The 56,436-nt window shown below is 71.5% G+C and carries 50 protein-coding genes and 1 pseudogene (2 of these 51 cut by a window edge); 21 read left to right on the top strand and 30 right to left on the bottom strand.

What is annotated here, in order from left to right; translation table 11 throughout:
* On the top strand, positions 1-483 hold the 3' end of the coding sequence (locus ACWGIS_RS12460) for a prolyl oligopeptidase family serine peptidase (protein WP_453362355.1). The gene continues 1,677 nt to the left of window position 1, outside the view; the window shows 483 of its 2,160 coding nt (coding positions 1,678-2,160); its start codon lies beyond the left edge, outside the window; it ends in the stop codon at positions 481-483.
* A 149-nt stretch (positions 484-632) separates the two neighbouring features.
* Here ACWGIS_RS12460 and ACWGIS_RS12455 read toward each other — a convergent pair whose 3' ends face one another.
* The 7 genes from ACWGIS_RS12455 to ACWGIS_RS12425 all read right to left on the bottom strand — a co-directional run bounded on the left by ACWGIS_RS12455 (position 633) and on the right by ACWGIS_RS12425 (position 7,884).
* The gene (locus ACWGIS_RS12455) at positions 633-1,820 is read right to left on the bottom strand and encodes an ABC transporter ATP-binding protein (protein WP_453362354.1); all 1,188 of its coding nucleotides are present in this window, start codon (positions 1,818-1,820) and stop codon (positions 633-635) included.
* Entirely contained in the window at positions 1,813-2,787 is a 975-nt protein-coding gene (locus ACWGIS_RS12450) for an ABC transporter ATP-binding protein (RefSeq protein WP_453362353.1), read from the bottom strand. The genes ACWGIS_RS12455 and ACWGIS_RS12450 overlap by 8 nt, the downstream gene beginning before the upstream one ends.
* A gap of 5 nt (positions 2,788-2,792) precedes the next feature.
* Positions 2,793-3,770: an ABC transporter permease gene (locus ACWGIS_RS12445; protein WP_453362352.1), complete on the bottom strand. Its 978-nt coding sequence runs from the start codon at positions 3,768-3,770 to the stop codon at positions 2,793-2,795.
* Positions 3,763-4,686: an ABC transporter permease gene (locus ACWGIS_RS12440; RefSeq protein WP_453362351.1), complete on the bottom strand. Its 924-nt coding sequence runs from the start codon at positions 4,684-4,686 to the stop codon at positions 3,763-3,765. Before ACWGIS_RS12440 ends, ACWGIS_RS12445 begins: the two co-directional genes overlap by 8 nt.
* A 53-nt stretch (positions 4,687-4,739) precedes the next feature.
* Complete coding sequence (locus tag ACWGIS_RS12435) at positions 4,740-6,371, bottom strand: peptide ABC transporter substrate-binding protein (protein WP_453362350.1); 1,632 nt, start codon at positions 6,369-6,371, stop codon at positions 4,740-4,742.
* A 189-nt stretch (positions 6,372-6,560) separates the two neighbouring features.
* Positions 6,561-7,064, bottom strand: coding sequence for a DinB family protein (locus ACWGIS_RS12430; protein WP_453362349.1), 504 nt, complete (start codon positions 7,062-7,064; stop codon positions 6,561-6,563).
* A gap of 214 nt (positions 7,065-7,278) precedes the next feature.
* Entirely contained in the window at positions 7,279-7,884 is a 606-nt protein-coding gene (locus tag ACWGIS_RS12425) for a hypothetical protein (protein ID WP_056789649.1), read from the bottom strand.
* Between the two features lie 167 nt (positions 7,885-8,051).
* Between ACWGIS_RS12425 and ACWGIS_RS12420 the strand changes: the two genes are divergently transcribed.
* Together ACWGIS_RS12420 and ACWGIS_RS12415 are read left to right on the top strand one after the other, a co-directional pair.
* On the top strand, positions 8,052-9,260 hold the full coding sequence (locus ACWGIS_RS12420; protein WP_453362348.1) for a helix-turn-helix domain-containing protein: 1,209 nt from the start codon (positions 8,052-8,054) through the stop codon (positions 9,258-9,260).
* 302 nt (positions 9,261-9,562) lie between these two features.
* Entirely contained in the window at positions 9,563-10,615 is a 1,053-nt protein-coding gene (locus ACWGIS_RS12415; protein WP_453362347.1) for an amidohydrolase family protein, read from the top strand.
* Between the two features lie 98 nt (positions 10,616-10,713).
* On the opposite strand, the gene ACWGIS_RS12410 is transcribed toward ACWGIS_RS12415, so the two are convergent.
* The 7 genes from ACWGIS_RS12410 to ACWGIS_RS12380 form a co-directional block, all read right to left on the bottom strand.
* Positions 10,714-11,862, bottom strand: a complete 1,149-nt coding sequence (locus ACWGIS_RS12410) for an ABC transporter ATP-binding protein (protein WP_453362346.1) — start codon at positions 11,860-11,862, stop codon at positions 10,714-10,716.
* The gene (locus tag ACWGIS_RS12405) at positions 11,855-12,904 is read right to left on the bottom strand and encodes an ABC transporter ATP-binding protein (RefSeq protein WP_453362345.1); all 1,050 of its coding nucleotides are present in this window, start codon (positions 12,902-12,904) and stop codon (positions 11,855-11,857) included. Before ACWGIS_RS12405 ends, ACWGIS_RS12410 begins: the two co-directional genes overlap by 8 nt.
* 11 nt (positions 12,905-12,915) lie before the next feature.
* The gene (locus ACWGIS_RS12400) at positions 12,916-13,872 is read right to left on the bottom strand and encodes an ABC transporter permease (protein ID WP_453362344.1); all 957 of its coding nucleotides are present in this window, start codon (positions 13,870-13,872) and stop codon (positions 12,916-12,918) included.
* A complete protein-coding gene (locus ACWGIS_RS12395; RefSeq protein ID WP_453362343.1) occupies positions 13,865-14,797 on the bottom strand; it encodes an ABC transporter permease in 933 nt (310 codons plus the stop codon). The genes ACWGIS_RS12400 and ACWGIS_RS12395 overlap by 8 nt, the downstream gene beginning before the upstream one ends.
* Positions 14,798-14,945: 148 nt before the next feature.
* Positions 14,946-16,571 (bottom strand): peptide ABC transporter substrate-binding protein, encoded by a 1,626-nt coding sequence (locus ACWGIS_RS12390; RefSeq protein ID WP_453362342.1) that lies wholly within the window; start codon positions 16,569-16,571, stop codon positions 14,946-14,948.
* Positions 16,572-17,438: 867 nt separating this feature from the next.
* Positions 17,439-19,355 (bottom strand): translational GTPase TypA, encoded by a 1,917-nt coding sequence (typA, locus tag ACWGIS_RS12385; RefSeq protein WP_358850251.1) that lies wholly within the window; start codon positions 19,353-19,355, stop codon positions 17,439-17,441.
* Between the two features lie 160 nt (positions 19,356-19,515).
* Positions 19,516-21,756 carry an ABC transporter family substrate-binding protein gene (locus ACWGIS_RS12380; protein ID WP_453362341.1) on the bottom strand — a complete coding sequence of 747 codons (2,241 nt, stop codon included), beginning with the start codon at positions 21,754-21,756 and terminating at the stop codon, positions 19,516-19,518.
* An 861-nt stretch (positions 21,757-22,617) separates the two neighbouring features.
* Between ACWGIS_RS12380 and ACWGIS_RS12375 the strand changes: the two genes are divergently transcribed.
* Genes ACWGIS_RS12375 through ACWGIS_RS12360 form a run of 4 tightly spaced genes read left to right on the top strand, consistent with a single transcriptional unit; the run spans position 22,618 to position 26,455 of the window.
* On the top strand, positions 22,618-22,905 hold the full coding sequence (locus ACWGIS_RS12375; protein ID WP_453362340.1) for a hypothetical protein: 288 nt from the start codon (positions 22,618-22,620) through the stop codon (positions 22,903-22,905).
* Positions 22,906-22,923: 18 nt separating this feature from the next.
* Complete coding sequence (locus tag ACWGIS_RS12370) at positions 22,924-23,745, top strand: hypothetical protein (RefSeq protein WP_453362339.1); 822 nt, start codon at positions 22,924-22,926, stop codon at positions 23,743-23,745.
* Positions 23,745-25,688 carry a fumarate reductase/succinate dehydrogenase flavoprotein subunit gene (locus ACWGIS_RS12365; protein WP_453362338.1) on the top strand — a complete coding sequence of 648 codons (1,944 nt, stop codon included), beginning with the start codon at positions 23,745-23,747 and terminating at the stop codon, positions 25,686-25,688. The genes ACWGIS_RS12370 and ACWGIS_RS12365 overlap by 1 nt, the downstream gene beginning before the upstream one ends.
* Entirely contained in the window at positions 25,685-26,455 is a 771-nt protein-coding gene (locus ACWGIS_RS12360; RefSeq protein WP_453362337.1) for a succinate dehydrogenase/fumarate reductase iron-sulfur subunit, read from the top strand. Before ACWGIS_RS12365 ends, ACWGIS_RS12360 begins: the two co-directional genes overlap by 4 nt.
* An 18-nt stretch (positions 26,456-26,473) precedes the next feature.
* On the opposite strand, the gene ACWGIS_RS12355 is transcribed toward ACWGIS_RS12360, so the two are convergent.
* Positions 26,474-27,703, bottom strand: coding sequence for a hypothetical protein (locus ACWGIS_RS12355; RefSeq protein WP_453362374.1), 1,230 nt, complete (start codon positions 27,701-27,703; stop codon positions 26,474-26,476).
* Positions 27,704-27,967: 264 nt separating this feature from the next.
* On the opposite strand from ACWGIS_RS12355, the gene ACWGIS_RS12350 reads away from it, so the two are divergent.
* Entirely contained in the window at positions 27,968-28,357 is a 390-nt protein-coding gene (locus ACWGIS_RS12350; RefSeq protein WP_453362336.1) for a hypothetical protein, read from the top strand.
* A gap of 3 nt (positions 28,358-28,360) precedes the next feature.
* Here ACWGIS_RS12350 and ACWGIS_RS12345 read toward each other — a convergent pair whose 3' ends face one another.
* The 6 genes from ACWGIS_RS12345 to ACWGIS_RS12320 all read right to left on the bottom strand — a co-directional run bounded on the left by ACWGIS_RS12345 (position 28,361) and on the right by ACWGIS_RS12320 (position 35,051).
* Positions 28,361-30,985 (bottom strand): SpoIIE family protein phosphatase, encoded by a 2,625-nt coding sequence (locus tag ACWGIS_RS12345; RefSeq protein WP_453362335.1) that lies wholly within the window; start codon positions 30,983-30,985, stop codon positions 28,361-28,363.
* A 304-nt stretch (positions 30,986-31,289) separates the two neighbouring features.
* Positions 31,290-31,721 (bottom strand): ATP-binding protein, encoded by a 432-nt coding sequence (locus ACWGIS_RS12340; RefSeq protein WP_453362334.1) that lies wholly within the window; start codon positions 31,719-31,721, stop codon positions 31,290-31,292.
* Between the two features lie 149 nt (positions 31,722-31,870).
* Complete coding sequence (locus tag ACWGIS_RS12335) at positions 31,871-32,278, bottom strand: (deoxy)nucleoside triphosphate pyrophosphohydrolase (RefSeq protein ID WP_453362333.1); 408 nt, start codon at positions 32,276-32,278, stop codon at positions 31,871-31,873.
* A gap of 99 nt (positions 32,279-32,377) precedes the next feature.
* The gene (locus ACWGIS_RS12330) at positions 32,378-32,560 is read right to left on the bottom strand and encodes an SPOR domain-containing protein (RefSeq protein ID WP_355787641.1); all 183 of its coding nucleotides are present in this window, start codon (positions 32,558-32,560) and stop codon (positions 32,378-32,380) included.
* 412 nt (positions 32,561-32,972) lie between these two features.
* A complete protein-coding gene (locus tag ACWGIS_RS12325) occupies positions 32,973-33,725 on the bottom strand; it encodes a GntR family transcriptional regulator (protein WP_453362332.1) in 753 nt (250 codons plus the stop codon).
* A 147-nt stretch (positions 33,726-33,872) separates the two neighbouring features.
* Entirely contained in the window at positions 33,873-35,051 is a 1,179-nt protein-coding gene (locus ACWGIS_RS12320; protein ID WP_453362331.1) for a DUF4190 domain-containing protein, read from the bottom strand.
* Positions 35,052-35,143: 92 nt separating this feature from the next.
* Here ACWGIS_RS12320 and ACWGIS_RS12315 point away from each other — a divergent pair, with 92 nt between their 5' ends.
* Entirely contained in the window at positions 35,144-36,349 is a 1,206-nt protein-coding gene (locus ACWGIS_RS12315) for a serpin family protein (RefSeq protein ID WP_453362330.1), read from the top strand.
* 7 nt (positions 36,350-36,356) lie between these two features.
* Here the strand turns inward: ACWGIS_RS12315 and ACWGIS_RS12310 are convergent, their stop codons facing one another.
* Complete coding sequence (locus tag ACWGIS_RS12310) at positions 36,357-37,919, bottom strand: S8 family peptidase (protein ID WP_453362329.1); 1,563 nt, start codon at positions 37,917-37,919, stop codon at positions 36,357-36,359.
* 214 nt (positions 37,920-38,133) lie between these two features.
* Here ACWGIS_RS12310 and ACWGIS_RS12305 point away from each other — a divergent pair, with 214 nt between their 5' ends.
* Positions 38,134-39,240: a pyridoxal-phosphate dependent enzyme gene (locus tag ACWGIS_RS12305; RefSeq protein WP_453362328.1), complete on the top strand. Its 1,107-nt coding sequence runs from the start codon at positions 38,134-38,136 to the stop codon at positions 39,238-39,240.
* Between the two features lie 244 nt (positions 39,241-39,484).
* Here ACWGIS_RS12305 and ACWGIS_RS12300 read toward each other — a convergent pair whose 3' ends face one another.
* Positions 39,485-39,925, bottom strand: coding sequence for a MarR family winged helix-turn-helix transcriptional regulator (locus ACWGIS_RS12300; protein WP_453362327.1), 441 nt, complete (start codon positions 39,923-39,925; stop codon positions 39,485-39,487).
* Positions 39,926-40,059: 134 nt separating this feature from the next.
* On the opposite strand from ACWGIS_RS12300, the gene ACWGIS_RS12295 reads away from it, so the two are divergent.
* On the top strand, positions 40,060-41,061 hold the full coding sequence (locus ACWGIS_RS12295; RefSeq protein ID WP_453362326.1) for an SMP-30/gluconolactonase/LRE family protein: 1,002 nt from the start codon (positions 40,060-40,062) through the stop codon (positions 41,059-41,061).
* Between the two features lie 7 nt (positions 41,062-41,068).
* Here the strand turns inward: ACWGIS_RS12295 and ACWGIS_RS12290 are convergent, their stop codons facing one another.
* Entirely contained in the window at positions 41,069-43,504 is a 2,436-nt protein-coding gene (locus ACWGIS_RS12290) for a DEAD/DEAH box helicase (protein ID WP_453362325.1), read from the bottom strand.
* Between the two features lie 201 nt (positions 43,505-43,705).
* Here ACWGIS_RS12290 and ACWGIS_RS12285 point away from each other — a divergent pair.
* From ACWGIS_RS12285 to ACWGIS_RS12275, 3 genes and pseudogenes are all read left to right on the top strand, one after another.
* Positions 43,706-44,288, top strand: a pseudogene (locus tag ACWGIS_RS12285) (Uma2 family endonuclease).
* A gap of 92 nt (positions 44,289-44,380) precedes the next feature.
* Positions 44,381-44,650 carry a type II toxin-antitoxin system Phd/YefM family antitoxin gene (locus ACWGIS_RS12280; protein WP_453362324.1) on the top strand — a complete coding sequence of 90 codons (270 nt, stop codon included), beginning with the start codon at positions 44,381-44,383 and terminating at the stop codon, positions 44,648-44,650.
* Positions 44,643-44,906, top strand: coding sequence for a type II toxin-antitoxin system RelE family toxin (locus ACWGIS_RS12275; protein WP_453362323.1), 264 nt, complete (start codon positions 44,643-44,645; stop codon positions 44,904-44,906). The genes ACWGIS_RS12280 and ACWGIS_RS12275 overlap by 8 nt, the downstream gene beginning before the upstream one ends.
* A 180-nt stretch (positions 44,907-45,086) precedes the next feature.
* Here ACWGIS_RS12275 and ychF read toward each other — a convergent pair whose 3' ends face one another.
* On the bottom strand, positions 45,087-46,175 hold the full coding sequence (ychF, locus tag ACWGIS_RS12270; RefSeq protein WP_355784614.1) for a redox-regulated ATPase YchF: 1,089 nt from the start codon (positions 46,173-46,175) through the stop codon (positions 45,087-45,089).
* Positions 46,176-46,351: 176 nt separating this feature from the next.
* Between ychF and ACWGIS_RS12265 the strand changes: the two genes are divergently transcribed.
* Positions 46,352-47,044, top strand: a complete 693-nt coding sequence (locus tag ACWGIS_RS12265; protein WP_453362322.1) for a DUF6542 domain-containing protein — start codon at positions 46,352-46,354, stop codon at positions 47,042-47,044.
* Positions 47,045-47,366: 322 nt separating this feature from the next.
* Here ACWGIS_RS12265 and ppgK read toward each other — a convergent pair whose 3' ends face one another.
* A complete protein-coding gene (gene ppgK, locus ACWGIS_RS12260) occupies positions 47,367-48,113 on the bottom strand; it encodes a polyphosphate--glucose phosphotransferase (protein WP_453362321.1) in 747 nt (248 codons plus the stop codon).
* A gap of 63 nt (positions 48,114-48,176) precedes the next feature.
* Entirely contained in the window at positions 48,177-49,181 is a 1,005-nt protein-coding gene (locus tag ACWGIS_RS12255; protein WP_453362320.1) for a 4-hydroxy-3-methylbut-2-enyl diphosphate reductase, read from the bottom strand.
* 97 nt (positions 49,182-49,278) lie between these two features.
* Between ACWGIS_RS12255 and ACWGIS_RS12250 the strand changes: the two genes are divergently transcribed.
* The 4 genes from ACWGIS_RS12250 to ACWGIS_RS12235 all read left to right on the top strand — a co-directional run bounded on the left by ACWGIS_RS12250 (position 49,279) and on the right by ACWGIS_RS12235 (position 52,942).
* The gene (locus ACWGIS_RS12250; RefSeq protein WP_453362319.1) at positions 49,279-50,658 is read left to right on the top strand and encodes an APC family permease; all 1,380 of its coding nucleotides are present in this window, start codon (positions 49,279-49,281) and stop codon (positions 50,656-50,658) included.
* A gap of 70 nt (positions 50,659-50,728) precedes the next feature.
* Positions 50,729-51,937, top strand: a complete 1,209-nt coding sequence (gene xseA, locus ACWGIS_RS12245) for an exodeoxyribonuclease VII large subunit (protein WP_453362318.1) — start codon at positions 50,729-50,731, stop codon at positions 51,935-51,937.
* A 9-nt stretch (positions 51,938-51,946) separates the two neighbouring features.
* Positions 51,947-52,180 carry an exodeoxyribonuclease VII small subunit gene (locus ACWGIS_RS12240; protein ID WP_453362317.1) on the top strand — a complete coding sequence of 78 codons (234 nt, stop codon included), beginning with the start codon at positions 51,947-51,949 and terminating at the stop codon, positions 52,178-52,180.
* Between the two features lie 171 nt (positions 52,181-52,351).
* A complete protein-coding gene (locus ACWGIS_RS12235; RefSeq protein WP_453362316.1) occupies positions 52,352-52,942 on the top strand; it encodes a malonic semialdehyde reductase in 591 nt (196 codons plus the stop codon).
* Between the two features lie 74 nt (positions 52,943-53,016).
* On the opposite strand, the gene ACWGIS_RS12230 is transcribed toward ACWGIS_RS12235, so the two are convergent.
* Complete coding sequence (locus ACWGIS_RS12230) at positions 53,017-53,535, bottom strand: DUF4245 domain-containing protein (protein ID WP_453362315.1); 519 nt, start codon at positions 53,533-53,535, stop codon at positions 53,017-53,019.
* Between the two features lie 126 nt (positions 53,536-53,661).
* Here ACWGIS_RS12230 and glpX point away from each other — a divergent pair, with 126 nt between their 5' ends.
* Positions 53,662-54,693, top strand: coding sequence for a class II fructose-bisphosphatase (glpX, locus tag ACWGIS_RS12225; RefSeq protein ID WP_453362314.1), 1,032 nt, complete (start codon positions 53,662-53,664; stop codon positions 54,691-54,693).
* Between the two features lie 95 nt (positions 54,694-54,788).
* Here glpX and ACWGIS_RS12220 read toward each other — a convergent pair whose 3' ends face one another.
* Complete coding sequence (locus ACWGIS_RS12220) at positions 54,789-55,166, bottom strand: WhiB family transcriptional regulator (protein WP_355780924.1); 378 nt, start codon at positions 55,164-55,166, stop codon at positions 54,789-54,791.
* Between the two features lie 196 nt (positions 55,167-55,362).
* Entirely contained in the window at positions 55,363-56,091 is a 729-nt protein-coding gene (locus ACWGIS_RS12215; protein ID WP_453362313.1) for a DUF1707 SHOCT-like domain-containing protein, read from the bottom strand.
* 198 nt (positions 56,092-56,289) lie between these two features.
* Here ACWGIS_RS12215 and ACWGIS_RS12210 point away from each other — a divergent pair, with 198 nt between their 5' ends.
* Positions 56,290-56,436: the beginning of a fumarate hydratase gene (locus ACWGIS_RS12210; protein WP_453362312.1), read on the top strand. 1,521 nt of this gene lie beyond the right edge of the window; the window shows 147 of its 1,668 coding nt (coding positions 1-147); its start codon is at positions 56,290-56,292; its stop codon lies beyond the right edge, outside the window.

Below are 56,436 nucleotides of genomic sequence, written 5' to 3'. Positions count from 1 at the left end.
GCCCTCCAGGACCTCGCGAAGAGCTTCCCGCTCGACCTCGACCGGGTGGCGATCCGCGGCTGGTCGTTCGGCGGGTACCTCGCGGGGCTCGCGGTGCTGCGCCGCCCGGACGTCTTCCACGCCGGCATCCTGGGCGCGCCGGTCACCGACCAGCGGCTGTACGACACCCACTACACCGAGCGCTACCTGGGCGACCCCGGCAGCCGTCCCGAGGTGTACGCGGCCAACTCGCTGATCGACGACGACGGTCTGGTGTCCGCCGCCGAGCCCGCCCGGCCGATGATGATCGTGCACGGCCTCGCGGACGACAACGTGGTGGTCGCGCACAGCCTGCGGCTGTCCTCGGCGCTGCTGGCCGCCGGGCGGCCCCACGAGGTGCTCCCCCTGTCGGGCGTCACGCACATGACGCCGCAGGAACAGGTCGCGGAGAACCTGCTGCTGCTCCAGGTGGACTTCCTGAAGCGGTCGCTGGGCCTGGGCTGACCATGCGACGGGCCGGGGCAACATGGCGTGCCCCGGCCCGTCTACGGCACCCGCACGGCCGTACGCTGTTCACCCTGCCGCGTCCGTATATCGGTACCGCTTCCGCCAAGTTGCCTGCGTGTAAACGACGTTCGCCCGCATTTGTATGGTTATGCAGCCCCGTCCGGGGGCGACGGCGGCAGTTCACCGGCCTCCGGCGGCGGCACCGGACGGGTGCCCGGCGGAGTGTCCGGCGGGTCTCCGGGCGGCGCGCCGAGAGGACCGCCCGGAGGCGAGGGCCGGTTCTCCTCCGGGGCCACCACGTGCTTCTCCTCCGCGAAGTGGCACGCCGAGTCGTGTGCCGCCGGCCCGTCGAGGAGCCGGAACTCGGCGGGCACCGCGAGCAGCGGGACCTCCAGGGCGCAGCGCTCCCGCGCCTTCCAGCACCGGGTGCGGAAGCGGCATCCCGAGGGGATGTTGGCCGGTGACGGCACGTCCCCGGTGAGGATGATCCGCTCCCGGTGCTCGCGCGCCTCCGGGTCGGGCACCGGCACCGCGGAGAGCAGCGCCTGCGTGTAGGGGTGCGTCGGATGGTCGTAGATCTCGGCGTCCCGGCCGGTCTCCACGATCCGGCCGAGGTACATCACGCCGACCCGGTCGGAGATGTGCCGCACGATGGAGAGGTCGTGCGCGATGAAGACGTAGGACAGGTCGAACTCGTCCTGGAGGCGGTCGAGCAGGTTGATGACCTGCGCCTGCACGGAGACGTCCAGGGCGGAGACCGGCTCGTCCGCGACGATGATCTCGGGGCGCAGCGCGAGGCCGCGGGCGATGCCGATGCGCTGGCGCTGGCCGCCCGAGAACTGGTGCGGATAGCGGTTGATGTACTCGGGGTTGAGGCCGACCACGTCCAGCAGGTCCTGCACCCGCTTCCTGCGGTCGCCCTTGGGCGCGACCTCGGGGTGGATGTCGTAGGGCTCACCGATGATGTCGCCCACCGTCATACGGGGGTTGAGCGAGGTGTACGGGTCCTGGAACACCATCTGGATGTTCCGCCGCACGGCCTTCAGCGCGCGCCCGGACAGCTTGGTGACGTCCTCACCCCGGTACTTGATCACCCCGGCGGTCGGCTTCTCCAGGTTGACCAGCATCTTGGCGACCGTCGACTTGCCGCAGCCGGACTCGCCGACGATGCCGAGGGTCTCGCCCGGCCCCAGCGTGAAGTCGACGCCGTCGACGGCCTTCACCGCCCCGACCTGCTTCCTGAAGACGATGCCGCGGGTGAGCGGGTAGTGCTTGACCAGGCCGCTGACCTCCAGGATCGGTTCGGCCGTCGTCTTCGGCGCCGTCTCAGCCATGCAGGCACTCCCTCCAGAAGTGGCAGGCACTCCCGCGCTCGTCGGAGACCTCGTAGAGCGGGGGTACGTCGGTCCGGCACACGTCCTGGGCCATCGGGCAGCGCGGGTTGAAGGCGCAGCCGGGCGGGATGCGCATGAGGTTCGGGGGCAGGCCCTTGATCGCGTAGAGCTCCTGGCCCTTCTGGTCCAGGCGCGGGATCGAGTCCAGCAGGCCCCGCGTGTAGGGGTGCGCGGGCGCCTTGTAGATGTCGTGGACGGGGGCGGACTCGACGATGCGGCCCGCGTACATCACGGCGATCCTGTCCGCGACGTCGGCGACCACACCGAGGTCGTGGGTGATGAGGATGAGCCCCATGTTGAGTTCGCGCTGGAGTTCCGCGAGGAGGTCCATGACCTGCGCCTGGACGGTGACGTCGAGGGCGGTGGTCGGCTCGTCGGCGATGATCAGGGCGGGTTCCAGAGCCAGCGCCATGGCGATCATGATGCGCTGGCGCATGCCGCCGGAGAACTGGTGCGGGTAGTCGCGCACCCGCTGGGCGGCCGCCGGGATGCGGACCCGGTCCATCAGCTCGACGGCCCTGGTCCGGGCGTCCTTGCGGGACATCCCGCGGTGCACGACGAACATCTCGCCGAGCTGGTCGCCCACCGACAGCACCGGGTTCAGGGACGAGAGGGCGTCCTGGAAGATCATCGCCATCTGGGCGCCGCGGACCTTGCGCCGGTCCTCCTCCTTGAACTTCAGGAGGTCCTCGCCCCGGAACAGGATCTCGCCGGCGGTGATCCGGCCGGGCGGCACGTCGAGGATGCCCATGACGGCCTGCGCGGTGACGGACTTGCCGGAGCCGGACTCGCCGAGCACCGCGAGCGTCTCGCCCTCGTCGACGCTGTAGTTCACGCCGTTGACCGCCTTGGCGACACCGTCCCTGGTCCGGAACTCCACGTGCAGGTCGCGCACTTCGAGCAGCACGGCGGTCACCTCAGCTTCGGGTCGAGGGCGTCGCGGACCGCGTCGCCGAGCATGATGAACGCCAGGACGGTGATCGCGAGGGCGCCGGCCGGCCACAGCAGCATGTGCGGGGCCTGGCGGATGTACTGGGACGCGGCGGAGATGTCGATGCCCCAGGACACGGTGGGCGGCTTCAGCCCGACTCCGAGGTAGGAGAGCGTCGCCTCCAGCGCGATGTAGGTGCCGAGCGCGATGGTCGCGACGACGATGACGGGCGCCACGGCGTTCGGCAGGATGTGCCGCAGCAGCAGCCGGGAGTTGGACGCGCCGAGGGCCCGGGCCGCCTGGACGTAGTCGTTCTGCTTGGTGGTGATGACGGAGCCGCGCGCGATCCGGGAGATCTGCGGCCAGCCGAGCAGCACCATGAACCCGATCACCGGCCAGATCGTGTTGCTGGTGACCACGGACAGCAGCACCAGGCCGCCGAGCACCACGGGGATCGCGAAGAAGATGTCGGTGATCCGGGAGAGGACGGAGTCCCCCACGCCGCCGAAGAAGCCGGCGAGGCCGCCGAGCACCGCGCCGAGCAGGGCGACCCCGACCGTGGCGCAGACGCCGACCGAGATCGAGACCCGGGTGCCGTACACGGTCCGCGTGTAGACGTCGCAGCCCTGGCCGTCGAAGCCGAACGGATGGCCGGGCTGGGAGCCCTCCTGGGCCTTGGACAGGTTGCAGCTCAGCGGGTTCTGCGTGGCGATCAGCGACGGCCAGATCGAGATGATCACCAGGAACAGGATGACCAGCGCGGAGATGATGAAGACCGGGTTGCGCCGCAGGTCGCGCCAGGCGTCGGACCAGAGCGAGCGGGGCTTCTCCTGCGGTCCGGTGCCCTCCGGTCCGCCCGGGGTCTTCTCCAGGGTCGCGCCCTCACTGGTGGCGAGGTCCATGGCGCCGCCCATCCCGGTCGCGGCGATGGCGCCCTCCGGCTCGTACGGCTCAGGCATAGCGGATCCTCGGGTCGAGTACGGCGTAGAGGAGGTCGACGAGCAGGTTGGCGACCAGGAAGACGATGACCAGGACGGTCACGAAGCCGACGACGGTCTGGGTGTTCTGCCGCAGGATGCCCTGGTAGAGCTGGAAGCCGACGCCGTGGATGTTGAAGATCCGCTCGGTGACGATGGCGCCGCCCATCAGTGCGCCGATGTCGGTGCCGATGAAGGTGACCACCGGGATCAGCGAATTGCGCAGCAGGTGACGGACGATCACACGGCGCCGGGGCAGCCCCTTCGCGACGGCCGTGCGCACGTAGTCGGACCGCTTGTTCTCCGCGATGGAGGTCCGGGTCAGCCGGGTCACGTAGGCCAGGGACACCGAGGCGAGGACGAGGCCGGGCACGATCAGCTCGCCGAAGGTGGCCTCGGAGGAGACGGACGGTTTGATCCAGCCCCACTCGACGCCGAGCAGCAGCTGGAGCAGCAGGCCGGTGACGAAGGTGGGCACCGAGATGACGACGAGGGTCAGCAGCAGGACGCCGGTGTCCACGGGGCGCCCGCGGCGCAGACCGGTGATCACGCCGAGGACGATCCCGATGACGATCTCGAAGAGGATCGCGACGATCGTGAGCCGGATGGTGACCGGGAACGCCGACGCCATCAGCTCGGTGACCTCCTGGCCGTTGAAGGCCGTGCCGAAGTCGCCGGTGAAGACGTTGCCCATGTAGGTCAGGTATTGCTGCCAGACGGGCTTGTCGAGGCCGAACTCCTTCTCCAGCTGGGCGGCGGTGGCGGGGTCGCACTGGCGGTCGCCGCACAGGCCCGCGATGGGGTCTCCCATCACGTTCACCATCAGGAAGATGAGAAGCGTGGCGCCGATGAAGACCGGGATCATCTGCAGCAGACGCCGGATTACGTACCGTCCCATGAGGGCTCCGGAGGTAGGCGGGCGGCCCTCTCAGCGGGGCCGCCCGGCGCGGCTCAGCTGACCTTGATCTCGTTGTAGACGGGGACGCTGAACTGGTTGAGCGCGACGTTCGAGAGGCGGTCCGAGTAGCCGGCGCTGCCGTTCTGGTACCAGAGCGGGATGGCGGCCATGTTGTCCCGGACGACCTCCTCGGCCTGCTGGAAGAGCTTGATCGCCTTGCCGGTGTCGGTCTCGGCGTTCGCCTGGTTCACCAGCTTGTCGAAGTCCTTGTTGGACCACTTGCCGTCGTTGGAGGAGGCGTTGATGTAGTACAGCGGCTGGAGGAAGTTCTGGATGAGCGGGTAGTCCATCTGCCAGCCCGCCCGGAAGGGACCCGACATCTTCCGGTCGGTGATCTGGTTGCGGAAGTCCGCGAAGGTGCCGACGGGGTTGCCCACGCACGCCTTGTCGTTGCCGAGGGCGTTGTTGATGCTGTTGCACACCGCGTCGACCCACTCCTTGTGGGAGCCGGTGTCCGCGTTGTACGTGATCTTGACCTGGCCGCCGGGCAGGCCCCCGCCGTCCTCGATCATCTTCTTGGCCTCGCTCGCGTTGTAGTCGCAGGCGTCGCCGCACAGGCCGTCCTTGAAGCCGCCGTCCGCGCCGAGCACCGGCGAGGTCCAGTCGGTGGCCGGGGTACGGGTCTTCTGGAAGATGGTCTCCGTGATCTGCTTGCGGTCGATCGCCATCGACAGACCCGTGCGGACCTTCTCCATCCCCGGCTTGTCCCAGTTCTTGTCGTAGAACGGGAAGGCGAGCGTCTGGATGATGCCGGCCGGGGAGTTGATGTACCGGTCGCCGAGGTCGCTCTTGGCGTTCTTGAGCTGCGAGGCGGGCACGTCGTCGACCAGGTCGAGGTTGCCGGCGAGGAGGTCGGTGTAGGCGGTGTTGTTGTCGGTGTAGACCTTCAGGTCCACGCCGCCGTTCTCCGCCTTGTCGTCGCCGGAGTAGCCGTCCCACTTCCGCAGGGACATCTTCGACCCCTTGGTGTACGAGTCGACGGAGTACGGCCCGTTGCCGATCGGCTTCTTCAGCCAGTTCTCGTGGTCGTCGAAGAACGCCTGGGGCAGCGGCGAGAAGGCCGCGTAGCCGAGGGTGTCGGGGAAGGTCGAGAACTTCTGGTTGAGCTTGACCGTGAAGGTCTTGTCGTCCTTGACGGCCAGGCCGGACAGGGTGTCCGCGCTCTGCTTGCCCGAGTCCGGGTGGACCTTGTCGTAGCCGTCGATGTACCCGAAGAAGTACGCGTTCTTCTGGTTGTTCTTGAGGCTGGCGCCGTAGTTCCAGGCGTCGACGAAGGACTTGGCGGTGACGGCCTCGCCGTTGCTGAACTTCCAGCCGTCCTTGATCGTGATCGTGAAGTTCTGCGAGTCCGAGGTCTCGATCTTCTCGGCCAGCATGTCGTCGGCCTTGCCGGTCTTCGCGTCGTACCGCTTCAGCCCGCGGAAGATCATGTCGAGGACCTTGCCGCCCTGCACCTCGTTGGTGTTGGCCGGTTCGAGCGGGTTCTGCGGGTCACCCCACGAGGAGCTGAGGACCCCGGTGCCGTCGCCGCCGCCGCTGTCGCTCCCCCCGCCCCCGCAGGCGGTCGCCGCGAGGGCTACCGCCGCCGCGCATGCGGCCCATTTGGCGTGCGTCGCTCCACGCATGGAGTGCCTCCTCGGAAAGCTCTGGTCATTAGCGCCCAATATGACCCCCTATCACCCATATCGCACTCTCGCCCCGTCTGTACGGGTGGCCGCCGTCCGGGCGGCGGCGGTGGTCCGGACATGCGGAAACCGCCGGCCACGAGCGCGGCCGGCGGTTCCGGGTGGTGAGTCCGTGCGGGAGCGGTGCCTCTACGAGCCCGTGCGGCCGTCGAGGAGTTCGCGCAGGATGTCGAGGTGGCCGTTGTGGCGGGCCGTCTCCTCGGTCAGGTGCAGCAGGATCCACCTGAGGTCGAAGTGCCGGCCGTCGCGGCCCGCGCGCTTCGCCTTGTCGTCCAGGCCGTGCCCGGCGACCAGCTCCCGGTGGCGGGCGCTCTGTTCGGCGTACTCCGTGAGCAGCTGCGCGAGCGGCACGTCGACGGCCATGCTCATCTCGCGGTCGGGTTCCTCGTCCGTCCAGGGGCCCTCGTCGTCCTCCCCGAGGAAGACCACCCGGAACCAGTAGTACTCGACCCACCGCAGATGGCTGATCAGCCCGCACAGGGTCATGAGCGGGGAGCCGGGCAGCGGGGCCCGGCGGGCGTCCTCCGCGGAGACGTCCTCGCACTTGGCCCGGGCCGTGTCACGGGCGTAGTCGAGGAAGGTGGTCAGCTGTGAGCGCTCGTCCCAGGCGGGAGGCGTGTCGGTTCTCGTCATCGGGGTGAAGCATCCCCGCCCGCCCGGCCGGTGTCGACCGAATAAGAGACCAGCTCATTTGGCGAGTCTGCGGTAGCAGATGAGGGTGCAGGCGATGCTGGTGAAGGCCAGGAAGTGGTCGCCGCCGGCGGAGCAGGTGGGCACGACAGCGGCGCGCCCGGGTTCCGGCCGCGCCGCTGTCGAGCTGTGGTCAGCCCTCGGGGGAGCCCCCGGGTCAGTGGAGCTTGTTGACGGCGGTCTTCGTCGTGGTGCGGAAGGCGGTCAGCGGGGCGTCCTCGAGGTCGCCCATCTGGCCCCAGCGGACGAGGGTGACGGTGCGGCCGTCGCGGCCGACGGAGAACAGGTGGATGTCGGAGATGCCGATCTGCGGGTCGGCGGTGTCCAGGCTGTAGACCCAGGCGCCCTCCTCGACGGCGAGCTTGCCGTGGGAGGCGCTGACGGCCTGCAGGCCCGGGTTCTGCTGCTCCAGCAGGGGGCCGCAGCCGGCGAGGGCCCCGCGGAGGGTGTCGACCAGCTTCACGGCGTCGGCCTCGGTACGGGCGACGGTGGTGACCTGGACGCCGTTGGTGTCGAGCTCGGTGCTGAACTCGCGGTAGCGGGTGTTCTGCGCCGGGATCTTGTACGGGGCGCAGAGGACGCCGCCGTTCTCCGGGACGCCGGTGAAGACCTGGGTGGCGGTCCACGGCGTCGACGACGGCGGCATCTGGGAGGCGGCGAGGAAGGCGGGCTGGGCAGCGGCCTGCGCCGGGGCTGTGGCGAGGGCCGCGAGGCCCAGTGCGGCAGCGGCTGCGGTGGCGAGTGCGGTGCGGAGCTTGTTCATGGTGGTGGATCCCCCGTCGGGTCGTTCGTTCGGTCAGTGCTCAACCAGCGTGGGGCCGGCGCCCGCCGACAGCAACGATCACGCGCCCACCAGCCGTCCCGGAACCATTCCACCCCCGCTGACGTGCAAGGACGTGAGGGATGGGACGCAGGGTCGAGGGGGATGGAATGCCGAAGGACGCCGCCGTCGAGGAGTTCGCGGGGCTCGTGCGCGCGCTGAAGGCGCGGGACGGGAGGAGTTACGAGGCGCTGGGCCGGCGGCTGAGCGTCAGCGCGTCCACCCTCCACCGCTACTGCTCGGGCGCGACCGTCCCGGAGGAGTTCGCCGTGGTCGACCGCCTCGCCCTGCTGTGCGGGGCGGACGAGGAGGAACGGCGGGCCCTGGAGGCGGCCTGGACGGAGGCGGACCGCGCCCGCCGCCGAGCGGTCTCGCCCGCGCCCACGCCTGTGCCGGCCGTGTCGGCCGCGCCGGGATCGAACCCGGAACCGTCCGCGCCGGAACCGGGCCCCGGCCCCGCCCCGGACCCGATCGCGCCGGACCCGTCCGCCGCGGATCCGTCCGCGCCGGAGGCGCCCCGCGCCCGCCCCCGTCGTGGCGCCCCCGCTCCCCTCCTCGTCGCCGCCGCCGTCGCCCTCGTCGTGCTCGCCCTCGCCGCCGCCCTGCTCGGCCTGCCCACCCGTACGGCTTCCGCCCCCGCCTCCACCGCTCCGGGGCGGACCGCGGCCCCCCTCCCCTTCACCTGGAGCATCGGTTCCCAGCTCTGGGAGGGCGGTTGCGGGCACACCTACCTCGTGGACCGGGCCCCCCGCGCGGTCGCCCCACCGCCGGTCGCGGCCGACTCCGGGGCGTGGGCCGGGACGCACGGTGCCGTGCACGGCGGGGAGGCGCTGGTGCGGATCACGGTCCAGGGCCGGTCGCCGTCCGACGCCGTCGTCCTCCATGCCCTGCACGTGCGCGTGGTCGACCGCGCCGCGCCGCTGCCGTGGAACGCGTACCGGATGGACAACGGCTGTGGCGGCGCCGTCACCCCGCGCCACTTCGCCGTGGACCTCGACCGGCCGCGCCCGCTCGCGAGGCCCGTCGACGGCCTTGACGCCTCCGGCGCAGAGGTCCGGAAGATCCCGGCCGTCTCCTTCCCGTACAAGGTCACCTCCTCCGACCCCGAGGAGCTGCTGGTCTCCGCGCGGACGGCGGGCTGCGACTGCCGCTGGTCATTGGAGCTGGAGTGGAGCGCCGGAAGCCGTACGGGGACGGTGCGGATCACGGACGGCGGGAAGCCGTTCCGCACGAGCGGGACCAGGGGGAGGCCGGCGTACGTGCACGACTCCGCCGAAGGGCGCTGGATCACAGACTCGGACTCCGCACAGACCGGGTGACCGATGAGCAAGAGAAGTGGCCGAACGGCTGGATGGTGACCGACTGCGTACCGGACGGGGCACGCACGTGCTGAGGCGCGCGGCGGCCGCCGCGGTGCTCCTGGCGTCCTGTCGCCGGGGCTCGCGTACGCGGACGACGGCCCCGCACTCGGCACCAGCCCCAGCCGCCGGGGCTCGCTGCTTTCGGTGACGGTGTGCGCCTCGGACACCACCGCCGCTGGCGGCACCCCGGGCACCGATGCGCAATAAGGGCCCCCGGGACCGGACTTGGCCGTGACCGCCGGCCGGGACAGACTGCCGGGATGATCCTCCACCTGCGCGGGACCGTACTGCCCGACGGCGAGCGGCGCGACCTCTGGCTGCTCGGGGACCGCGTCACCTTCGTCCGCCCGGCCGGCGCCGCCGACGTCGTCACCGTGGCCGACGGCGGCTTCCTGCTGCCCGGACTCGTCGACGTGCACACCCACCCGGGCTCCGGCGACGACGCCGGCGACCTCTCCTTCGACCCCGCCCTCTTCGCCGAGCACATCGCCGCGCACCGCGAGGCCGGGACGACGGCGCTGCGCTTCCCCGGACTGCTGGGCGAGGTGCCCGCGGCCGTGCGCGAGGCCCCCGACGCGCCCCGGATGATCACCGCGGGCCGCTGGCTCGCCTGGGCCGGGCTCTCCAGGACCGCCGCGTTCCACACGGTCACCGACGACCTCGTCGCCTCGGCGGTCGCGGAGGCCAAGGCGCACGACGGCTGGTGCAAGCTCATGGGCGACTGGGACTTCGAGGCCGCCCCGGTGCCGTACGAGCTGCTGCGGGCGGTCGTCGAGGGGGTGCACGCGGCGGGCGGCCGGGTCGCCGTGCACTGCCAGTCCGCCGAGGGCGTGCTGGGCGCGGCCCGCGCGGGCGTCGACTCCGTCGAGCACGGGATGGGCATGCCGGAGGAGTGCGTCCCCCTCATGGCGGCGCACGGCACGGCCTACGTGCCGACCCTCACCGCCTTCGCCGGAAGCGCCCCGCTGCGCACCGGCGGCACCGCGAGGGACCGGCTCTGGCGCGAGGGGCACCGCACGATGGTCCGCCGGGTCCGCCAGGCGCACGACGCGGGTGTCACCGTCCTCGCCGGGACGGACTCGGCGCCGTTCGGCAACGTCGCCACCGAGGTCGGGCACCTGATCGCCGCCGGGCTGCCGGCGCACGCGGCGGTGGGCGCCGCGAGCTGGACGGCGCGCGCCTTCCTCGGCCTGAGCGGCCTGGCCGAGGGCGGCCTCGCGGACGTCACCGTCTACGACGCGGACCCGCGGCTGGACCCGGGCACGCTGCACCGGCCCCGCCGCATCGTGCTGCGCGGACGCGTCGTGCGCTGACGGGAGCCGTGGCGGGACCGGTGACCCGGGCCCCGGTACGCCGGTTCCCGGCACCGCGAGGCGGGGCCGGGAACCGGTCGGGTGGGACGGGGTGCGGATCAGACGGCGTGCACGACGTCCTTCTCCTCGGCGAAGTGGCACGCCGACTCGTGCGCCGCCGGGGTGTCCACGCCCTTGAACAGCTCGGGCACCGCCAGCAGCGGCTCCACCTGGGCGCACTTCTCCTGCGCCTTCCAGCACCGGGTGCGGAAGCGGCAGCCCGACGGCGGGTTCGCCGGCGAGGGCACGTCGCCGCTCAGGATGATCCGCTCGCGGTGCTCGCGCGCGTCCGGGTCCGGCACCGGCACGGCGGACAGCAGCGCCTGCGTGTACGGGTGCGTCGGGTGGTCGTAGATCTGCTCGTCCGTGCCGATCTCCGCCATCCGGCCGAGGTACATCACGCCGACGCGGTCGGAGATGTGCCGCACGATCGACAGGTCGTGCGCGATGAAGAGGTAAGACAGGTTGAACTCGTCCTGCAGCCGCTCCATCAGGTTGATGACCTGCGCCTGCACCGACACGTCCAGCGCCGACACCGGCTCGTCGCAGATGATGATCTCGGGGTTGAGCGCGAGGCCGCGGGCGATGCCGATGCGCTGGCGCTGACCGCCCGAGAACTGGTGCGGATAGCGGTTGATGTACTCGGGGTTGAGCCCGACCACGTCCAGCAGCTCCTGGACCCGGCGCCGCCGGTCGCCCTTCGGTGCCACCTCGGGGTGGATGTCGAAGGGCTCACCGATGATGTCGCCCACCGTCATACGCGGGTTGAGCGAGGTGTACGGGTCCTGGAACACCATCTGGATGTTGCGGCGCACGGCCTTCAGCGCGCGCCCGGACAGCTTGGTGATGTCCTGGCCCTTGTAGAAGACCTCGCCCGCGGTGGCCCGCTCCAGGGTCATCAGGAGCTTGGCCACGGTGGACTTGCCGCAGCCGGACTCGCCCACGATGCCCAGGGTCTCACCCTGGTACAGGTCGAAGGAGATGCCGTCGACGGCCTTGACCGCGCCGATCTGCTTCTTGAAGAGGATGCCCTGGGTGAGCGGGAAGTGCTTCACCAGGTTGCGCACCTGGAGGATCGGCTCGCCCCGCTCGACGGGCGCCTCGATGGCGGCGACCGCCTCCGTCTCGGAGTGGGCGTCCACGACCTCGACGTCGGAGACGTTCGGCGTGGCGTCCTGCGGCTCGTCGGTCTTGCTGAGCTCAGCCATGGAGCGTCTCCTTCCAGAAGTGGCACGCGGAGGCCCGGCCGGGCAGTTCGCCGCCGTCGAGCGCGGTGACCGGGAAGAGGGCCGGCTCGTCCGTGCGGCAGATGTCCTGCGCCTTGGGGCAGCGCGGGTTGAAGGCACAACCCGTCGGGATCCGCAGCAGGTTGGGCGGCAGACCCTTGATCGCGTACAGCTCCTGGCCCTTCTGGTCCAGGCGCGGGATCGAGTCGAGCAGACCCCGCGTGTAGGGGTGCGCGGGCCGCTTGTACAGCTCGTGCACCGGCGCGCGCTCGACGATCCGGCCCGCGTACATCACGGCGATCTTGTCCGCGACGTCGGCGACCACGCCGAGGTCGTGGGTGATCAGGATCAGGCCCATGTTGTACTCGCGCTGGAGCTCCGCGAGCAGGTCCATGACCTGGGCCTGGACGGTCACGTCGAGAGCCGTGGTGGGCTCGTCGGCGATGATCAGGTCCGGCTCCAGGGCCAGCGCCATGGCGATCATGATGCGCTGGCGCATACCGCCGGAGAACTGGTGCGGGTAGTCGTTCACCCGGGCCGCGGAGGCCGGGATCTTCACCCGGTCCATCAGCTCGATCGCCTTGGCCTTGGCGTCCTTCTTGGACAGGCCCTGGTGGACGCGGAACATCTCGCCGAGCTGGTACCCCACGCTGAGCACGGGGTTGAGCGAGCTGAGCGCGTCCTGGAAGATCATGGCGATCTTCTGGCCGCGGATCCGGCGGCGCTCCTCGCCGGACATCTTGAGCATGTCCTGGCCGCGGAACAGGATCTCGCCCTGCGGGATCCTGGCCGGCGGCATGTCGAGGATGCCCATGACGGCCTGCGCCGTCACCGACTTGCCGGAGCCCGACTCGCCGAGCACGGCGAGCGTCTCACCGGCGGACACGCTGTAATTGACGCCGTTGACGGCCTTGACGGTGCCCTCGCGGGTGTGGAACTCGACGTGCAGGTCCCGCACTTCGAGCAGGGGCCCGTCGTCGGTGCCGCGCGGCGAGGGCACGGTTGCTTCTTCGATGATGGTCACGTACGCCTCCCTCAGCGCATCTTCGGGTCGAGGGCGTTGCGTACGGCCTCACCGAGCATGATGAAAGCCAGCACCGTGATGCTGAGCAGGATCGACGGGTAGAGCATGATCCACTGGGCGACGCGGATCTGGTTGCCGCCGCCGGAGATGTCGTTGCCCCACGAGACGCCGTCCAGGCCGAGGCCCAGGAAGGACAGCGTGGCCTCGGCGGAGATGTAGACACCGAGCGAGATGGTGGCGACGACGATCACGGGGGCGAGGGTGTTCGGCAGGATGTGCCGGAACATGATCCTCGGGGTGCTCGCGCCGAGCGCCTTGGCCGCCTGCACGTAGTCGGCCTGCTTGGTGGTGATGACCGCGCCGCGCATCACGCGGGCGACCTGCGTCCAGCCGAAGAAGCCCAGCGCGCCGATGACGACCCAGGTCGTGCGCTCCGTGAAGGAGTTCAGGATGACCATGGTGCCGAGCAGGAACGGGATGCCGAAGAAGACGTCCGTCACGCGGGACATGAAGGAGTCGATCAGGCCGCCGAAGTAGCCGGAGATCATGCCGACCAGGCCGCCCAGGAGCGTGACGACGACGGTGGTGCCGAAGCCGACGGCTATGGAGGCCCGGGCGCCGTAGATGGCACGGGCGTAGACGCTGCGGCCCTGCTGGTCGTAGCCGAGCCAGTCCGGCGAACCGACGTCGCTCAGCCGCGGCTTCTGCAGGTAGTGCTTGGAGAGGTCGCCGAGGATCGGGTCCTCGCTGGTGAACCACCCGGGGAAGAAGGTGATGAGCAGCAGGGCCAGGATCAGCACGCTGGAGATGATGAAGATCCAGCTGCGCCGCAGGTCGGCCCAGGCGTCGCCCCAGAGACTGCGGGTCTTCTCGGGCTTGGCCGCGACCGCGTGCGGAGTCATGGAGGGCGTGCCGCCCACCGGGTCGATCGCGCCGGTCTTGACGTCGGTCTTGGTCACGTCAGGCATAGCGAATCCTCGGGTCAAGGACCGCGTAGAGCAGGTCGACGAGCAGGTTGGCGAGCAGGTACACGAGGACGAGGATCGTCACCAGGCCGACGAGGGTCGTGCCCTCGCGGCGCACGATCGACTCGTAGATCGTGCCGCCCACGCCGTGGATGTTGAACAGGCCCTCGGTGACGACCGCGCCGCCCATGAGCGCACCGATGTCGGTGCCCAGGTAGGTGACGACGGGGATCAGCGAGTTGCGCATGAGGTGGACGCCCACCACGCGGCGCCGGGGCAGGCCCTTGGCGATCGCGGTGCGGATGTAGTCGGCGCGCACGTTCTCGGCGACGGAGGTCCGGGTCAGACGGGTCACGTACGCCAGTGACGCGGCGGCCAGCACAATGGCCGGCATCAGCAACTCGTTGTAGTTCGTCGCGTCGTTGACGTTCGGCTTGAGCCATCCCAGGTTGAACGCGAAGACGGCCTTGAGGATGAACCCCAGGACGAAGACGGGGACCGAGATCAGCAGCAGCGAGACCAGCAGGGCCACGTTGTCGGTGATCCGTCCGGCGCGCAGGCCCGCCGCGACGCCGAGGGTGATTCCCGCGATGACCTCGATCACGAAGGCCAGCGAGGCCAGACGGAGGGTCACCGGGAAGGCATCGCCGAGGACGTCCGTCACCGGACGGCCGGAGGCGATCTGCGTGCCGAAGTCGGCATGCAGAATGATGCCCTTCATGTAGTGGTAGTACTGCAGGAAGATGTTCTGATCCAGGCCGTACTCATGACGCAGCGCGGCGATCACCTGCGGGCTGCCGCCCTTGTCGCCGAAGAGCCCTCGCACGGGATCGCCGGGCAGGGCGTAGACCATGAGGAAGATCAGCAGGGTTGTCCCGAAGAACACCGGGATCATCTGGAGCAGTCGTCGTGCGACGTAGCGCCCCATCGTGCCTCCATGTCGGTTACAGCGGCAGCCGACGGGCCCTTTCCTCACGCACCGATGAGCGATGCGTATGGAAAGGGCCCCCCAGCCGCTGCCGCACGCCGGGTACGGCGCAGGCGGCGCCGTACCCGGATCGCGGACTGATTTGCGGTTACTTCTTGACCTGAACGCCGGTCAGGATCGGGTCGCCGTCCTGGGCGTACTCGACGCCGGTGACCTTGTCCGAGTAGCCCGCGTTGACCTTGTAGTACCAGAGCGGAATGCTCGGCATGTACTCCGGGAGCTGCTTCTCGATCTCCTGGTACTTCTTCTCCGACTCCTCGAGCGACGCGGCGCTGTCGGCCGCCTCGATCTCGGCGTCGATCTTCTTGTCGGAGAAGCCGCTCTGGTTGCCGTCCGACTTGGTGCCGAAGAGGTCCCGGATGAAGTTGGCGTTCATCGGGAAGTCCAGCACCCAGCCACTGCGGTACATGGACTTGACCTCCTTCGCGTCACGCGCGTTGAGGTCGGCCTGGAAGTCGGCCTTGGAGTCGCCCACGCACTTGACGCCCGTGGCCTTGGTGATGGAGTTGCAGACCGCCTCCACCCACTCCTTGTGACCGCCGTCCGCGTTGTACTGGATGGAGATCTTGTTGCCGGGAACGCCACCGCCCTCCTTGATGAGGGACTTGGCCTTCGCGGCGTCGTACTTGAAGACGTCTCCGCCGGCGTTCGGCTCGTAGCCGAGGACGCCCTTGGCGACCCAGCCGGTCGCGGGCTCACGGGTGTCCTGGAGCACCGTCTTCGTGATGGTGTCGCGGTCGATGGCCATCGACAGGCCCTGGAGGACCTTGGGGTCGATGTCCTTCCACTGCTTGGTGTAGAAGGCCGGCGCGATGGTCTGGATCGCGGAGTATGCCTTGTCCACGGCACGGTCGCCGAGGTCCGTCTTGTAGACGGGCAGGTCCTTGGGCGCGATCTGACGCAGGACGTCGACGTTGCCGGACTTCAGGTCCTCGTAGGCCGTCTCGAGGTTGGTGTAGTTCTTGAAGACCACACCGCCGTTCTTGGCCTTGTCGGGGCCCTTGTAGTCCGCGTACTTGGCAACTTCGATCTGCTTCTTGTGCTGCCAGCTGACGAACTTGTAGGGGCCGTTGCCGACCGGCTTCTCGCCCGCGGCCTTCGGGTCCTTGAAGAAGGAGTCCGGGAGCGGCGAGAACGTCTCGTAGCCGAGCTTGTACACGTAGTACGGGATCGGCTTCGAGAGCGTGATGGTGAAGGTGCTGTCGTCGACGACCTTCAGGCCGGACATGCTGTCGGCCTTCGGGGAGCCCTTGGCCGGCGCGACGTCGTCGTAGCCCTCGATGTCCGAGAACCAGAAGCTGTTCGTCTGCTTGTTCTTGACGTTCGCCGACCAGTTCCACGCCTTGACGTAGGAGTCGGCGGTCACCGGGGTGCCGTCGTGGAACTTCCAGTCCGACTTCAGCTTGACCGTGTAGGTCTTGTTGTCCTTGGTGTCCACCGACTCGGCGTTCACCATGACGATGTTGCCCTTGTCGTCGTAGTCGACGAGCTGGGAGAACAGGGCATTGATGACGATGCTGCCGTTGGACTCCATGGTGTTGGCAGGCTGCAGCGGGTTCTGCGGCTCGCCCACCTCGACCGAGAACTTACCGTTCGGGTCGACCGCGGCCTTGTTTTCCTTGCCGCTGTCACCATCGCTACCACCACAGGCGGTCGCGCCCAGCGCCACAACCGCGGCTATCGCGACCCACTTGGCGCTCTTGGCACCGCGCATGGGTTCCTCCTCATGAGTCCATTGGTTCACCGCAAAAGGGAGCACTGGTCACACCACCGACACGTCGGCCGGACATGGTGTTCGTGCTCCCCCGCGCTCGTGAGGTCGGCGCCGGCTGCAGCGCGTGACCCGTTGACCGAGCTCTACGCGCCTAACTATCTGCCATGGGCCAGGAGCCGACCACACTCACAAGGTCTCGGTTCGATCACACCTGTCGCCCACTTCTTCCAAAATCCGGACAAAGGGTTTGCTGAAAGATCCCTGCGAAACGGACTTGTTACACATCTATCGGTGGCAGGTGTCCGTATTCCGGACGCATGGGCTCGAAAAACCTGTTGCGGCTAACCTGGCCGCTGTGCCTGGGTGCCATCGGCATGCCCGCACACCGCGATCCGCGGTGTCCCTCCGCCCGTCACACGGCCAACGCGCCTGTACGGCCGGGCCGTTCGGTGAACGGGCGATCACGTCCACGTCCACGGGAGCGAGCGGCGCCCGAAGAACGCCGTGCCGCCACGGACGAGATCCATGTGGTGTGCAGGGTAATGGGAATCGGCCACCCTCAGGGCTTTCTCTTTCACAATGAAGGGTTTTCCCTATCCCTTCTCCAGCCCCCCTGTGTCCTGCCCCCGGCCGGCCGCACCCCGCCCCTCGTCCCACCCCACGGCCGGGACCGCCGTCGGGCCACCGTCAGGCCGTGATCGGACCGCCGTCGGACCGCAGTCAGGCCGCCGTCGGACCGCTGACGGCGGTCCGACGGCTCCGGCGGCTCCGGGGGCTCCGAGGGCTCTGAGGGCTCTGAGGGCTCCCGCAACGACAACGGGCACCCCGCCGAGGCGGGGTGCCCGAGATCTGCTGCCGGGGGCCGGATCAGCCGTGCTTGGCGCGGCTCGCCGAGCGGGCGCGCTCACGCGCGTCCAGGTTCACCTTGCGGATGCGGACGGCCTCCGGGGTCACCTCGACGCACTCGTCGTCGCGGCAGAACTCCAGGGACTGCTCCAGGGAGAGCTTGCGCGGCGGGACGATCGCCTCGAACGAGTCGGCGGCGGCCGAGCGCATGTTGGTGAGCTTCTTCTCCTTGGTGATGTTGACGTCCATGTCGTCGGCGCGGGAGTTCTCGCCGACGATCATGCCCTCGTACACCTCGGTGCCGGGCTCCACGAAGAGGACACCGCGCTCCTGGAGGTTCGTCATCGCGAACGCGGTGACGGCGCCGGAGCGGTCGGCGACCAGCGAACCGTTGTTACGGGTCGTCAGCGGGCCGAACCACGGCTCGTGGCCCTCGTGGATCGAGTGCGCGATGCCCGTGCCGCGCGTACCGGTCAGGAACTCGGTACGGAAGCCGATGAGACCGCGGGAGGGGACGACGAACTCCAGGCGGACCCAGCCGGACCCGTGGTTCGACATGTTGTCCATCCGGCCCTTGCGGACGCCCATGAGCTGCGTGACCGCGCCCATGTGCTCCTCGGGGACGTCGATCGTCATGCGCTCGACGGGCTCGTGCACCTTGCCGTCGATGACCTGCGTGACCACCTGCGGCTTGCCGATCGTCAGCTCGAAGCCCTCACGGCGCATCTGCTCGACGAGGATGGCCAGCGCCAGTTCACCGCGGCCCTGCACCTCCCAGGCGTCGGGGCGCTCGGTGTCGAGCACGCGCAGCGAGACGTTACCGATCAGCTCGCGGTCCAGCCGGTCCTTGACCTGGCGGGCGGTGACCTTGCGGTCCTTGACCGCGGCCTTGTTGTCCGCGCCCTTGCCGGTGGCGCCACGGCCGACCAGCGGCGAGGTGTTCGTGCCGATGGTCATCGAGATGGCCGGCTCGTCGACCGTGATGAGCGGCAGCGCGACCGGGTTCTCCGGGTCGGCGAGGGTCTCACCGATCATGATGTCCGGGATACCGGCGACGGCGCAGATGTCACCGGGGCCGGCCTTCTCCGCGGGCTTGCGGGTGAGCGCCTCGGTCATCAGCAGCTCGGTGATGCGCACGTTGGACATCGTGCCGTCGCGCTTGATCCACGTGACGGTCTGGCCCTTGCGCAGCTCGCCCTGCTCGACGCGGAGCAGCGCGATACGGCCGAGGAAGTTGTCGGCGTCCAGGTTCGTGACGTGGGCCTGGAGGGGGGCCTCCTCGTCGTACTGGGGGGCCGGGACGTGCGAGAGGATCGTGGAGAAGAAGGGCTCCAGGCTGTCGCTGTCCGCCGGGACGGTGCCGTCCTCCGGCTTGGTCAGCGAGGCGACGCCGTCACGCGCGCAGGCGTAGACGATCGGGAACTCGATCTGCTCCTCGTCCGCGTCCAGGTCCAGGAACAGGTCGTACGTCTCGTTGACGACCTCGTCGATCCGGGAGTCGGGACGGTCCGTCTTGTTGATGCAGAGGATGACGGGCATCCGGGCCTGCAGGGCCTTGCGGAGCACGAAACGCGTCTGCGGCAGCGGGCCCTCGGAGGCGTCGACCAGCAGCACGACCGCGTCGACCATCGACAGGCCGCGCTCGACCTCGCCGCCGAAGTCGGCGTGGCCGGGGGTGTCGATGATGTTGATGGTGATGACGTCGCCGCCATCCTTCGGGTGGTACTTGACCGCCGTGTTCTTGGCCAGGATCGTGATGCCCTTCTCACGCTCCAGGTCGTTCGAGTCCATCATGCGGTCGTCGAGCGACTCGGCGGCGTGCGCGGCGAAGGCACCGGCCTGCTTGAGCATGGCGTCGACCAGAGTGGTCTTGCCGTGGTCGACGTGGGCGACGATGGCGACGTTGCGGATGTCGTGACGCGTTGCAGTCACAGCCATATTGAGGCGCTTCTCCCGGGGTGAGTGGACGGCCTCCGCTGCGCGGGGCCTGCCGGGCTGAACACGCCACGGCCTTACCCCATGGTACGTGGCCCTGACGGAGGCGGCCTCCGCAGGGCCACGGGGGCCCGCTCCGCGCGACGCCCGGCGCCGCCCCGCGTCAGCCCTTCGAGGGGCCCGCCTGCGGCTTCGCGCCCTTCTTCAGGAACCCCATGTCCTCGTAGACCGGAGTCTGGAAGCCGAAGGCGCCGGCGTTCGCCAGGTGCACGCGGGCGGCCGTCAGCTGCGGGCGCTGATAGAGAGGAATCGATCCTGCGGAAGCCCAGATACGGGCGTCCGCCTTGCGCACCAGGGCGCGCGACTCGTCCTCGTCGAGCTCGGCGATGGCCTGGTCGAAGAGCTGGTCGACCTGGTCGGTGCCGACCCGGGTGTAGTTCTGCTCGACGTTGAGCGAACCGTCGGCGGCCGGGACCGGCTTGGCGTAGATGGGCCGGGCGTCGGTGGCCGGGAACGCGGAGGCCGGCCACGAGTAGAGCGCCAGGTCGTACTGGCCCGACGCGATGTGGTCCTTGAAGTAGCTGTCGTCGGACACCTTCGAGATCTCCGTGCGGATGCCGACGCGGTCCAGCATCCGGGCGATCCGGTCGCCGACGGCGCGCAGCGACTCCGAGCCGGGACCGGAGGGCAGCACGAAGCGCAGGGTCAGCGGCTTGCCGTCCTTCGCCAGCGCGCCGGCCGCGGCGCCCGCCGGAGCGGCCGTCCCCTTGGGCGCGTACGCCCCCGGTGCCCCGCCCTGCTTGCCGTGCTCGCGCAGGTACCGCCCGTCCAGGCGCCGTGCGGCCTGGTCGTCCGCGTTCCGCCCCTTGTCCTTGGGGTGCTTCTTCGCGTGGCTCCCGGCGTCCTTCTTCTTCTCCCGGTCGGCCTCCGAGAGCGCGCCCCGCGGCTTGTCGTCCTCGCCGACGATGTACGTGCCGTCGTCGCCCGACCCCGCCTCCTCCGCGGGCTTCTTCCCCTCGGATCCGGCCGCCTTCTCCGGTTTGCGCGGCTCCTTCACCGGCCCGCCGGGCACCCAGCCGGCGTCGGCGAGCAGCGCCCGGGCCTCCGCGGTGTCCTGGCCGCCGAGGGTGCCGCTGTTGTCGGCGTAGGCGAGCTGGCCGGACAGCGCCAGGTGGCTGCCGACCGGGACGGCGGGCAGGCCGAGCGGCTTGAGCACCACCCGGGCCAGCTCCTCGCGGTCGAGGGCGCGGGCGACGGCACGCCGGACGCGCTCGTCGGCGAGCGGGCCGTCGGAGCCGTTGAGCGCGAGCTGGGTGAACGAGGGTTCGAGCGACTTGCGGACCTCGAAGCCGCGCAGGACCGACTGCCGTCCGGCGTACTTGGCGACCGCCTTGCGCTGCTTCTTGCGGGCCAGGACCTCCTCGCGGGCGGCCTCCTCGTCCGAGCCGTGGGCGACGGCCCAGGAGCGCAGCGCCTTGCCGGGCGTCACGGCGGCGGCCGGGCCCTGCAACGGGGGGCTGCCGTTGGCGGCGGCCCGGGTGATCCGCCCGGCCTCCTCGGGGTCGATCTCGGCGAGGTCGACCTTGTCGGCGTTCAGGGCGGCGGCCCGCCGGTCCCGCGGCACGGCGCGCAGCACCAGCTCGGAGAGCTTGGCGGGGCGGCCCCACCAGCGCGGGTTGCGGGTGAGGGTGACGTCGCCGTCCTCGCGGTCGATCTTCCCCAGCGCGAAGGGGCCCGCCGTCACCTTCAGCTTGCGGCGGGCGCCGTCGTTGAAGGTGTCGGGGGTCCCCATGACGTCCTTCGGGTACAGCGGGGAGAAGAGCGACTTCCAGTCGGCGTAGGGGCGGCTGAAGGTCACGCGGACCTCCAGGTTGCTGGCGCCGCGCTCGATCTTCTGGATGCGGTCGTACCCGGCGTTGCGGGCGGTCCAGTACGCGGTGTCCCTGCCGGACAGGGCCCGCCACTGGGCGGTGAAGTCGGCGGCGCCGATCTCGCGGCCGTTGCTCCAGACCGCCTGCTGGTTGAGCTTGTAGAGGACGACCTGCTTGGGCTCGCGCTCGACGACCTTGGCCGACTCCAGGAAGTCGGCGTTCCGTGCGGGGCGGCCCATGGCGTCGGACCGGTACATGGAGGGCAGGACGGCGCCCGCGATCCGTGACGTCGCCGCGTCGGCGTCCGCCTGGAAGGTGTTCAGCGTCTCGGGCAGGGCGTCCACCGCCCAGCGCAGGGTGCCGCCGTCGGCGACCCGGTCACGGGACGCGGGCGCGATGTCCTGCCCGGCGACGGGCTTGCCCGCCTGGTCCTTCGCGCTGCACGCGGCCAGGGCGGGCACCGCGAGTGCGCCCGCGGTGAGAAACGCGACCGAGCGCATGACCGCGCGCAGTCCGATGCCGTCGTGGGACATCACTGCAACCTCCGGGTCTCGCCGCGCTGACGCTCCGCCAGGAGGACAGTGCGGATTCTGATCACGTTTGGCGGTATATGGAGCTGATCAGATCTATGCGGCCCACTGAAGGGGAGCGGGGCGGTCTCGGGGCCGCGACACGGCGGGGACGGGGCCGAAGCCCACCCGTGCGGCGCAATACCCCCCACGGGGGGGGATCTCCCGGCTCGGGTCTGCTCGGGTGGGCGTCGGGCGCTTCCGGTCCGGTGGGTGGGTCGGGGCCGTGCCGGTACATCCGGCCGTCGGTGGTTGGTGTCGGCCTCTGCTACCAGCGTTCCTCGGTTGCGTACCTCCCGTACCCGACGGCCATCTGATGTACCGGCACGGCCCCTCCCGCCGGATCGCGGCTTGCGGTCGTGGGCTGCTGAGGCGCGGGGGTACGGGTTTGGAGGATCTGGTGCGGCGCAAGGGCGTCCGGCTCGGCCTGGGGCGGCCGTTCGGCTGCGGCACTGGTGCGGTGATGGGGGCGGCTGCCATCCCTCGCCCGGGGCGGGCGGCCGTTCGGCTGCGGCATGGGGGTGGCGGGAGGCGGTGGCCGCAGCCCTTCGGCCTGAGGCGGGCGGGCGGCTGCGGCCTGAGGCGGGCGGGCGGCTGCGGCCTGAGGCGCCATCCGTCCTCGCCTGGAGTGGGCGGACGGCTGTGCGGCCGGGGGGCCGCCCCTCGGTCGGGGGTGGCGTAGGCGGCGTGCGCGGGGCGCGTTCGGGAGTGTGCGCCGGGAATCCGTGCAGATCTCTTCACAGGGGCTCGTGTGACGCGCGACACTCGCAGGCGCATGAACGTTGCCGCCTTGGGCCGCCGAGCCCGTGGAAGTGAGGGCAAGTCATGTCCGTGCACGACGATTTGACGTCAGTCCAGCGCTGCCTAGACGACCTCTCCCGGTCCGTGCGGCGACTGGAACAGCAGATGGGCGCGGGGCTGGAGATGCGCCGCGTGCGCACCGACACCGATCACCTGCGCGAGAGCGTCGCCCTGCTGCGGGAGGCCGCCGCGACGCCGGCCGCACCCCTGCGCCCCGACCTGCTCTCGATCCCCGACACCCCGTACGACAGCTCCCTGTGGACCGATTCGGACGACGAGGGACTCGGCGCCCGCGACCGGCACGCCCCCTGACCCCGACCGGAGCGACAGTTGACCACTGGTACGGAACCCCATCAGGACAGCGGCGGTGTGCGGACACCCACGCGTGCCGCCATCGCCGCCCCGCATCTGCGGACCGACCGCTGGTGGCTGGCGCCCGCCGTCACCGCGGCCGGACTGCTGGCCTTCGTCGTCTACTCGACCTGGCGGGCCTTCGCGGACACCGACTACTACGCCGCCCCGTACGTGTCGCCGTTCTACTCGCCCTGTCTGGCCGAGCGGTGCCAGACCATGCACTCCGGACCGAACGCGGACCTCTTCGGGAGCTGGTGGGCGCTCTCGCCGGCCGTCATCATCCTGATCTTCCCGCTCGGCTTCCGGCTGACCTGCTACTACTACCGCAAGGCCTACTACCGGGGATTCTGGGCGAGCCCCCCGGCCTGCGCGGTCGCCGAGCCGCACAAGAAGTACACCGGTGAGACCCGCTTCCCGCTGGTCCTGCAGAACATCCACCGGTACTTCTTCTACGCGGCGATCGTCGTCGCCGGGATCCTGACGTACGACACCGTGCTCGCCTTCCGCGACGAGACCTACGCCTGGGGCCACATGGGCCTCGGCAGCCTGGTCTTCCTCGTCAACATCGTGCTGATCTGGGCGTACACCCTGTCGTGCCACTCGTGCCGGCACATCGTCGGCGGCAAGCTCAAGCATTTCTCCCGGCACCCCGTGCGCTACCGGATGTGGCAGTGGGTCGGCAGGCTGAACGCCCGTCACATGGCGCTCGCCTGGGCCTCGTTGGTGAGTGTCGCGCTCGCCGACTTCTACGTGTACCTGGTCGCGTCCGGCGCCTTCGACGATCCGAGGTTCTTCTGATGCCCGTGGTGGACCGGCAGGAGTGGGACGTCGTGGTGGTGGGCGCCGGCGGTGCCGGGCTCAGGGCCGCCATCGAGGCCCGGGAACGCGGCGCCCGTACGGCCGTGATCTGCAAGTCGCTGTTCGGCAAGGCGCACACGGTGATGGCCGAGGGCGGCATCGCGGCCGCCATGGGCAACGTGAACTCCGGCGACAACTGGCAGGTGCACTTCCGCGACACGATGCGCGGCGGCAAGTTCCTGAACCAGTGTCGGATGGCCGAGCTGCACGCGCAGGAGGCCCCCGACCGGGTGTGGGAGCTGGAGACGTGGGGCGCCCTCTTCGACCGCACGGGCGACGGGCGGATCTCGCAGCGCAACTTCGGCGGGCACGAGTACCCGCGCCTCGCGCACGTCGGCGACCGGACCGGCCTCGAACTGATCCGCACGCTCCAGCAGAAGATCGTGTCCCTCCAGCAGGAGGACCACCGGGAGACGGGCGACTACGAGTCCCGCCTGAAGGTCTACCAGGAGTGCACCGTCACCCGGATCCTCAAGGACGGGGACCGGGTGTCGGGCGCGTTCTGCTACGAACGCGAGTCCGGCCGGTTCTTCGTCCTCGAAGCGCCCTCCGTCGTCATCGCGACCGGCGGCATCGGCAAGTCCTTCAAGGTGACGTCCAATTCATGGGAGTACACAGGCGACGGTCACGCGCTCGCGCTGCTGGCCGGGGCGCCCCTGCTGAACATGGAGTTCGTCCAGTTCCACCCGACGGGCATGGTCTGGCCGCCGTCGGTCAAGGGCATCCTCGTGACCGAGTCGGTGCGCGGCGACGGCGGCGTCCTGCGCAACTCCGACGGCAAGCGCTTCATGTTCGACTACGTCCCCGACGTCTTCAAGGAGAAGTACGCCCAGTCCGAGGAGGAGGGCGACCGCTGGTACGAGGACCCGGACCACAACCGCCGGCCCCCCGAGCTGCTGCCCCGTGACGAGGTGGCGCGGGCCATCAACGCGGAGGTCAAGGCGGGCCGCGGCTCCCCGCACGGCGGGGTGTTCCTGGACGTCTCCACACGCATGCCCGCCGAGGTCATCCGGCGCCGACTGCCCTCCATGTACCACCAGTTCAAGGAGCTGGCCGACGTCGACATCACCGCCGAGGCGATGGAGGTCGGCCCGACCTGCCACTACGTGATGGGCGGCATCGCCGTCGAGTCGGACACGGCGGCGGCCCGCGGGGTACCGGGCCTGTACGCGGCCGGAGAGGTCGCCGGCGGTATGCACGGCTCGAACCGGCTGGGCGGCAACTCCCTCTCCGACCTGCTGGTCTTCGGACGCCGGGCGGGCCTGCACGCGGCGGAGCACGCCGCCGCACTCGCCGGTGACCGCCCCCCGGTGGACGACCTGCAGATCGACGCGGCCGCCGCCGAGGCGCTGCGGCCCTTCTCCGCGGAGGGCCCCGAGCCGGGGCAGGAGAACGGGCGCCCGCCGGAGAACCCGTACACCCTGCACCAGGAACTCCAGCAGACGATGAACGACCTCGTCGGCATCATCCGCCGCGAGGCCGAGATGGAGACCGCGCTGGAGAAACTCGCCGACCTGCGGGTACGCGCGCGGCGCGCCGGAGTCGAGGGCCACCGGCAGTTCAACCCGGGCTGGCACCTCGCCCTGGACCTGCGCAACATGCTCCTCGTCAGCGAGTGCGTGGCACGGGCCGCGCTGGAGCGGACGGAGTCGCGCGGCGGCCACACCCGCGAGGACCACCCGGCGATGGACCGCGCGTGGCGCCGCGTGAACCTGCTGTGCCAGCTCACCGACCCGACCGGCGGACTGGCGGCCACGGACCCGGTGCGCGGCCAGATCGACCTCGTCAGGACGACCACCGAAGCCATCCGCCCCGACCTGCTCGCCCTCTTCGAGAAGGAGGAGCTGGTCAAGTACCTCGCCGAAGAGGAGCTGTACGAGTGAGCAGCTATCAGGCCCGCTTCAAGGTGTGGCGCGGCGACGTCGGCGGCGGTGACCTCCAGGACTTCACGGTCGAGGTCAACGACGGCGAGGTCGTCCTGGACATCGTCCACCGCCTCCAGGCGACGCAGGCTCCCGATCTGGCCGTGCGCTGGAACTGCAAGGCGGGCAAGTGCGGTTCGTGCTCTGCGGAGGTCAACGGACGGCCGCGGCTGATGTGCATGACGCGGATGTCCGTGTTCACCCGCGAGGAGACGATCACCGTCACGCCCCTGCGCGCGTTCCCCGTCGTACGCGACCTGGTGACGGACGTCGGCTTCAACTACACGAAGGCGCGCGAGGTGCCCGCCTTCGTTCCCCCCGCGGGGCTCGGTCCCGGCGAGTACCGGATGCAGCAGCAGGACGTGGACCGCTCACAGGAGTTCCGCAAGTGCATCGAGTGCTTCCTGTGCCAGGACACCTGCCACGTCGTCCGCGACCACGAGGAGAACAAGCCGGCGTTCGCCGGACCGCGCTTCCTGATGCGCGTCGCCGAACTGGACATGCACCCCCTGGACGCCGCCGAGGACAGCGGCCTGGACCGCAAGCGCAGCGCCCAGGACGACCACGGCCTCGGCTACTGCAACATCACCAAGTGCTGCACGGAGGTCTGCCCCGAGAACATCAAGATCACGGACAACGCCCTGATCCCCCTGAAGGAACGGGCCGTCGACCGCAAGTACGACCCGCTCGTGTGGCTGGGCTCCAGGATCAGGAGGCGGCAGACCTGAGTGCCGGGCGGTGCGCCGTCACCCGACCCAGTCCTCCCGGTACGCCGTCCAGTCCTCCTCGCGGGCCGCGAAGTCCACGTACAGCGCCACGCCGAAGCGGGCGCGGGTGCGGTCCGTGCGGGAGAGGCCGAGGCGGGTGCCGCGGACGGCCGCCGCGACGGTCTCCGCGTTCTCGTGGTGGCTCCAGTCGTCCTCGTGGAAGAAGGGCAGCCCCATCAGCAGGTCCGTCGACTCCGGCGTGACCTCCAGGGCGAGCGAGGTCTGCTGGGCGACATGACCCCCGAACAGACTCTCCAGGGGCAGCGCGGTGTCGTACGCCATGAGGGCGATCTGGTCGACCTTGCGCGCGACCTGCCCGAAGTACTTCTGGGACCACCACTTGGGGTGTCCCGTGAGGGCGCCCCGGACGGAGTTGGCCGCCGGGAGCGGGTCGATCTGGTGGGCCGCGACGGACAGCGGCACGCCCCGGGCCCGGGTGACCCGGTGCAGGTCGTCGAGGAGCGCGAGGTAGTTCCGGTCGCCCGAGTGCAGGGGCTCCAGGTCGAAGTGGGCGCCGTCGAAGCCGGCGGCGAGGATCTCCCGGGTGGAGCGCACCACGGCGTCCCGGGTAGCGGCGCGCTCCAGCCGCATCCCGTGCGGCCCCTCGCTCGCGAGCGCGTCGCCGAGCCAGGCCTGGACGCGGACGCCGGGCAGTTCCCGGTGCACGGCCGCGAGCAGCCAACCGGCCCGGGGGTACGCCGACTTCGGCAGCGTCCCGTTGTGCTCCAGCGGCCCGGCGTGCACGTACAGGTCGTGGATCCCGGTCCCGCGCAGCCGCTCGGCGAGGCCCCTCACGTCCGCGTCCCGCTTCCGCCCGTCGACCCAGGCGTGGCCGAGCCAGAGGGCGTCCCGGTTCCGGGTCAGGGTGCCGTCGGCCAGGTCCCCGGCGTAGTTGACGCGCAGGGCGACCCCGGCCGCGAGGGGCGGGAGCAGCAGGACGAGCGCGAGGGCGAGGGCGATGCGCTTGGGCCGTCGCAGCGACGGCCGCCGCCACACGTCCAACGCCCGCCGGACCCACCCGGTACGGCCCCGGGACACCGCGCCACCATCACCGGCACGTCCGTCCTCCCCACCAGGCCCGGACACCGACGCCGAGTCAGGGTCCGGCTCCGGCTCCGGCTCCGGGTTCCGATGGGCTTCCGGCTCGGACGCAACCGCCCCCTTGGGCTCGTCCGGCTCCTCAGACGCCTGCGACCGCGCGGGCGGCACCGGCTGCGCGGGGGCCTGCGCCTCCTCGGGCTCCTCTGCCTGCCCGCGCGGCTCCGCCCTCGCCTGGTCCTCGGAAAGGGCCGGCCGCTCCAAGTCCTGCGGCCCCACCGCCCGTTGCGACTCCCCGTTCGGCTCGGAATCTTCTCGCCCCGTGTTCATCCCCCACGCCCCTCCGTCGCTCCCCCGAACCCTCCGTACCCTAGGCCCCGCCTCCTGACGGCACCCCGCTCGCGCCCCCGCACAGGGGGCCATACGCTCCCAAAGGTGACGACACCGACGAGCCGGAGCCGGGCGCGGGTGGCGTGCGCCGTCGCCGGGGTGCTGCTGTCCGTGGGCCGGCTGTCGGTACCGGCCGCGGCGGCGAGCACCGGCGTCCCGGCGGGCGCGACCGAACGGCCCGGCGCCGTCGCCGGACCCGCGGTCCCCGTATCCGGCGCCGCGGGCCGGCACGCCGACGAGGACGGCAGCTCCACCGCCGACCTCGTGCTGCCCCTCGTCACGGTGGCCGTGGCGGGGACGCTGGCCTCGTACGGGTATCTGCGGCGCGTACGGCGCTCCCGTACCCGTACGACTCCCGGCGGCGCCGCCCGGTCGCACCGGGCCGGCCTGCCCGGCGGGCCCGACCGGTCCGGTCCGCCGGACGCGGACGGGTGAGGGTCAGAACAGGCTGAGCAGCGCCTCCGCAGGATCCGCGAGGCCCGTCTCCCCGTCGGGGAGCGGCAGTTCGAACCAGACCGTCTTGCCGCGGGGCGTGCGCCGCGACCCCCAGGCCGCGGAGAGCAGCCCGACGAGCTGGAGCCCGCGCCCGCCCTCGTCGGTGTCCCGCGCCCGGCGCCGGCGCGGCTGGACGAGCCCCGCGTCCCAGACCTCGCACACCAGTGTCCGGTCGAGCAGCAGCCGCAGTCTGATCTCGCCCTCGCCGTACCGCAGGGCGTTCGTCACCAGCTCGCTGACCAGCAGCTCCGCCGTGTCGACGAGGGGCTCCAGGTCCCAGGAGAGCAGCTGGCCGCGCGCGTACTCGCGGGCGCGGCCCACGCTGCGCGGCTCACGCGGCAGCGTCCAGTCGCCGACGGACTCGGCGGGCAGCCCCTGGACACGTGCCATCAGCAACGCGATGTCGTCCTCGCCGTGGTGCGTGTCGAGGGTGCTGAGGACGTGGTCGCAGACGTCCTCCAGGGGCTGGGTGGGGTCGGTGAGGGCTCCGACGAACGCCTGGAGCCCCTCGTCCAGCGGATGGTCCCGCGACTCGACCAGTCCATCCGTGTAGAGCGCGAGCAGAGCGCCCTCCGGGAGCTCCACCTCCACCTCCTCGAACGGCTCGCCGCCGACCCCGAGCGGCATGCCCGGCGGCACGTCGAGCATCAGCGCGCTCTCGCCGGGCTCGACCAGCACCGGGGGCAGGTGGCCCGCGTTGGCGAAGGTGCACCGCCGGGTGACGGAGTCGTAGACCGCGTACACGCAGGTCGCGAGGTACACCTCGGAGAGGTCGGCGTCGCGGGGCTGGCGGGCCGTGCGGGTGGCCTGCTGGACTCCGCCGGGAGTGCCGAGCCCGCGGGCGATCTCGTCCAGCGCCGAGAGCACCTCGGCGGGTTCGAGGTCGAGCAGGGCCAAGGTGCGGACGGCGGTGCGCAGTTCGCCCATCGCGACGGCGGCGCGCAGGCCGCGGCCCATGACGTCGCCGACGACCAGCGCGGTGCGGTGGCCGGGAAGTTCGATGACGTCGAACCAGTCGCCGCCGACCTCGGTGGCCGCGTTGCCCGGGAGGTAGCGGCAGGCGATGTCCAGGCCGGAGGCCTCCGGGTCGCCGGGCGGCAGCAGGGACCGTTGCAGCATCAGCGCCCGCTCGTGCTCGCGGCGGTACAGGCGGGCGTTGTCGATGCAGACGGCCGCACGCGCGGCCAGTTCCACCGCGAGGGCGCGGTCGCGTTCACCGAACGGCTCGCTGCCCTTCGTCCGGGAGAACTGGGCCAGGCCGACGACGGTGTCGTGGGCGACCATCGGGACGGCCAGCGTGGACTGTATGAGACCGCCTTCCTCGGCGGGGATGTGCTGGGGCCGTGCGGTGCGCAGGGCGTCCGCGCAGGACGAGTTGAAGGAGTAGTGGTGGACGGCGCCGACGGCGACGGGCGCGGGTCCGCCGACGAAGGGCGCGTCGGAGACGGCACTGGAGAAGGCGACCCGGCGCAGCTCGGCGCTGCCGTCGGCGAGGCCGGGCGGGGTTTCGTCGCCCGCCAGGAGCCCTTGGTAGAGGTCGACGGTCGCGAGGTCGCAGAAGCCGGGGACGACGACGTCGAGGAGTTCGCGGGCGGTGGTCTCCAGGTCGAGGGAGTTCCCTATCCGGGCGCCGGCCTCGTTCAGCAGGGCCAGGTTGCGCCGGGCGGCGGCGGCCTCGCGGGCGGCGGCGCGGCGGCGGGTGATGTCGGTTCCCAGCCAGGCGATGCCGATGGGGCGGCCGGTGCCGCTGTGCACGCGGTAGAGGTTGACCGACCAGTGGCGGCGCTCGTCGGAGTCGGGCAGCTGGCCCGTGACGTGCATGTCGGTGATGGAGTTGCCGGTCTCCAGGACCCGGCGCAGGGTCGCGGCGACGCGCTCGGCCTCCGAGCGGGGCAGGTAGTCGTGGACGGTCCGGCCGCGGTGGTCGTCGACGCTCCCGCCGAACACCGAGGCGAAACGCTCGTTGGCCCGGCGGATCCGCAGGTCACCGTCGATGAGCAGGAATCCGAAGGGAGATTGACCGAAAATCGCCTGAGAGGCGGCGAGATCCGTCTCGATCCGGCGCAGGGTGCGCACGTCCACGACGATGCAGACGGCCGCCCGCTCGCCGTGCTCGGTGGTGGTGGGCATCACGTAGACCTCGGCGAGGCCCTCGGTGGGGCCGTCGCCCCCGGCGCGGGCCGGCGCCCGGAAGGGGACCACGCCGGTCCACTCGCGGCCGTCGAGGATCTCGGCCATCTTGCGGTGGCCGCGCTCACGCTGGTCGGAGGCGACGAACGCCTCGATGGGGTCCATGCCGACGGCCCGCTCGGCGGGGATTCCGAAGAGCTGCTCGGCGCGCAGGCTCCACTGGTCGACGAGCCCGTCGGAGCCGATGGAGAACGACGCGACCTTGATGTAGTCGTAGATCGAGCCGGGCGGACTGCTCTGCCACATCGCGTCGCCCGCGCTCTCCGCGTCGCCCACCGCGTCTCCGGGCCCGGCGGGCGGAACCTCGCCCGCGGCGTCTGCCGTGGCGCGGTCCGACGGGTCCTCGGACTCCGTGGCCTTCGCTGGTATCTCGCTCACGCGAACCGTCCCCTCCAGCTCACCGCGTCCGGCACCGGTCACCGGGGGCGGCTGCCCGCAGTATCCAGCACTACGGTCCCGCACGACACGGTGTTCACGATCACAGCACGGTCCCGATGGTTTTTGGACCGGCCGCCTCATACTTCCAGTCTTCTAACCAGGTGAGGCCCAGTCGAACCAAAGACTGCCGTCGGCCCCGGCGGCCTGTTCCTTTCGACGCCGCCGTACGCCGCCGCCCCGGGGATCCGCGCGCACCGGCCGGGTGCCCGCGCACCGGTCCCCCATGCATGGAGTCCCGCACCCCTCAGCCGGGAACCGCCAGCTCGAACCACACGGTCTTGCCCGCTTCACCGGGCCGCATGCCCCAGCGGCGCGAGGACCCGGCCACGAGCTGGAGGCCGCGCCCGCCCTCGTCGTCGGGGTGGGCCGACCGCTCGTGGGGCAGCTCGGGAAGAGGGTCGGAGACCTCGACGAGCAGGGCGTCCGGCATCCCGGCGGGGCGCAGCAGCCGCACCCCGATGGGGCCGGTGGCGTGCCGCAGCGAGTTGGTCACCAGCTCGCTCACCAGCAGGGCGGTGATGTCGCCGAGGGAGTCGAGGTCCCAGGTGCGCAGCTGGCCGCGCACGAGGGCGCGCGCGGTGCGGACGGCGCCCGGCTCAGCGGGAAAGGTCCACTCGACGCATTCGCCTTCGGTGTGGAGCACGCCGATCACTTCCCAGGCCAGAAGCCCACCCATGTCCGATTTCGTGGGGTTAATGGGCACATACCCGATATCCGGGACGCTTTACCGCGTTCGTCGGCGCACTGTGGCACGAACGGCGTACGGGAGGGCCGGACGGCGGGACGGGGTGCGCCCCGCACCTCCCGCGCGGTACGCCGCACGCCTCAGGCCGACGCGGTCCACCACGGGAGGACGGCACGGACGGCGGGGACGTCCTGGTCGAGCCAGTCCACGCCGTCGGTCTCGTCCGGCGTCAGCCAGCGCAGTGCGTCGTGGTCCTGGAGGGGCTTCGGCTCGGCCGAGCCGGGGAGCAGACGCGCGGTCCACACGCGCAGGACGAGACCGGGCTTCAGGGGCCACTCCCCCGGGACCCGTTCGCCGGGCTCCGTCTCCACGCCCAGCTCCTCGCGCAGCTCGCGCACGAGGGCGGCTTCGGGAGCCTCGCCGGGCTCGACCTTGCCGCCGGGCAGTTCCCAGCGGCCGGCCAGCTCGGGAGGGGCACTGCGGCGCGCGGCGAGCAGACGTCCCTCGCTCAGCAGGGCGGCCGCGACGACCACGATCGGTTCGGTCATGCGCCGGAGCCTACGGGAGGAGCGGGGAGCCCCGTTCCGGGCAGGCGCGAGGACGGCGGAGGGACGGCGGAGGCTGCGGAGACCGTGCGGGAGCGCGGGTCACCTCGCCCCGTTCTGGCCGATCCGCTCGACCCAGTAGAGCTGCTTGTGCCCGCGGGCGTCGAGGCTGTCCGCGATCTTCTGCGCCTCGGCACGGGTCGCGTACCGGCCGACGCGGTAGCGGTTGCCGTTGTCGTCCTGCCGTATGACGAGCCAGGGGAGAGTGATCGTGCCGTCGTTCATCGCGCCCCTCCTCGTCCCGTCCCCGGCCTGCGCCGCGCCCCGCTCCATAAGGAAACCGCAATCCGCATATGCCCGAGCCTACGCCTAACCTTCACGCAGCGAATACGGGTTTTCACAAAGAGGTACGCAACCGGCCATGACGGAGGGGGCGCACGCCGTCGAATGCGCCGTGGAGCGCCGGTTGAGCCCAGGACGAGCGGCGCCTAGCAGCGCACGAGCAGGCCCGGGAACCGGCCGGGGCCCGCGCGCGAGAAAGGCCAGATTCCAACTGCCCGGCAAGCAGGCCCCACTTGGGCGCCGCCGGAGCCCGGCCACGCACCGCGGGACCGCAACACCCCTCGTGGCTCTGCCCGAACGCCCCTCGTGACGCTGCCCGCAGACAGCGGCGGCCGCCGCCCTCGCGCTGGGGCGGCTACTTCACCGGCAGGTGGTACGACACCCGGTAGCGGTCCGCCGGCACGACCACGTCGGCCGTCTCGACCGGCCGCCCCGAGGCGTAGTACGTCCGCTGGACGACGAGGACGACATGGCCGGGAACGCCGCCCAGCGCGAGGAGTTCCTCGGCGAGACCGGGGCGCGCGCCGACCTCCTCGGTCACGTTGTCCACGATCACGTCGATGGCGGCCATGCGCTCGACGACGCCCATGCCGCCGAGGGGTCCCTCCTCGGGGAGCATCACGGGGGTGCGGCCGGTGACGGCGAGCGGCTCCCACGAGGTGGAGAGCATCATCGCCTCGCCGGCGTCCCGGAAGACGTACTTGGTGCACATGACGCGGTCGCCGGGCTTGATGGCGAGCCGCTCGGCGATCGCGCTGTCGGCCTCCGTCTGCTCGCTGCGCGACTCCCACGTGCCGCGCGCGGAAGACTCGGCCTGCTCCTGGCGGAAGGGGGTCGCGCCGCTGTCCGGCCGGTACCCGGAGCGGGCGACACGGCGCGGCACGGGCCGCTCGCGCACATAGGTCCCGGAGCCGGAGCGGCCCTCGACCAGGCCCTCGGCCATCAGCACCTTGCGCGCCTCCAGGGCGACGGTGTCCGAGACGCCGTACTCCTCGCGGATGCGGGCCTGGGAGGGAAGACGGGTGTGCGGGGGAAGTGAACCGTCGACGATCTTCTTACGGAGATCACCCGCGACGCGCAGGTACGCCGGCTGCTCACCGAATGTCACTGGCCGCTCCCATCAGGTTGTACAGACAGCAACAGCGTGGCAACCGTGGGTTCTCTCGTGCAAGCAAAGGCCAGAGAATCACTCGATGTGATGACATGCGGCCCGCGAGGGCTTTACGCAGGCACTTTCTCCCCGCTATAGAGGTGATCACACCTCCGCGTCGTCGCCGTCTCCCCCGCCGCCCTCGCCGCCGCCGTCCTCCAGGTACTCGGGCGGTGTGGTGTCGAGGCCCAGGGCCTTGCGTGCCGTGACCGTCCGGTGGGGGTCCGTCAGCTCGGTGCCCTTGTCGTAGTGCGGGTAGAAGGCGTCGGCGTCCGGGGCGTCGGCCGCCTTCGCCCACTCCCTCCGCGCCGCGTCCAGGTCGTCGGCCAGGGCCGCCACGGGCTTCGCCGCCCCGGGCGCGAAGGTGTGGCCGCGCAGCAGTTCCGCCTGCTCCGCGAGCGCGTCCGACACCCGGTCCGCCCACTTCCGGTGGCCGGGCAGGTCGTCCTCGACGTACTCCTCCTCGGGCGCCGTGTCCATGGCCGTGTTGAGGACGCGGGCGGCCTCCAGGTAGGCGAGCTGGTCCGGGTCGAGGGTGGTGCCGTCGTTGCGCAGCGAGCCGGTCAGGCTGCCCTTCTCGTCCGTGTTGCCGAACATGCAGGTGATCTCGCGGTCACCCAGGCGCCAGCTCTGCCGGGTGGGCGTGAAGTAGTAGACGTCCACGTCGTCCGGGACGGCCCAGGCGTCCATGGCGTACCGGTCCTGCAGCGCGTAGCACTTCGTGTCGGCGACGTCGGTGATCCTGTCGTCGCCGGGGTAGGCGCCCGGCTTCATGGTGAAAGCGGCGAACACCTCCGCGTCGTGCCTGCCCGTGCACGGCACCCGGTCGACGTCGTACGCGTAACCCTCCATGGAGCCGCCCGGCGCGTCGAAGCACTCCCCCTTGCCGACGGAGAAGGTGATGTCGGACCCCTCGGCCGCCGCGTCCCTGATCCCGTCCTGGAAGCCCTCCCAGAAGCCGCCGAGGGAGCCAAGCGCGATCAGTACGACACCGAGCGACGACATGACGATGCCGCCCACGGCCATGCCCGTGCCCCGCTCGCCGCGCTTCTTGATCTGGCGGAGCGCGACGATGCCCAGGACCAGTCCCACGGCGGGCAGGAAGCACAGGATGCCGAGCACGAGGGCCGCGATCGCCAGGCCGTTCACGGGCGCCGGACGGTTGTAGGGCGAGTAGCCCTGGCCCCAGGTCTGATACGGCTGGTGCACGTACGGGCCCTGCGCGGGAGGTGCCGGGTACGCGTCCTGCGGCTGCTCGGGCCCGGGCGGCGGGGGTATGGCCACTAGTACCTTGCTCCTCGTGCGGGGGTGTACGGACGGCCGAGCGCCTGCCGTACGGCTGGGCGAATGGTAAGCGGGACGCGGGCGGGGGCGGTATGCGCACGACGAAGGCGACGATCCGGGCGGTCAACGGCCTCACCGCGAGGTGGGCGGAGACCGTGTCCGGCGCGACGGTGTTCTCCGCGGCCGGGGTGTGGCCCCTGCTGGGGCTCCTCGCCGACGGGGCGGGCGGGGCGGCCCGGGCGGAGCTGTCGGAGGCCGTCGGGCTGCCCGCTGAGGAATGTGCCGGCCGGGCACGGGAGTTGCTGGATGCGCTGGCGGAGGTGCCGGGGCTGGAATCGGCGCTCGGGCTGTGGACCCATCGCACGCTGGAACTGCGGGAGGAGTGGGAGGCCGGGCTCCCCGCGGGGACGCACGGGGTCCTCACCGGCGTCGAGGACACCGACCGCGCGGCCCTGGACGCCTGGGCGGAGAAGCGGACCGGCGGGCAGATCCGCCGGATGCCCGCTCCCCTCAACGCGGGCACCGAGCTGGTGCTCGCCGGCGCGCTGGTCCTGCGCACCGACTGGTACCGGCCCTTCCAGGAGGGCGCGCTGTGCCCGGGGTCGGGGCCGTGGCGCGGCCTCGAACTGGCGGGACTGTGGCGCACCAGCGCCCTGCTGGACCGCGTCGGGGTCGCGGACACCCCGCACGGCGCGCTCACCGAACTGAAGGTCCTCGGCACGACCGGCGTCGACGTCCATCTCCTGCTCGGCGAGGAGCGGATGGACCCCGGCACGGTGCTGGGCGAGGGGGTGCGCGTGCTCGGGCGCGAGCGGACCGTCGTACCGGGCGACCGGCTGCCGTACGGCGAGGCGGGGCCCGGTGTCCGGGTGGAGCGCGAGCGCTGCCCGACGCCGCGACCGCCGCTGCTGTCGGTCGACACGGTGCCGTTCACCCTGTCCGGCGAGCACGATCTGCTGCGGCGGCCGGAGCTGTTCGGTCTCACGGCGGCACGGGACGACCGTCGGGGGCACTTCCCCGGGATCAGCGCCCAGCCGCTGTGCGTGGGTTCGGCCCGGCAGTCCGCCACGGCGGCCTTCGGAGCCCACGGTTTCCGCGCCGCCGCGGTCACCGCGATGGCGGGGTTCGCAGGAGGTGCGCCGCCCACGCCGCGCCACATGAGGACGGTCGTCCGCGCCACGTTCGACCGCCCCTTCGGCTTCCTCGCGGTGCACCGCCGCTCACGCCTCGTCCTCGCGGCCGGCTGGGTCGACGACCCGGAACCGTTCCGCGAGGACGAGGATCAGGAGTGGAACTGACGAACCGTCAGAACTGAAGGGCCCAGGCGTCGATCTTCCCGACGTCCGCCGCCGCGTTGTCGCTCACGCGCAGCTTCCACGTGCCGTTGGCCGCCTCGGAGGAGGCGTTCACCGAGTACGTGGTGTTGATGTTGTCCGAACTGCCGCCGGTCCCGTACGCCTTGAGGGTGTACGCCGAGCCGTCGGGGGCGATCAGCTGGACCTGGAGGTCGCCGATGTACGTGTGCACGATGTGCACCTCGACCGACAGCGCGGCGGGCGCGTTGCCCGAGACGCCGCTGACGGTGACCGGGGACTCGACCGTCGTGTTGTCGGCGATCGCGTAGTCACCGGTGTTCTCGAAGCGCGGTCCGGGCGGGGTCGTCGTACCGCCGCCGACGTTCAGGAGGCGGTTGGGCGAGCCGGTGCCGGGGCTGGTGACGACGCCGGTCGAGGCGGCGGCGACGAGGCCCGAGGCGACCTGCGCGGGCGTGGAGCCGGGGTGGTCGGCCAGGTACAGCGCCGCCGCGCCCGTCACGTGCGGGGTCGCCATCGACGTGCCGGAGATGGTGTTCGTCGCCGTGTCGCTCGTGTTCCACGAGGAGGTGATCGAGGAGCCCGGGGCGAAGATGTCCAGCGCGGAACCGTAGTTGGAGAAGCTGGAGCGGGCGTCGGACGACGTGGTCGAGCCGACGGTGATGGCCTCGGCGACCCGCGCGGGCGAGTAGTTGGAGGCGTTCGCGTTGTCGTTGCCAGCGGCCACGGCGAAGGTGACGCCGGAGGCGATGGCGTTGCGCACGGCGGTGTCGAGCGCGCTGTCCGCGCCGCCGCCCAGCGACATGTTGGCGACCGAGGGACCGCTGTGGTTGCGGGCCACCCAGTCGATGCCGGCGACGACCTGGGCGGTCGTCCCGGACCCCGAGTTGTTGAGCACACGGACGCCGACGATCTTCGCCTTCTTGGCGACGCCGTACGCGTTGCCGGCGACCGTGCCGGCGACGTGCGTGCCGTGGCCGTTGCCGTCCTGCGCGGTGTTGTCGTTGTCGACGGCGTCGTAGCCGTAGGAGGCACGGCCGCCGAAGTCGCTGTGCGTGATCCGGACGCCGGTGTCGACGATGTACGCGGTCACGCCCTGCCCGGCGCTGTCGGGGTAGGTGTACTTGCTGTCGAGCGGCAGGGCCTTCTGGTCGATGCGGTCCAGGCCCCAGGAGGGCGGGTTGGTCTGGGTCGCGTTGATGTGAAACGTACGGTTCTGCACCACGGAGGCCACGGCCGGGTCGGCGGCGAATCGTTTCGCCTCGGCGGGGGTCGCCTCGACGGCGTAGCCGTTCAGGGCCTTGGTGTAGGTCCGCTCGATCTCGGCGCCGTAGGTCCTGGCGAGGGCCTTGCCCCGCGCCGAGGACGACTTCGCGGCCTGCGGGTCCAGGGTCACGATGTAGCTGTTCGCGACCGCGTCGGCGTCGCCGGCGTACTGGATACGGCCCTCACGGGCCGGGGAGGCGTTCGCGGGGAGCGCCGAGACGATGCCGAGCACGAGGGCCGCGGCTGCCGCGCCGGCCAGTCCTCGGCGGGTGTGACGCATCACTGCCATCTGAGGGATCCTCCTCAATCGGTGGTGCGCTGGTGGGGGGTGGTGCACGAACCGAAACGACAGGGGCATGACAATCTGCTGTGGCTTCCCTGTGCGTCAGCCGAAAGATTGAGGCTTCCACAGGAATTGCACAAGGGTCCTGCACGGCCGTAACGCGAGTGCCATGTGCCCGTCATGACAGACCGTCACCAACCAGCCGATCTAACCTGCGTTCATGACACCCTTGCCGGATTGTTTCTGCCCCGCGGACGGCACGCGCGTCCCCGCCGGATCGCTCGCCTGGCGCTGCCCGAACTGCGGCGGACCGCTGGATCTGGACTTCTCCCCGACGCCCCCGACCCTCAAGTCCCTCACCGGACGGGTCAATTCGCTCTGGCGTTACGCGGAGTGCCTGCCACTGGCCGCACCGACGGTCAGCCTGGGCGAGGGCCGCACCCCGCTGGTGCCGCTGCGCGACGGCGTCTCGGCCAAGCTCGACTTCCTGATGCCGACCCTGTCGTTCAAGGACCGCGGCGCCGTACTGCTCGCCGAGCTGGCGCTGCGGCTGCGGCCCCGGCGGGTCCTCGCGGACAGCAGCGGCAACGCGGGCACGGCCGTCGCCGCGTACTGCGCGCGGGCCGCCCTGCCCTGCACGGTGTACGTCCCCGCGGGCACCTCGCCGAAGAAGCTGGAGCAGATCGAGGCGCACGGCGCCCGGCTGCACGTCGTCGACGGCGACCGCGAGGCCACGGCGGCGGCGGCCCGGGAGGCGGCGGACGACCCGGAGACCTTCTACGCCTCGCACGTCTTCAACCCGTACTTCCTGCACGGCACGAAGACCTACGTGTACGAACTGTGGGAGGCCCTCGACGGACGCCTCCCGGACGTCCTCGTCGTACCGGTCGGCAACGGCACGCTGCTCCTCGGCGCCGCGCTCGCCGTCGCCGAACTGCACGCGGCGGGCTTCATCGACCGGCGGCCCGCCCTGTACGCGGTCCAGTCCGCCGCGGTGGCGCCGCTGGCCCACGCCTGGGCCGAGGGCGCGGACGACCTGGTCGGCGTCACGGCCGCGGCGCCCACCTTCGCGGAGGGCATCGCGATCCCCCGGCCGCCCCGGGCCCGCCAGATCCTGCGCGCGGTGCGGGAGTCGGGCGGGACCTTCCTCACGGTCACCGAGGACGAGATCCGGCACGCCCAGACGGACCTGGCGTCACGCGGGCTGTACGTCGAGCCGACGGGGGTCGCCTGCTGGGCGGCCGTACGGGAGGAGCAGCTCGGCGCCCGCACGGCGGTGGTCCCGCTGTGCGGAGCGGGAGCGAAGACGGGGCTGGCCCGGGGGTAGCGGGGCGGGGACGAAGACGGGGCCGGCCCCGGGAGTAGTGGGGCGGGCGCGAGGTTGGGCCGGCCCGGAGGCAGCGGGCGAGGATGAAAACGGTGCCGGCCCGGGAGCAGCGGGGCCGGACCGAGGGAGCCGGTCGCCAGCGGCTTCGCAGGGCTGCGGGCGGGCAGGTCGAGGGCGGACGCGGCGAACCCTTCGGGCTCTCAGGGCCCCAGGGCCCCAGGGCGCCTCAGGACCCGAGGGCGGCTCAGGGCCGTTCCTTCTCCAGCAGGTCGACGCAGCGCCCCAGCAGGCCGATCAGCGCCTCCCGCTCCTCGTCCGTGAACTCGGCCGCCAGGGCCCGCTCGACCCGCACCGCCCGTACGTCCGCGTCGGCCATGACCGCCCGCCCCGCGTCGGTGAGGCGGGTCTCCAGCACGTTCCGGTGCCAGGCGTGCGGCGTGCGCTCGATGTAGCCGCGGTCCTGGAGGTTCTTCAGGACCGTGTTCATCGTGGGCGGGGTGACCCCGCACAGGCGGGCCAGCGCGGCGGCCGAGATACCGGCGTTGGCGCCGAGGTGCAGCAGCGCCCCGTACTGCGCGACGGTCAGCCCGGCCGGCTTGAGGACGGCGGTCTTCGTCGCGTTGAGAGCCTGCTCGGCCCGCTTGATGTGGGAGCCGAGGCGCTCGGCCGCGGGCATGGACGTCATCCCCGCATCGTACGGCGACACGGCGCTGAGCCCCTGATCATCAATAAGCACCTTGACGAGCATTAGAACTCTAATCTACGTTCGCACTCGACTCGCTGCGAGCATTCTGCAGCCGCCGACCGAGAGGCACCGTCGTGTCCCGTTCGATCCAGCGCCGCACCTTCCTGACCGCCGCCGCACTCACCGCCGCGGCGACCGCGACCTCCGTACCGCCCGCGGCCACCGCCGCCTCCCGCACCCCCGCCCCGCGCGTCACCACCGCGTACGAACTCCCGGGCGACCACGTCTACCCCGAGGGCATCGCCGCCGACCCCCGGACGGGCCACCTGTACGTGGGTTCGTACGCCACCGGTGCCGTCTACCGCACCACGCCCGGCCGCCGCACGGCCGAGGTCTTCCTCCCCGCCGGTACGGACGGCCGCACCACGGCCAACGGGCTGAAGACCGACCGCGCCGGCCGGCTCTGGGTGACCGACTCGACGGCCGGCGTGGACGTCTACGACCTGCGCTCCCGGGCCCTGCTGGCCCGCTTCGACGTGCCCGGCGACGCGCCGCGCTTCGTCAACGACCTGGCGATCACCCCGGACGGCAGCGCCTGGCTGACGGACAGCGTGCGCGAGGTCGTCTACCGCGTGACACCGGCGGACCTCGCCCGGGCGACCGCGCGCGGCGGCCGCTCGGTACTGACCACGGCGTACGAACTCGGCGGCGTCCTCACCCCGCACGCCCCCGGCACCTTCACCCTGAACGGCATCGTCGCCGCCGGCCGGCACCTGTTCACGGTCGACATGGCGGCGGGCACCCTCCACCGCGTGGACCTGGCCACCGGCGCCGTACGCCCCGTCGCGCTGTCCGGCGGCGACCTGCGGCACGCCGACGGACTCGAACTGGTCAACGGCACCCTGTGGGCGGCACACAACACGACCAACACCATCAGCCGCTGGCGCCTCTCGCGCGACGGCACGGCGGCCCGCCTGGAACGCCGTGTCACCGACGCCTCGCTCCAGATCCCGACCACCCTCGTACGGCACCACGGCCGGACCCTCGTGGTCCGCTCGCAGTTCGACCAGGGCGGGCCGATGGGGCCGGGCACACCGCGCACGCCGTTCACCGTGGCCCGGGTGCACGGCATCTGAGCCCCGGTCAGCCGCCGGCCGCCGCGGCCAGCCGCTGCTGCTCCTCCTCGACCAGACGGCGGGCCAGCCGGTCGTCCGAGACGTCGACCGCGTCGGGCGTCGCCTCCGCCACGTCACTGCGGCGCGCGTAGGCGTCGAACAGCCGGTCCTTGTTCTTCAGGATCTCCAGCAGCCGCTCGTCCACGCTGTCCGCGGCGAGCAGGCGGTGCACCTGGACCGTGCGCACCTGCCCCATGCGGTGGGCGCGGGCCACGGCCTGGTGCTCCAGGGTCGGCTTGACCTGCGGCTCGCACAGGATCACCACGGACGCCGCCTGGAGGTTGAGGCCGACGCCGCCCGCCTCGATCTGGCAGAGCAGCACCGCGTGCCCGTCGGCCGCCGCGAACTCGTCGACCATGAGTTGCCGGCGGCCGGCGGGCACCGCCCCGGAGATCGGCCCGAACACGTCCTCGCCCAGGGCGGTGTGGACGGTCGCGAGCACGTCCCGGAAGTACGAGAACACCACGACCTTCAGCCCGTTCTCCGCCGCCTCCGTCACCAGTTCACGCAACCGCTGGAGCTTGGCCGAGCCCTTCGCGTCGGCGTACGCGGCCCGTCGCATCGCCATGAAGTTCCCCGCCTCGACGGCCTCGCGGTAGGCCCCGCGGTCGGCGGTGCCGAACTCCTCCCACTCGTCCACCTCGACCAGCGCGGGCAGTTCCGTCAGGACGTCCCGCTGGTTGCGCCGGAGGTAGGCGGGCGCGACCGACCTGCGGAAGGCGTGCGGTCCGGCGACCGCGTCGCTCGCGTGGATGCCGGGCACCAGCTCGGGGCGCAGATGGCGGACCAGGCTGCGGAACTCCCCCACCCGGTTCTCCATCGGCGTGCCCGTCAGGAACAGGACGCGGTCGCAGTACGCGGTCCAGGCGGCGACGGCTCTGGAGCGACGGGTCTCCGGGTTCTTCACGTAGTGCGCCTCGTCGACGACGAGCATGCCGGGCCTGGCCCCCGCGGGCGTGAGGGCAGGCCGCGCCTCGCCGGATCCCCCGGCCGACCGCGCCCGCCCGGAACCCCTGGACGGCCGCGGTACCCCGGCGCCCCGGGACGGCCGCCCGCCACGACCCCGCCGCGCGGACCCGGCCGAGCCGTCCGCCTCCATCGCCGCCGCGCCGTCCGCCCCCGTCACCGCTGCCCCGCCGTGCGCTCCGGTGAGGGTGTGCAGGACGTCGAAGGTGGTGATCGCGACGCCGCCGCGCTCGCACCACTCGGCGTAAGCCTCCCGACGGTCGGGACCGTGCACCGGCACGGCGCGCAGGGTGCTGCGCGCGCGGATCTCACGCGTCCAGTTGATCAGCACACTGGCGGGGCACACCACCAGGAAGTGGCTCTGCCCCTGCGCCGCGAGATGCGCCAGCGCGGCGATCGCCTGGACCGTCTTGCCGAGCCCCATCTCGTCGCCGAGCACGACCCGGCGCTGCGCGAGCGCGAAACGGGCGCCGAAGGACTGGTAGCCGCGCAGCGACACCCGGAGGTGGGTGTCGTCCAGCGCCTGGGCGTGCACGCGCTCGGCGACCTCGGACGGCAGGAAGCCCTCGGCCGCCGCGACGTCCGGCGCCTGGTCCGACACCTCGGCGAGCTGGCTGTAGTAGTCCGCGGAACGCAGCTCGAAGTCGACCCACGCCTCGATGTCGGAGGCCGGTTCGCGCAGCAGGTCCGTCGACGCCTGGGCGAGCAGCAGCCGCAGGCCGCGCGCCCTCGCGTCGGCCGTCAGCTCCAGGAGTTCGGTGATCGCCGCGACGGCGCTGTCCCGCCCGTGGCGCCCGGCGAGCGCCATGCGCAGCCGGCCGACGGCCGGGCGCGCCGCGGGCAGCAGCGCCCCGAGCCGCTCGTCCAGCCGCCCCGCCGCGTCCACGGCCCGCCGCAGCTCGGGTCCCGCCTCGACCAGCCTGCGCAGCGCGACGACCAGGGCGGTGGTGCGGGGCTCGGGACGGTCCACGTCGATGCGTACGGAGACGGTCTCCTCGACCGCCCGGGCGATCTGGCGGGCGGCGGCGAGCGCCTGGTCGGCGGTCTGCGCACCGACTCCGGGGATCTGCCGCAGCTCGTAGCGGCTCGCCTCGTGCACCGCCCGCACGGAGCCGAGCCCGGCCGCCTCGATCGCCCCGAGCCGGAGCCGGCCCTCGGTGACGTCCTTCAGCCGGGAGACGGGGATGGACTCCAGCTCGCCGGCGACGAGTTCGGCCCGCAGCGGCACCAGCGCCGACCGTACGGCCTCCAGGGCGCGGGCGTGGTCGGCGAGGACACCGCGGGCGGCCTCGTACAGCCGCCCGCCCTCGGCGAGCAGCTCCCTGGCCCGGCGTCCCACGGGCGGTTCCGCGCGCTCCGTCGCCGCCCGGTCACGGGCCCGCGTGCCGCGCGCGCCCGGCACCGCGGAGGGCCCGCCCGCCCCGTCGACACCCGCCATGACGCCCCTCGCACACCGATCCGTCCACCTGCCCGCCCCGACCCGCGCAGTCTTCCACGCCCCACCGACAACGGACCGCCGGAAGAGGGCTGCGCCGCGTGGGACAAGGGGCGCGATGCGCCGGCCGGCAGCAAGCCGCCGGCGCTCCACTCGCCGTGCCATTCGCTCCTCGGCCCGGGCCGCAGGCGCTAGCGTGAAGCCATGACCGCACTGCCCGACTGGATGCGCCCGCCGCGCGCGGAAGGCTGGTTCGCGGAGGACCTCGACCGCCTCCCCGAGGCGCCCCGTCACACCGAGCTGATCGACGGAGCCCTCGTCTTCATGACGTCGCCCCAGCGGTCCTGACATGGCCGTCTCGTCACCGCCCTGACCACCACGCTCATGGCGCAGGCGCCGGCCGGCTTCGAGGTGGAGCGCGAAATGACGATCCGCCTGGATGCCCGCAACCGCCCCGAGCCGGACCTCCTGCTGACTGACCTGCCCTACGACCCCGACCGCACCTGGTACGCCCCGGAGGACGTGAAGCTCGTCGTGGAGGCAGTGTCACCCGAGTCCGCCCATCGCGATCGCACCGTGAAGCCCCGCAAGTACGCGGAGGCCGGCATCCCGCACTACTGGTGCATCGAGGGACGAGAACGGGGCACCCGTCGTCCACGTCTACGAGCTCGACGGACCCACCGGCGCCTACGCGCCGGCCGGTATCTTCCGAGGCACCCTCCAGCGCCCGGTGCCCTTCGAGGTCAGCCTGGACCTCGACAAGCTCACACCGGCCCGAAGCAGCTGAAAAGTCGGCAACCACGCACGACCGCGAGAAGACTCGTCCGCCCGCCACGGCACGCGTGGTGTACACACGGGACACTCGGTACCCTTGAGCGCATGACCCAGCCGCTGCCCATAGAGTCCATCCGCGACGTGCGTGCCCACCTCGCCGAGGTCGTGGAGCGCGCCGATCGCGACGACGTACCCACAGTGATCACGCGTCGGGGCAAGGAAGTGGCCGCCGTCGTCTCCATCGAGGTGCTGCGCAAGTACCAGGAGTGGGATGAACGCGAGATCAACCGGATCATCGACGAGCGTATGGCCAACCCGGCACCCGGCATCCCAATTGAGGACGTCATGAGGGAGACGCTGGCACGCGGTGAGTGAGTACCGAACCGCCTTCCGCCCCGAGGCACAGGCCGAGCTCCGAAAGATCCCTCGTGACATGGCCCTGCGCATCCTGGCCAAACTGGCCGAGTTGGAGAACGACCCCCTCGGCTTCAACACCACTGCGCTCGTGTCACAGCCAGAACGCCGTCGCCTGCGAGTCGGCGACTACCGGATCGTCTACACGATCGACAACGGAGAGCTCGTGGTGTGGGTCGTCCACGTCGGGCATCGCTCCACCGTTTACGACACCTGATCCCGACTGATCCAGCGCCTCAACATCCAGCACAGGTCCGGCACGGACAGACCTCTCACATGGAGCCTTCTGCGCACGTGGTGATCACTCCATCAGGCCGAAGGGGCCGGTCCCCGGAGGAGTCGACCCCTTCTGACCCGCATGTTTGCCACGTCACCGACGTGGTGTCATTTCATCCGCTCAGACGTTGAAGCGGAACTCCACCACGTCCCCGTCCTGCATGACGTAGTCCTTGCCCTCCATGCGGGCCTTGCCCTTGGCGCGGGCCTCGGCGACCGAGCCGGTCTCGACCAGGTCGTGGAAGGAGATGACCTCCGCCTTGATGAAGCCCTTCTGGAAGTCGGTGTGGATGACTCCGGCGGCCTCGGGGGCGGTGGCGCCCTTCTTGATGGTCCAGGCGCGGGATTCCTTCGGGCCGGCCGTCAGGTAGGTCTGGAGTCCCAGGGTGGCGAAGCCGACCCGGGCCAGGGTCGTGAGACCCGGCTCCTCGGCGCCGACGGACTGGAGGAGTTCCATCGCGTCCTCCTCGTCGAGCTCGGCGAGGTCCTGCTCCAGCTTGGCGTTCAGGAAGATCGCCTCGGCCGGGGCGACCAGCGCGCGCTGCTCGTCCTTGAAGGCGTCGTCGGTCAGCTCGTCCTCGTCCACGTTGAAGACGTAGAGGAACGGCTTGGTGGTCAGCAGGTGCAGGTCGTGCAGGAGCTCCTCGTTGCCGGAGCCCTGGACGATGCCCGCGGAGAAGAGCGTGTCGCCGCGCTCCAGGATCTCCTTGGCCTCCTCGACCGCCTTGACCTTCGGCGCGATGTCCTTCTTGATGCGCGACTCCTTCTGGAGGCGCGGCAGGACCTTCTCGATGGTCTGGAGGTCGGCGAGGATCAACTCGGTGTTGATGGTCTCGATGTCGTCCTTCGGCGAGACCTTGCCGTCGACGTGGACGACGTTCTCGTCCTTGAAGGCGCGGATGACCTGGCAGATCGCGTCGGACTCACGGATGTTGGCGAGGAACTTGTTGCCCAGGCCCTCGCCCTCCGAGGCGCCCTTCACGATGCCCGCGATGTCGACGAAGTCGACGGTCGCCGGCAGGACGCGCTGCGAGGAGAAGATCTCGGCCAGCTTCGTGAGGCGGGGGTCGGGGACGCCGACCACGCCCACGTTCGGCTCGATCGTGGCGAACGGGTAGTTGGCCGCCAGCACGTCGTTCTTGGTCAGGGCGTTGAACAGGGTCGACTTGCCGACATTGGGCAGACCGACGATTCCGATCGTGAGCGACACGTTGCGACTTCCCGTACGAGAGGAGGGGCGGCAGGGCCTACGTGGTGAGCGGGCCGATCCACCAGTCTACGGCGTGCGTGGCCTCGCACCGGCGACGTATCGAACGCATGGCCAAGGTCTGTCCGTCGGCGTGTCCCAGGGGTCATTCGGCACATAAAACGACCTAAGTTGGTCCGGTGGAGCAACACAGGACGCGCCCCCCGCAGCCCAGGACCCGACGAGGCACGCCCCTGCCCCCGCAGACGGGGCGGGGCGGCTCGGCCGCGGGCCGCCCCGCCCGGACCCCGCCCGCGGGGCGCGGCACCGCCGCCGTACCGCGCGGCGCGGCCGGCGCCCCCCGGGGCGGGAGCGGCGTCCAGCGGGGCACGCCCGGCGCCCGGCGCCCCGTGTCCCCGCTGGTGCACGCGGTACGCCGGATGCCCAACCCGCGTCTGACCGGGCTCGGCAGCGGACTGTTCTGCGGGGCGCTGATGTTCGCGCTCGCCTGCCTCGACCAGTTGCTGTTCGGAGCGTCCCTGACGGTGTACGGCGTGCTGTTCCTGCCGGTCTGCGCGGTGACGGCGATCTGGGTGCGGCGCGGCGACCTCGTCACCGCGCCGGTCGTCGTGCCGATCGCGTTCGCGTTCGGGCTGCTGCCCGTCGCCGACGGGGGCGGGGGCTTCGGCGGGCACCTGATGGGGCTCGTCACCGCGCTCGCCACGCAGGCCGGCTGGCTGTACGGCGGCACGCTGGTCGCCGGGCTCATCGCGACCGTGCGCAAGGCGCGCCAGATGACCCGCCGGGCCACCCGGCGCCGCCCCCAGGCCCCCCGAGCCGCCACCGCACCGCGGCCCGCCACTGCCCCGGCCCGCCGCCGCCCCACCGCGTGAACGACGCCCCGGGTCCGCCCGGGGCCGGACCGCACGAGGTGACCGCCGTCCGCCGTGGCACTTGCCCGGTGACCCTCGTCCGCCAGGTGTGCGGGCCCGTGACCGTCGTCCGCCGGGTGTCCGCACCGTCCGCCCGACCGGATCGCACACGGTGACCTTGGCCCGCGCGGTGTGCACACCGTCCGCACGGCCAAGTCGCACGCGGTGATCGCCGTCCGCCGGACGTGCGGACCCTCCGCCCGGCCGGGTCGCGCGCGACGACCGTCGTCCGCGAGGCGTGCGCACCGTCCGTCCGGGCGGTTCCCGCGCGCGGGGTCGCCCCCTACGCCTGCTCGGCCGCCCGCATCGCCGCGCCGACGATGCCCGCGTTGTTCTGCAGGGCCGCCGGGACCATCTCCGCCTTGATGCCCTCGATCAGCGGCAGGAACTTGTGGGCCTTGCGGCTGACGCCGCCGCCGATGATGAAGAGGTCGGGCGAGAAGAGCATCTCCACGTGCGCCAGGTACTTCTCGACGCGGGACGCCCAGTGCTCCCACGTCAGGTCGTTGTCCTCCTTGACCTTGGTGGAGGCGCGCTTCTCGGCGTCGTGGCCGTGCAGCTCCAGGTGGCCCAGCTCCGTGTTGGGCACGAGGACGCCGTCGACGAAGAGGGCGCTGCCGATGCCCGTGCCGAACGTGAGCATGATGACCGTGCCCTTGCGGCCGCGGCCCTCGCCGAAGCGCATCTCGGCGACGCCCGCCGCGTCGGCGTCGTTGAGCACGGTCACCGGGAGGCCGCCCAGCCGCTCGCCCAGCAGGGCGCGCGCGTCCGTGTCGATCCAGCGCTTGTCCACGTTGGCCGCCGTACGGATCGTGGAGCCGCCGGTGACCACCCCGGGGAACGTGATCCCGACGGGGCCGCTCCAGCCGAAGTGGTCCACGACCTCCTTCACGCCGTCCGCCACCGCGTCGGGGGTGGCCGGGTGCGGGGTCAGCACCTTGTGACGCTCTTGGGTCAGCTCGCCCTGATCCAGGTCCACCGGGGCGCCCTTGATCCCGGACCCGCCGATGTCCACACCGAAGATCTGCATGGCTCTACGTTACGTCGTACGACTGACAGTCACTCCCCGGCCCCCGTACTTCCGGGGGAGCCGTCACTTGCGGGCAGTGCGCTCCGCGACGAGGGCGGCGGCCTCCGCGCGCAGGTCGCGGCGCAGCTCCTTCGGCAGCGAGAAGGTGATGGACTCCTCGGCGGCCTTGACCAGCTCGACGTCCTCGAAGCCCTGGCCGGCGAGCCGCTCCAGGACCTGCTCGACCAGCACCTCCGGTACGGAGGCGCCCGAGGTGACGCCGACGGTGGTGACGCCCTCCAGCCACGCGTCGTCGATCTCGTCGGCGAAGTCCACGAGGTACGCCTCACGCGAGCCCGCGAGCTTGGCGACCTCGACGAGCCGCTTGGAGTTGGAGGAGTTGCGCGAGCCGACCACGATCACCAGCTCGGCCTCGGCGCCCATCTGCTTCACGGCGAGCTGGCGGTTCTGCGTGGCGTAGCAGATGTCGTCGCTGGGCGGGGAGATGAGCTGCGGGAACTTCTCCTTCAGCGCGTCGACCGTCTCCATCGTCTCGTCCACCGACAGCGTGGTCTGGGAGAGCCAGACGACCTTGGACGGGTCGCGGACCTCGACCTTGGCGACGTCCTCGGGGCCGTCGACGAGGGTGATGTGGTCGGGCGCCTCGCCGGAGGTGCCGATGACCTCCTCGTGGCCCTCGTGGCCGATCAGAAGGATGTCGAAGTCGTCGTTGGCGAAGCGGACGGCCTCCTTGTGCACCTTGGTGACCAGGGGGCAGGTCGCGTCGATGGTGGCGAGCTTGCCGCGCGCCGCCTCGTCGTGGACGACCGGGGCCACGCCGTGTGCCGAGAACATGACGATGGACCCCTCGGGGACCTCGGCCGTCTGTTCGACGAAGATGGCGCCCTTCTTCTCCAGGGTCTGCACCACGTACTTGTTGTGGACGATCTCGTGACGGACGTAGATGGGGGCCCCGTACTGCTCCAGGGCCTTCTCGACGGCGATCACGGCGCGGTCCACACCCGCGCAGTAGCCACGGGGGGCGGCGAGCAGGACACGGCGGCCAGACGAAGCGGTCATGCAGACCATCGTAAGGCCGCGCCCGGCGGGTCGAAGATCGCCTCCGCGGCGGGACCGGGAAGGATCGGGGAGGGGCGGGACCGGAGGCGACGCTCGGGAGGCACGGATGTCCGACACGCAGACCACGGCCGGCGCGGCGGGTGGCGCCGGGGAGGAACGCGGGCTGCGGCGCAGTCTGGGCTTCCGGGACCTGGTGGTCTACGGGCTGCTGTTCATCGCCCCGATGGCGCCGGTGGGTGTCTTCGGGACGCTCGACGCCCGGTCGCACGGCGCGGTCGCGCTGGTGTACGTCGTCGCGACGGTCGCGATGGCGTTCACCGCTTTCAGCTACGCCCAGATGGTGCGCGTCGTCCCCCAGGCGGGTTCCGTGTTCGCCTACGCGCGCGCGGGGCTGGGCAGCGGGGCCGGGTTCGTCGCCGGGTGGATGGCGATGCTGGACTACCTGCTGATCCCGGCGGTGGCGTACCTCTTCTCGGGGATCGCGATGAACGCGCTGGTCCCAGAGGTCTCCCGGTGGGTGTGGACCGCTCTCGCCGTGGTCGTCACGACGCTGCTGAACCTGTGGGGCGTACGGACCGCGGCCCGGGTGGGCTTCCTGGTGCTGGCGATGGAGATCGTGGTCCTGCTCGTCTTCGTCGTCTCGGCGGTCGTCGTCCTCGCGCGCGACGGGGCCCAGCGCGGCTGGCTGTCCCCGCTGACGGGCGACGGCTCGCAGGGCCCGTTCGCGCTGTCGGCGGTCATCGGCGCCGTGTCCGTCGCCGTGCTGTCGTACCTGGGCTTCGACGCGATCGCCTCCTTCGCGGAGGAGGTGACGGGCGGCGCGCACAAGGTCGCCCGGGCGGTGCTGTTCTGCCTGGCGCTCGCGGGGCTGCTCTTCGTGGCGCAGACGTACCTGGTGGCGCTGCTGGAGCCGGCCTCGTCCGCCGAGCTGGCCGCGGACCCGGTCAAGCAGGGGACCGCCTTCTACGACGCCGTGGACGCCTCGGTGGGCGACTGGCTGCACAACCTGGTGGCGGTGAGCAAGGCGATCGGGGCGGCGTTCGCGGCGCTCGCCGGGCAGGCGGCGGCGGGCCGGCTGCTGTTCGCGATGTCCCGCGACCGGCGGCTGCCGCGGGCGCTGTCGAGGACCGACGGCGGGGTGCCGCGGGCGGCGCTGCTGTGCGCGGCCGCCATCACCCTGGTCGCGGCGGTGTGGGCGGCGCGGCGCGACGACGGCCTCGACCACCTGGTGTCGGTGGTCGACATCGGGGCGCTGACCGCGTTCACGCTGCTGCACGCGAGCGTGGTGGGCTGGTTCGCGCTGCGCGGCAGCGGCCCGGTCATCTGGTGGCGGCACGTCCTGATGCCGGCGGTCGGGGCCGCGATCACCGTCGCCGTGATCGTCGAGGCGTCCGGTACGGCGCAGGTGGTGGGCGCCCTCTGGCTGGCGGTCGGGCTGGCGGTGCTGGTCGCCCAGCGCGGCAGGACACCGGCGCCGCGCGGCTGACCGGGCCGGGACGGGGCACCGGACGGTGAGGCCGCCGGGGTTGTCGGTCCCGGCCGTTACGCTCGGGCGCATGGCTCTGAACACGTCCGCGGACGCCCCGCTGCCCGTCGGTGAGGTGTCGCGGCTCATCGGAGGGTGGATCGACCGGCTCGGCGCGGTGTGGGTCGAGGGGCAGATCACCCAGTTGTCGCGGCGCCCCGGCGCGGGCGTCGTCTTCCTGACGCTGCGCGACCCGTCGCACGACATCTCGGTGGGCGTCACCTGCTACCGGCAGGTGTTCGATTCGGTGGCCGACGTGGTGAGCGAGGGCGCGCGCGTGGTCGTCCTCGCCAAACCGGAGTGGTACGCGCCGCGGGGCCAGCTGTCGCTGCGGGCCACCGAGATCAAGCCGGTGGGGGTCGGCGAGCTGCTGGCCCGGCTGGAGCAGCTGAAGAAGTCCCTGGCGGCCGAGGGCCTGTTCGCGGCCGGACGCAAGAAGCCCCTGCCGTTCCTGCCGCAGCTCGTCGGGCTCGTCTGCGGGCGGGCCTCGGCGGCCGAGCGTGACGTCCTGGAGAACGCGCGGCACCGCTGGCCGGCCGTCCGCTTCGAGGTGCGCAACGTCCCCGTGCAGGGGGTGCACGCGGTGCCGCAGGTCGTCCAGGCGGTGAAGGAGCTGGACGCGCTGGACGACGTGGACGTGATCATCGTGGCGCGGGGCGGCGGCAGCGTGGAGGACCTGCTGCCCTTCTCGGACGAGCAGCTCGTGCGGACGGTGGCGTCCTGCCGTACGCCCGTGGTGTCCGCGATCGGGCACGAGCCCGACACGCCCCTCCTGGACTACGTGGCCGACCTGCGCGCGTCCACGCCGACCGACGCCGCGAAGAAGGTCGTCCCGGACGTCGGCGAGGAGTACGAGCGGGTCCGGTTCCTGCGGGACCGGGCACGCCGGGCGGTGCAGTCCTTCCTCGACCGCGAGGAGCGCGGCCTGGCGCACGCGCTGGCCCGCCCGTCGATAGAGGATCCGCACCGGATGATCGACGAGCGCGCGGACCAGGTGGGGTCGCTGCTCGACCGCTCCCGGCGCTGTCTCGGGCACCAGCTCGACCGGGCGGACTCCGAGCTGACGCACACGCACGCGCGCGTGGTGGGGCTCTCCCCCGCCGCCACCCTCAAGCGGGGCTACGCGGTGCTCCAGAAGTCCGACGGCCACGTGGTGCGCGTGCCGGAGGAGGTCACCGCGGACGAGCCGCTGCGGGCGCGGGTCGCCGAGGGTGAATTCACGGTACGAGTCGATGTCTAGGGTGGGCGCATGACCAGCAAGGTGGACGAGACCCTCGGGTACGAGCAGGCGCGGGACGAGCTGATCGAGGTCGTACGGCGCCTGGAGGCGGGCGGGACGACCCTCGAGGAGTCCCTGGCGCTGTGGGAGCGGGGCGAGGAGCTGGCCAAGGTGTGCCGGCGCTGGCTGGACGGGGCGCGGGCGCGTCTGGACGCCGCGCTCGCCGAGGAGGACGAGCCCGGGAGCGGGGCGGACGGGGAGTAGTCCCGTCGCCGGCGCGGGCTGAGACCCGCGGGTCGTCACGTACGCAGCGGTGGTTGTGAGGCGGATCACGACGGCCCCGCTTTTGTTGAACCTTGAACTTCTTGGGCGTACTGTCGTGGACGTCAGCCGATCCACCGGATCCGACGCACGTCTCGAAAAGGTTCCTCTTTCATGTCTCTCGTTCTTGACCCCGCCGCCCAGGACCTGCTGTTCCGCGAGGCCCGCACCGCGAACACCTTCACCGACGAGCCGGTGACCGAGGAGCAGGTGCAGGCGATCTACGACCTGGTCAAGTACGGCCCGACCGCCTTCAACCAGTCGCCGCTGCGCATCACCCTGGTCCGCTCCGCCGAGGCCCGCGCCCGCCTGGTCCCCCTGATGGCCGAGGGCAACCAGCCGAAGACGGCCACCGCCCCGCTGGTCGCGATCCTCGCCGCGGACAACGAGTTCCACGAGGAGCTGCCGCAGCTCTTCCCGCACTTCCCGCAGGCCAAGGACGCGTTCTTCTCCGAGCGCCCGGTCCGTGAGGGTGCCGCCGCGCTGAACGCCGCCCTCCAGGCCGCGTACTTCATCATCGGCGTCCGCGCCGCCGGCCTGGCCGCCGGACCGATGACCGGCTTCGACTTCGCCGGTGTCCAGAAGGAGTTCCTGGACGACGACCACACCCCGCTGATGGTCGTCAACATCGGCAAGCCGGGCGACGACGCCTGGTTCCCGCGCTCCCCGCGCCTGGCGGCCGACGAGGTCATCACCACCGTCTGATCCCGCAGTACGCACGGAAGGGCCCCCCGGCACATCGCCCGGGGGGCCCTTCCGTGTTCCGTGCCTGACCGGTTTCAGCTGGTGCGCAGGGCCTCGGCCATCTTCGCGAGCCCGGCGAACGACGCCGTGCCGGTCACCACCGTGGTGGAGCCCTTCTCCTTCAGCACGAGCGCGTCGTAGTGGTCGCCCTCGTACCGCTGCCACGTCCGGTCGCCGATGCGCTCCGTCTTCGGCGTCTCCTCGGCGCCCCGGCTGGCGTCGTCGATGAAGGCGCCCGGCCGCTGCGTGGACTGCTCGACCGCCACGTACTCGCCGTCCGGGGCGTGGTAGCCGAGGTGCCAGGCGTCGAACTTCTCGCCGTCGAACCGCACGGACGTCGCCTTCCAGGCCGCCGGCAGCCCCTCCGGGGCCGCCACCGGGTACGCGGCGGCGCGGCGGGCCGTGCTCAGCTCGACGGTGTAGTCGACGCGCTTGACCGGGGGCTGGGAGTCGTCGTGCGGAACGAAGATGTAGATGAAGCCCGCGACCAGCCCGATGAAGCCCAGGGACAGAATCATGTCCCGGACCGTCTGCTTGCCTTTCATACCTGCCACGCCCCCTATCGTCGCAGGTGCAGTGGTCTGCTCATCCGTGGGGCCCCCTGCTCATTTTGTCTGCCTGACGATAGAGTCGGGGCACACCCTCATCCGGCCGTCGTCGTATCAGAAAGGTGCGCTCCGATGACCGAGCATCACTTGCCGTCCGAACTCGAGGTCCCCTCAGAGGCCCCCGACCGCAACCTCGCCCTGGAACTCGTCCGGGTCACCGAAGCAGCCGCGATGGCCGCGGGCCGCTGGGTCGGCCGCGGTGACAAGAACGGCGCCGACGGCGCCGCCGTACGGGCCATGCGGACCCTCGTCTCGACCGTCTCGATGAACGGCGTCGTCGTCATCGGCGAGGGGGAGAAGGACGAGGCCCCGATGCTCTTCAACGGAGAGCAGGTCGGCGACGGGACGGGCCCCGAGTGCGACATCGCCGTCGACCCGATCGACGGCACCACCCTGACCGCGAAGGGCATGACCAACGCCATCGCGGTGCTGGCCGCCGCCGACCGCGGCACCATGTTCGACCCGTCCGCGGTGTTCTACATGGACAAGCTCGTCACCGGGCCGGAGGCCGCCGACTTCGTCGACATCAACGCCCCGGTGTCGGTGAACATCCGCCGCGTCGCCAAGGCCAAGCGCTCCACCCCCGAGGACGTCACGGTCGTCATCCTCGACCGGCCGCGGCACGCCGGGATCATCGACGAGATCCGCGAGACCGGCGCCCGCATCAAGCTGATCTCCGACGGCGACGTCGCCGGCTCGATCCTGGCGCTGCGCGAGGGCACCGGCATCGACCTGCTGCTCGGCATCGGCGGCACGCCCGAGGGCATCATCTCGGCCTGCGCCGTCAAGTGCCTGGGCGGCACCATCCAGGGCAAGCTGTGGCCCAAGGACGACGAGGAGCGCAGCCGCGCCGTCGACGCGGGCCACGACCTCGACCGGGTCCTCTACACCGACGACCTGGTGTCCGGCGAGAACGTCTTCTTCGTCGCGACCGGCATCACGGACGGCGAACTGCTGCGCGGGGTGCGGTACCGCGCGGAGACGGCCACGACCGAGTCGATCGTGATGCGCTCCAAGTCGGGCACGGTCCGCCAGATCACCTCGGAGCACCGGCTGAGCAAGCTGCGGGCGTACAGCGCGATCGACTTCGACCGCGCCAAGTAGCGGAACCGCACGGCCGCCCGACCGGCGGCCCTGACGGAGAGGAGAGGGGCGCCCCCCGTGCGGGGAGGGCGCCCCTCTCGCGTCCGTGCCGCCGGTCAGCCGGCGGCGGCTATCGTCCCCGAGGCGCGCGCGGCCTTCTTGAGCTCGACGTCCCGGCGGCGGCGCCGGGCGAGCACCACGCGGCGCTCGGCGGCGGTGAGGCCGCCCCACACGCCGTAGGGCTCGGGCTGCAGGAGGGCGTGCTCCCGGCACTCGACCATGACGGGGCAGCGCGCGCACACCCGCTTCGCCGCCTCCTCGCGGGACAGCCGGGCCGCGGTGGGTTCCTTGGAGGGTGCGAAGAACAGGCCCGCCTCGTCACGCCGGCACACGGCCTCCGTGTGCCAGGGGGCTTCCTGATCCCTGTCCCGCACTGGCGCCCGCTGGGCCGGAACGGCAGCTACCTGCAGGGTCTGATGCGGCGGTTGCAGCACGGTCTACTCCTGACGACGGCTTCGCGAGCGTGCCGGGCGCCGCGGACCTTTTCGCAGCGCCCCGAGAGACGATGCAGCAAGGCCTACCCGCTGTGCGCACGCCTATGCACTGCGTTCCGAAGCGCGGAGTTTCTCCGTCCCCATCAAGCCGCACGGGCGGACCGGCCCGCTCCGGCCGCCGCCCGAGGCACGGGCGTCAGTGCCCCAGGTGTTTGCGCACACCGCGGTCAACCCGTCCCGAGACGTGCTGCGCCACCCGGTCGAGGATGTCGGCGACGAGCTTGCCCCGCTTGGGCTTCGCCTCCACGTTCCCCAGGACGGCGATGCCGTCGACGTAGATCACGGGGGCGTCGGGGTCGTCGGAGTCCAGCGTGGCCACCTCGAAGTTGCCGAGGACACCGCCGCCACTGCCGCGCAGCGACACGTTCTCCGGGACGCGGACCTCCACGTTGCCGAAGACCGAGACCGCCTTGATCACGACCTGCTGGTACTCGAAGACCGCCTCGCTCAGGTCGATCTCCACGTTGCCGAAGATCGCGTACGCGTGCATGCGGCGGCCGGCCCGCCAGCGGCCCTTGCGGACCGCGGTGCTGAACACCGCCACCACGTTCTCGTCGGCGTCCACCGGGATCGCTCCCTCGGTGGGGCGGTTCGGCGCGGGCGCGAACGACGGGGCCGAGCGGCGCCCGTGGGCGGCGGGCAGGTCCCGCACGAACACGTCGAGCTGCCCCACCGTCTTGGCGCTCAGCACGCCCTCCACACGCTCGGCGTGCTCGTCCGGGGTGAGGCGGCCCTCGGCCAGGGCGTCGCGCAGCAGGTCCGCGATCCGGTCGCGGTCGGCGTCGGAGCAGCGCAGCTCGGTCGGCGTGACGGGCCGGCTGTCCGGCCTGTCACCGGTCGGGGCGGGGCTCTTGTCAAGGTCCACGGCAGCAGCGTACCGAAACGCGATAGATCGCGACTACCCCCTGTCGCGACCTGTGGAGAACTCCGGCGTCCGGCACCGTCCCGCACGGCCGCCCGAACTGAGCCCTACCTCACAGGCGGGCCGCTTCCGCCAGGTTCTACGCTGGTGGACGCTGCCAACGGAGGCCAGCCGCTGTCTGTCGAGTGAGGAATGGGCGAGATGCCTGAGTTCGCGTACACCGATCTGCTCCCCCAGGGAGAGGACACCACCCCCTACCGGCTGGTGACCTCCGAGGGTGTCTCCACCTTCGAGGCCGACGGGCGGACCTTCCTCAAGGTGGAGCCGGAGGCGCTGCGCAAGCTGGCC

Source organism: Streptomyces sp. NPDC054842 (genome assembly GCF_053611025.1).
Note: the sequence above shows the minus strand (reverse complement) of the source record. Positions and strands in the feature narration are given on the sequence as shown.

What these genes read in the sequence shown, in the direction of transcription:
- ACWGIS_RS12380 (WP_453362341.1), bottom strand. Translation starts at nt 21,756, where the DNA reads ATGTCCCACGACGGCATCGGACTGCGCGCGGTCATGCGCTCGGTCGCG.
- ACWGIS_RS12440 (WP_453362351.1), bottom strand. Translation starts at nt 4,686, where the DNA reads ATGGGACGGTACGTAATCCGGCGTCTGCTGCAGATGATCCCGGTCTTC.
- ACWGIS_RS12415 (WP_453362347.1), top strand. Translation starts at nt 9,563, where the DNA reads ATGATCCTCCACCTGCGCGGGACCGTACTGCCCGACGGCGAGCGGCGC.
- ACWGIS_RS12315 (WP_453362330.1), top strand. Translation starts at nt 35,144, where the DNA reads ATGCGCACGACGAAGGCGACGATCCGGGCGGTCAACGGCCTCACCGCG.
- ACWGIS_RS12330 (WP_355787641.1), bottom strand. Translation starts at nt 32,560, where the DNA reads ATGAACGACGGCACGATCACTCTCCCCTGGCTCGTCATACGGCAGGAC.
- ACWGIS_RS12290 (WP_453362325.1), bottom strand. Translation starts at nt 43,504, where the DNA reads ATGGCGGGTGTCGACGGGGCGGGCGGGCCCTCCGCGGTGCCGGGCGCG.
- ACWGIS_RS12365 (WP_453362338.1), top strand. Translation starts at nt 23,745, where the DNA reads ATGCCCGTGGTGGACCGGCAGGAGTGGGACGTCGTGGTGGTGGGCGCC.
- ACWGIS_RS12430 (WP_453362349.1), bottom strand. Translation starts at nt 7,064, where the DNA reads ATGACGAGAACCGACACGCCTCCCGCCTGGGACGAGCGCTCACAGCTG.
- ACWGIS_RS12420 (WP_453362348.1), top strand. Translation starts at nt 8,052, where the DNA reads ATGCCGAAGGACGCCGCCGTCGAGGAGTTCGCGGGGCTCGTGCGCGCG.
- ACWGIS_RS12455 (WP_453362354.1), bottom strand. Translation starts at nt 1,820, where the DNA reads ATGGCTGAGACGGCGCCGAAGACGACGGCCGAACCGATCCTGGAGGTC.
- ACWGIS_RS12235 (WP_453362316.1), top strand. Translation starts at nt 52,352, where the DNA reads ATGTCTCTCGTTCTTGACCCCGCCGCCCAGGACCTGCTGTTCCGCGAG.
- ACWGIS_RS12410 (WP_453362346.1), bottom strand. Translation starts at nt 11,862, where the DNA reads ATGGCTGAGCTCAGCAAGACCGACGAGCCGCAGGACGCCACGCCGAAC.
- typA (WP_358850251.1), bottom strand. Translation starts at nt 19,355, where the DNA reads ATGGCTGTGACTGCAACGCGTCACGACATCCGCAACGTCGCCATCGTC.
- ACWGIS_RS12280 (WP_453362324.1), top strand. Translation starts at nt 44,381, where the DNA reads ATGACCCAGCCGCTGCCCATAGAGTCCATCCGCGACGTGCGTGCCCAC.
- ACWGIS_RS12435 (WP_453362350.1), bottom strand. Translation starts at nt 6,371, where the DNA reads ATGCGTGGAGCGACGCACGCCAAATGGGCCGCATGCGCGGCGGCGGTA.
- ACWGIS_RS12300 (WP_453362327.1), bottom strand. Translation starts at nt 39,925, where the DNA reads ATGACGTCCATGCCCGCGGCCGAGCGCCTCGGCTCCCACATCAAGCGG.
- ACWGIS_RS12250 (WP_453362319.1), top strand. Translation starts at nt 49,279, where the DNA reads ATGTCCGACACGCAGACCACGGCCGGCGCGGCGGGTGGCGCCGGGGAG.
- ACWGIS_RS12400 (WP_453362344.1), bottom strand. Translation starts at nt 13,872, where the DNA reads ATGCCTGACGTGACCAAGACCGACGTCAAGACCGGCGCGATCGACCCG.
- ppgK (WP_453362321.1), bottom strand. Translation starts at nt 48,113, where the DNA reads ATGCAGATCTTCGGTGTGGACATCGGCGGGTCCGGGATCAAGGGCGCC.
- ACWGIS_RS12340 (WP_453362334.1), bottom strand. Translation starts at nt 31,721, where the DNA reads ATGGGTGGGCTTCTGGCCTGGGAAGTGATCGGCGTGCTCCACACCGAA.
- ACWGIS_RS12375 (WP_453362340.1), top strand. Translation starts at nt 22,618, where the DNA reads ATGTCCGTGCACGACGATTTGACGTCAGTCCAGCGCTGCCTAGACGAC.
- ACWGIS_RS12425 (WP_056789649.1), bottom strand. Translation starts at nt 7,884, where the DNA reads ATGAACAAGCTCCGCACCGCACTCGCCACCGCAGCCGCTGCCGCACTG.
- ACWGIS_RS12395 (WP_453362343.1), bottom strand. Translation starts at nt 14,797, where the DNA reads ATGGGGCGCTACGTCGCACGACGACTGCTCCAGATGATCCCGGTGTTC.
- ACWGIS_RS12335 (WP_453362333.1), bottom strand. Translation starts at nt 32,278, where the DNA reads ATGACCGAACCGATCGTGGTCGTCGCGGCCGCCCTGCTGAGCGAGGGA.
- ACWGIS_RS12305 (WP_453362328.1), top strand. Translation starts at nt 38,134, where the DNA reads ATGACACCCTTGCCGGATTGTTTCTGCCCCGCGGACGGCACGCGCGTC.
- ACWGIS_RS12445 (WP_453362352.1), bottom strand. Translation starts at nt 3,770, where the DNA reads ATGCCTGAGCCGTACGAGCCGGAGGGCGCCATCGCCGCGACCGGGATG.
- ACWGIS_RS12255 (WP_453362320.1), bottom strand. Translation starts at nt 49,181, where the DNA reads ATGGTCTGCATGACCGCTTCGTCTGGCCGCCGTGTCCTGCTCGCCGCC.
- ACWGIS_RS12240 (WP_453362317.1), top strand. Translation starts at nt 51,947, where the DNA reads ATGACCAGCAAGGTGGACGAGACCCTCGGGTACGAGCAGGCGCGGGAC.
- ACWGIS_RS12310 (WP_453362329.1), bottom strand. Translation starts at nt 37,919, where the DNA reads ATGGCAGTGATGCGTCACACCCGCCGAGGACTGGCCGGCGCGGCAGCC.
- glpX (WP_453362314.1), top strand. Translation starts at nt 53,662, where the DNA reads ATGACCGAGCATCACTTGCCGTCCGAACTCGAGGTCCCCTCAGAGGCC.
- ACWGIS_RS12390 (WP_453362342.1), bottom strand. Translation starts at nt 16,571, where the DNA reads ATGCGCGGTGCCAAGAGCGCCAAGTGGGTCGCGATAGCCGCGGTTGTG.
- xseA (WP_453362318.1), top strand. Translation starts at nt 50,729, where the DNA reads ATGGCTCTGAACACGTCCGCGGACGCCCCGCTGCCCGTCGGTGAGGTG.